Source organism: Pseudolysinimonas sp. (genome assembly GCF_049651805.1).
Classification (GTDB): Bacteria; Actinomycetota; Actinomycetes; order Actinomycetales; family Microbacteriaceae; genus Pseudolysinimonas_A.
This window is the reverse complement of sequence record NZ_JBASCU010000030.1, coordinates 1-56,668: the sequence shown is the minus strand read 5'-3', so window position 1 is coordinate 56,668 and position 56,668 is coordinate 1. Positions and strand designations below refer to the sequence as shown.

Below are 56,668 nucleotides of genomic sequence, written 5' to 3'. Positions count from 1 at the left end.
AAGACGTGGATCTCGCCGGTCGAGAGCTCGTAGGCGACGACACCGGAGGGCTGCTCCTTGCCCTTGACCTGGGTCATCACGACATCCAGGGCGTAGTACTCGTTGTAGAACTCGACGCCGAGCTTCACGCAGTTCTGGAAGAGCGTCTGCAGGATCATGTGGCCGGTGCGGTCGGCGGCGTAGCAGGCCCGACGCACGGGCGCCTTGCCGTGGTCACGGGTGTGACCGCCGAAGCGGCGCTGGTCGATCTTGCCCTCGGGCGTGCGGTTGAACGGCAGACCCATGTTCTCGAGGTCGAGAACGGCGTCGATCGCCTCCTTCGCGAGGATTTCGGCCGCATCCTGGTCGACCAGGTAGTCGCCGCCCTTGACGGTGTCGAAGGTGTGCCACTCCCAGCTGTCTTCCTCGACGTTGGCGAGCGCGGCAGCCATGCCGCCCTGCGCCGCCCCCGTGTGCGACCGGGTCGGGTAGAGCTTCGTGATCACCGCCGTGCGGGCCTTCGGCCCGGCCTCGATCGCGGCGCGCATGCCGGCGCCGCCGGCTCCCACGATCACGACGTCGTAGCGGTGATAGTGGACGCCGTCGATGACATCCCCGTCTTCGAATTCCATGCTGTGTCGCTTCCGGGGGTTACTGCGCCGCGCAGAGCGGAGCGAGGGTGGCCGACGGTTCGCCGATGCACGGGTCGAACGTCGTGAGAACAAGGGTGCCGAGCGCGAGGAGCACGATCGTGGCGCCCGCGAGGGCGACGAGGAACACGACGCGCAGGCGGCCGTGCGCGTAGTCGTTGATGATCGTGCGCATGCCGTTCGCGCCGTGGATGAGGGCGAGCCAGAGCAGCAGCAGGTCGTAGACCACCCAGAACGGGTCGGCGAGTTTGCCGGCGACGAACGCGAAGTCGATCGCCTTCACCCCGTCGCCGAGGAACAGGTTCACCAACAGGTGGCCGAAGATCAGCACGACGAGCAAGATGCCCGAGAAGCGCATGTACAGCCAGCCCCACATCTCCCAGTTGACGCGGCGACGTCGGGGGGCGCGGGTGTTGGGTGCTGGGATGACGGTGGCCGCGCCCATCATTCGCCTCCGAAGATGTTCATCAGTTGGCGGGGGATGAACCCGGCGAGCAGCAGCACCCAGACGACCACGACGACCCAGAACATCAGACGCTGGATGCGGGGGCCGATCGCCAGGAAGTCGATCGCGATGATGCGCAGGCCGTTGAGGGCGTGCAGGCCGATCGCGGCGACGAGGCCGATCTCGCCGAGGCCCATGATCGGAGTCTTGTAGGCGCCGATGACGGCGTCATACGCCTCCGGATCCACCCGGATGAGCGCCGTGTCGAGGATGTGCACCAACAGGAAGAAGAAGATGGCGACTCCGGTGATCCGGTGGAGCACCCAGGACCACATTCCCTCGCGGCCGCGGTAGAGAGTTCCGACGGGTCGCTTCGGGGTCTGGATCTTGGGAGCCCGGATCTTTGCCGCGGCCTCGCTGGACACGGATTCCTCCTTGTGCTCCGTCGCGGGGTGGCGCGCCGCAGTGTGAATCAGTGCTGCCCAGTCTAGGTGAACTGCCGACGCTCAGGCGCGCGCGACGGCGAGCGCGCGATCGGTCATGACCCGGCCGTAGAACTCCAGCAGGTCGTCGCAGATCGCCGCCCACGACCGGCCGAGCACCCGGCGACGGCCCGCCTCGCCCATGCGTGCCCGCAGTTCGGGCGCTGCGACCAGGCACGCGACGGCTGCCCGCAAGTCGGAATCAGCTGCCGGGTCGTAGAGCAATCCATCGACCGTGTGGTCGATGAGATCGATCGGGCCGCCCGCACGCGGAGCGACGACCGGCAGCCCGCTGGCGTGTGCTTCCTGAAGGGTCTGCCCGAACGTCTCCTCCGTGCCGGTGTGAACGAACACGTCGAGTGCCGCGTAGGCGTTGGCGAGGTCCTCTCCGCCGAGAGCGCCGAGGAAGGTCACCGGCATCCCCTGGAGGGCCCGCGTGAGCTGCGGCATCGCGGGGCCGTCCCCGACGACAGCGAGCCGCAACCCCGGGATGTCTCGCAGCTCGGCGAGTCGCTCGAGGCTCTTCTCGGGAGCGATGCGGCCGACGTAACCGACGATGGTCTCGCCGTCGGGGGAGAGCCGCGCGCGCAGTTCCTGAGCGTGCGGCCCGGCCCGCCGGCTCGGGTGGTAACGCTCGAGGTCGACCCCGCGTCCCCAGCGGTCGAGGCGGGGCACCCCTGCGGCCCGCAGGTCGGCGAGCGCCGTCGTCGACGGGGCGAGGGTCAGGTCGGCGCCCTCGTGGATCCAGCGCACCAGACGCCACGCGAAGGCGCTCGCGGCGGAAAGCCGGTTGCGCTTGGCATACCCCGATACATCCGTCTGGTAGATCGCGACACTCGGCACGCCGAGCCGGTTCGCGGCGGCGATCGCCTGCGCTCCCAGCAGGAACGGGGCGGCGACGTGCACGACGTCGGGTCGGAACGACGCGAGCAATGCGCTCACCTGCGAGTTCGGCAGGCCGACCGGAAACTGCCGGTAGGCCAGCGCGGGCACCTGGGTGACCGGGAACCCGGCGTATTCGCGCGGCGAACCCGCGGCCGGCACGATCACGGTCGCTTGGTGCCCTCGTGCGGCCAGGTGATCGAGCACCCGCACGACCGATGTCGTCACCCCGTTCACCGTCGGGAGAAAACTCTCGCTCACCACGGCGACCCTCATGTTCGCGACGGTATGTTCCGCCGACCCGGCTGCCGGCGACCTCGGCGTGACCGAGAGGTGTACGCCGGTTGAAGTCTCTGCTCAGCAAGCCGCGGATACGCTACCGAGCATGGTCGAACCCCCCGACGCGCTCGCCCGCTTCTACAGCGTGATCCCCGCCGGCGGCATCGGCTCGCGGCTGTGGCCGCTCTCGCGAGCCGACGCGCCGAAGTTTCTGCACGACCTCACCGGGTCGGGCAGCACCCTGCTGCGCAGCACGTGGGACCGGCTGGCTCCGCTTTCGGGCGATCAGCGGATCATGGTCGTCACAGGGCGGGCTCATCGGGCAGCCGTCGAGCAGCAGATCCCCGAACTCGCCGACGCCAACGTCGTGCTCGAGAGTGAGCCGAAAGACTCGTCGGCCGCGATCGGCCTCGCCGCCGCCATCCTCGTGCGCCGTGAGCCTGACGTGATCATCGGTTCGTTCGCCGCCGACCACGTGATCAGCGACGAGCGCTCCTTTCGTCGCGCGATCGAGCAGGCCGTCCTGGTCGCCGATGCGGGTTATATCGCGACCGTCGGCATCACCCCGACGGAACCGGCGATCGGGTTCGGCTACATCCACTGCGGCGAGAACCTCGGCATCCCCGGGGCGCCGAAGGCGTTGCGCGTCGAGAGCTTCGTCGAGAAGCCCGACCTGGCCACCGCCGAGCAGTATGTCGACGGCGGGGAACACCTGTGGAACGGCGGCATGTTCGTCGCCCGCGCGGATGTGCTGCTCGACCAGATGCGCGAGACGCAGCCCGCGCTGGTGGCGGGTCTGGAAGAGCTCGCCGCCGCCTGGGACGACCCGACGACGCGCGGCCCCGCGGTCGACCGGATCTGGCCCGGGCTCACCAGGATCGCGATCGACTACTCGGTCGCCGAGCCGGCTGCCGCTGCCGGGCGACTGGCCGTCGTGCCGGGCAGCTTCGACTGGGACGACGTCGGCGACTTCGCGTCGATCGCGAAACTGCACTCCGGCGGCCGCAAGAACGACCTCGCGATCCTCGGCGAGAACGCCCGGGTGCTCGCGGATGCCTCGAGCGGCATCGTCGTGAGCACGACCGACCGCATCATCTCGCTGATCGGCGTGCGCGACATCATCGTGGTCGACACCCCTGACGCCCTCCTGGTGACCACGAGCGCAAACGCCCAACGCGTGAAGAGCGTCGTGGATGCCCTCAAGCTCTCGGGTCGCTCCGAAGTCCTCTGACTTCGGTGGTCGAGTAGCCGCCGGAGGCGGCGTGTCGAGACCTACACCTCGATCTCGCCGCCAACGCCGCGCAGGTGGTCGCGGAAGGTGAGGTCGGGGTTGGCGGCGCGGGCCGCGAGGTAGTCGTTGAAGCGCACCTGCTCGCGCAGCGAGGTGCCGCCGCGGATGAGGTCGGCCTGTCTCCCCTCGGTGGCGGCGATGCCGGCTGCGGTCTCGAGCACCTCGTCGACCCGGTCGAGCGGCACGAACAGCACGCCATCCTCGTCACCGAACACGGCATCCTCGTTCGTCACCGTCCACTCGCCGACCCGCGCGGCGGTGAGCGCACCGGTTGGCCGCGGGTCGAGACGCTGCGGCCCGGTGGGCAGCGCGCCGAGACTGAACAGCGGCATCCCGAGCTGTGCAATGTCGGCGCTGTCGCGGTGCAGCCCCCAGATGACGATGCCCGTGACGCCACCCGCGGCGGCGTCGAGGGCCGCGAGGTCGCCGATGCAGGCCTCATCGAGCCGGCCGCCGTTGTCGGCGACGAGCACGTCGCCCGGCCGTGCCGTCGACACCGCTTCGAGGAAGACGTCGACACTTCCCGCGTGCACGGCGGGAAGCACGCGTCCCGCGATCCGCATCCCAGGGGTCAGCCCCCGCAGCCCCGTCGGGGCGCAGCGCACGGCGATGCCCACTCGAAGGCATGCATCGGCAACGTGAGGAGTCGTCAGAGTCGCGAAGCGATCGAACATGGCGCGACGCTATCCCCACCGCGCGCGCGTCGCCACGGCCACTGTCCTAGCGTTGGACCGTGGCCATCCCTCTCGTCATCGACACCGACACCGCGCAAGACGACTGCGTCGCCATCCTGGTCGGTCTCCTCGACCCCGACGCCGACCTGCGCGCCATCACGATGGTCGCCGGCAACGTCGGCTTCGACGCCCAGGTGCACAACGCCTGGATGACGCTCAATGTCGCCGACCGGCTCGACGTTCCCGTCTACCTCGGCTGCCGTCGGCCGCTGGTGCGCGAGTGGGTGTCGGCCGAGAACGTGCACGGCGACGGCGGCGGCGGGCTCGCGATCGACGAGTCGGGTCTCGCCCCGCAAGACGAGCACGGGGTGGATGCCCTCATCCGTCTCGCCGCGGAAGCCCCGGGAGAGCTGACGATCGTCTGCATCGGGCCGCTCACCAACATCGCGATGGCGATCGTCAAAGACCCGGCCTTCGTCGGCAACGTCAAGGCGCTCTACATCATGGGCGGCTCGAACAACGCCCGCGGCAACATCACGGCGGCCGGGGAGTTCAACTTCTACGTCGACCCGGATGCCGCCAAGACCGTGTTCGCGGCCGGATTCGCCGAGATCGTCGTCGTGCCCTGGGCTCCGCTCACCCTCGTCGACGGCGTGTTCAGCCGCGATGAGATCTCCCGGATCGCGACCGTCGGAACGCCGCTCGCCCGGTTCGTGGTGCGGGTCTGCGAGACCACGCTCGCGTTCGACGAGTCGGTGGGGATCGCGGGGTCGACGCACCCCGACTCGCTGACCGCCGCCGTGCTGCTGCATCCCGAGCTGGTCGCCGCGAGCGGGCGGTACGCGGTCGACGTGGAGGCGGATTCCGAACTCACCCGCGGGTATTCGGCGATGTCGTGGGGCGTGCACGGGCTCGAACCCAATGCGACGGTCATCGAGGCGGTCGACCGCCTCGCCTTCCTCGACTACCTGATCGGCCTACTCGGAACGACGACAACACCCCCTCGGGACTTCAGCCCCGCTTTGTGAGCGATCATTTCGTCCACATTTCGCGAGTGTCGCGCTTTGGTAACTAATGGCGCGGCGAGACCGTGGCCACTGGTCGCCGGGTTGACACGGGGGTTAGCCTGAGCCATCACACCCCGGCGTACCCGTCGGGGCTTTTGCACATGGAGGATCCCCAGTGAATCTGATCACCCGTAAGCGCGCGCTCGTCAGCCTCGCGCTCGTCGGCACCAGCGCTCTCGCGCTCGCCGGCTGCGCCCCAGCACCCGAGGCGGGCGGAGGCGGCGACGCTGTCGACTACCTCGCCTGCGCCGTCTCCGACGAAGGCAGCTGGAACGACAAGAGCTTCAACGAGGCCGCGTTCGGCGGGCTCCTGAAGGCCGAAGACGAGCTCGGAGTCAACATCGACGACGCCGAATCGTCGAGCCCGGAAGACTTCGAGCCCAACCTCACCGCCATGGTCGAGAACGACTGCGACGTCATCTTCTCCGTCGGCTTCAACTTCTCGATCGACAACCTGATCTTCGACTTCGCCGCGGCCAACCCGGAGGCGCAGCTGGTCTGGATCGACGGCTGGAACCAGGGCGAAGCCAACCTCAAGCCGATCGCCTACGCGATGAACCAGTCGAGCTTCCTCGCGGGCTACCTGGCCGCGGCGTACTCGACGAGCAAGGTCGTGGGCACCTACGGCGGCATGAACATCCCGGCCGTCACCGACTTCATGACCGGCTACTACAACGGCGCGAAGTACTACGAGGCCGAGACCGGCACCGCCGTCACGGTCGTCGGCTGGGACCCGGCCACCGAGTCGGGTGACTTCGTCGGCGACTTCGCCAACACCGCGGTCGCCCAGTCGATCTCCGAAGGCCAGCTCGCTGCCGGAGCCGACGTGCTGTTCCCGGTCGCCGGTGGCCTGTTCACGGCGAGCGCGACGGCGATCCGCGACAGCGGCTCCAACGCCGTGCTGCTCGGTGTCGACAAGGACATCGCGCTCACCCAGCCGGAGCTCGCCGACATCATCCTGACGTCGGTAGAAAAGCGCATGACGCAGGCCGTGTTCGACGTCATCGAGGACCTCTCCTCGGGCGGCGAGTTCACTACTGACGCCTACGTCGGCACGCTGGAGAACGACGGCACCGCGCTGAGCGACTTCTACGACTTCGACTCGAAGGTGTCGGACGAGACCAAGGCGGCGCTCGAGGAAATCACGGCGGGCATCATCGACGGGTCGATCGACCCGCTGAGCACCCCGTAGCGAAACCTCGCAACCGGTAGTGCGGGCGCCGGGGCGGACATCCGTCCCGGCGCTCGCCGTTTCCGGAGCGCCCCCGATCCGGCAGGATGGACCCGATGAAACTCGAGCTTCGTGGCATCACCAAACGGTTCGGTCGACTCGTTGCCAACGACGGCATCGATCTGGTCGTCGAACCGGGGCAGATCCACGCCCTCCTCGGCGAGAACGGGGCCGGCAAGTCCACGCTCATGAACGTGCTGTTCGGCCTGTACCAGCCGGACGAAGGCGAGATCCTGCTCGACGACACCATCCGGCACTTCGTCGGCCCGGGCGAGGCGATGGCCGCCGGCATCGGCATGGTGCACCAGCACTTCATGCTCATCCCCGTCTTCACCGTGGCCGAGAACGTCATGCTCGGCCATGAACCCACGCGCTTCGGCGGCGTGCTCGATCTCGCCGGCGCGCGGGCGATGGTGCGCGAGATCTCGGCCCGGTTCGGCTTCGACCTCGATCCGGATGCTCTCGTCGAAGACCTACCGGTCGGCGTGCAGCAACGTGTCGAGATCGTCAAGGCGCTGTCGCGCGACGCCCGCGTGCTCGTGCTCGACGAACCCACCGCGGTGCTGACCCCGCAGGAAACCGACGATCTCATGGTGACCATGCGCCGGCTCGCCGACGGCGGCACCTCGATCGTCTTCATCACCCACAAGCTGCGCGAGGTCAAAGCCGTCGCCGACACCATCACCGTCATCCGGCTGGGCAAGGTCGTGGGTTCCGCCGAGCCGTCGGCGTCGACCGCCGAACTTGCCTCGCTCATGGTGGGTCGCGACGTCGAGCTGACGATCGACAAGGCTCCGCCCAAGCTCGGCGACGAAGTGCTCGTCGTCGAAAACCTGACGCTCTTCGCCGCGACCGGTCAGCGGCTGCTCGACGACATCTCGTTCTCGATCCGCGCGGGCGAGATTCTCGCCATCGCCGGCGTCCAGGGCAACGGTCAGACCGAACTCGCCGAAGCGCTCGTCGGGTTGCGCCACAAGCTCAAGGGCTCGATCCGGCTGGCCGGCGAGGAGATCATCGGCCACACCGTGCGGCGGGTGCTCGAGTCGGGTGTCGGTTTCGTGCCCGAAGACCGCAAGACCGACGGGCTCATCGCCGAGTTCACCGTTGCCGAGAACCTCATGCTCGACCGCAGCTTCGGCGGTGAGTTCGTCACGGGGATCGCGATCGACTTCGCGCACCGCGATCAGTTCGCCGACGAATCGATCCGCGAGTTCGACATCCGAACCCCCGGATCGGGGACCTTGGTCGGCCGTCTCTCCGGAGGCAATCAGCAGAAGGTCGTGCTCGCCCGCGAGCTGGGGCGCGAGCTCAAACTCCTCGTGGCGACGCAGCCCACCCGCGGGGTGGATGTCGGATCGATCGAATTCATCCACGAACGGATCGTCGCGGTCCGAGATTCGGGAGTGCCGGTGCTCATCATCTCCACCGAACTCGACGAGGTGATCGCCCTTGCCGACCGTGTCGCCGTGATGTACCGGGGCGCGATCGTCGACATCGTTCCCGCAGACACACCGCGCGAAACCCTCGGTCAGCTCATGGCGGGGGTGCTCGCGTGACCGCGAAGGAAGAGGCCGTGTCGCCCCTCGACCAGACCGCGAGCGCTACCGGAGTCCAAGAGCCGCCGCCGCCGGAGGATGCCCACAAGCCGGTCTCGTGGAACGAGGTGCTGCACGACATCGCCGCGGGTGGGCTGGTTCGCACCGTGCTGGCGATCGTGCTGTCGCTTGTCGTCGCGGGCCTGCTCGTCGTCTTCACCAACGAAGACGTGTCGACGACCCTCGGCTACCTCTTCTCCCGTCCGGGTGACTTCTTCGCCGCCGCCGGCCGCGCACTGGGCGACGCGGGTGCGGCCCTCGTCCGCGGAGCGTTCTACAACACCCGCGCCGACAGCTTCGAGGCGGGCATCCGGCCCCTCACCGAGTCACTCCGGCTGGCCGGCCCGCTCATCGCGGCGGGCCTGGGCATCGCGCTGACCTTCCGCGCAGGCCTGTTCAACATCGGCGGCCAGGGGCAGATTCTGATGGCGGCGGCGTTCTCGTCGTTCGCTGCGTCCCAGATCCATCTGCCGTTCGTCATCCACCTCGCCGTGGCGATGTTGTTCGGATTCTTCGGGGCGGCGTTCTGGGCCGGCATCGTCGGGTTCCTGAAAGCGCGCACCGGCGCCCACGAGGTGATCGTGACGATCATGATGAACTACATCGCGATCTCGCTCGTCACCTACCTGATGCGCACCCCGATCCTGCACGACATGGAGTCGGGCTCGAACCCGACCTCGATCCCGCCGGATCCCACCGCGGTCTTCCCGCTCATCCTCGGCGAGGACTACAACCTGCGGCTCTCGTTCGTGCTGTGCATCCTCGCCGTCGGCGTCTACTGGTGGCTGATGGAGCGCTCGCCGATCGGATTCCGGCTGCGGATGGTCGGCCTCAACCCCGACGCCGCCCGCACCGCCGGAATCAACGTCAACACGACCGCGATCGTCGCGATGGTGCTGTCGGGGCTCTTTCTCGGACTGGCCGGGCTCAACCAATCCCTCGGTCGCGACGGCAACTTCGCGCCGAACGTGGATGCGGGCATCGGCTTCGAGGCGATCACGGTCGCGCTGCTCGGCAACTCGCGCGCCATCGGGGTGCTGTTCGCGGGCCTGCTCTTCGGCGCGCTGCGCGCCGCCGAGCCGACGATGCAGCTCGCGGATGTCTCGCCCGAGGTGCTCGGGGTCGTGCAAGGTCTCATCGTGCTGTTCATCGCGGCACCACCCCTGGTGCGTGCCATCTTCAGATTCATCCCGGCGCCTCGAGGGGGTGCGCGATGACCACGACAGCTCCGTCGATGCCGGCGACCGGCCACGTCACAGCCCTGGCACCCCGCACCTGGCGCATCCCGACCCTGCTTGCGGTGCTCGGTGCCATCACCGTGGTGGCGTTCGGCATCTTCGGCACCGACACCCCGGTTTCATTCGGGTGGTCGGGCAACTCCGATGTGATCGTGCTCGAGCCCACCTCGGCGAACCCGCGACTCCTCGGCTGGGTGCTCGGCATCCTCGCCCTCGTCGCCTCCGCGGCCGGGTTCTGGTACGCGTCCCGGCGCCGGCCGGTGCCGGTCTGGATCTCCCTCATCGTCGGGCTCGCGTTCCTCGTGAGCCTCGTCGCCTGGGTGGGCGCGGGCGGTCGCGTTCCCGTCGTCTTCCTGCTGACCGGTGCGATCGGCCTGTCGACGGCGATCGTGTTCGGCGCGCTCGCCGGAGTGATCGGCGAACGCGTGGGCATCGTCAACATCGCCATCGAAGGGCAGTTGCTCGGCGGCGCGTTCGTGGCCGCCGTCGTGGCGTCGACGACCGGCAACTACCTGCTCGCGGTCGTCGCCGCGATGGTGACCGGGGCGTTGATCTCGATGGTGCTGGCCGCCTTCTCGATCAAGTACCTCGTCGATCAGGTCGTCGTCGGCGTCGTGCTCATCGGGCTCGTCGCGGCGATCACCAACTTCCTGTATTCGGCCGTGCTCGGACCGAACTCGGCTGAGTTCAACAACCCGGGAACGATGCCGCGCATCCCGATCCCGCTGCTCTCCGACATCCCGGTGCTCGGCTCGGTGCTGTTCAACCAGCGCCCCACCACCTATCTCATGTTCCTGCTCGTGCCGCTCACCTGGTACGCGTTGTTCAAGACGCGCTGGGGACTGCGGGTGCGGGCACTTGGCGAGCACCCCCTTGCCGCCGACACCGTCGGTATCAAGGTCAACCGGGTACGGTTCTGGACGGTCTCGATCGCCGGACTCATCGCCGGACTCGGCGGTGCGGCGCTCACCATCGGCGGAGTCGGGGCGTTCGTGCGGGAGATGAGCGCGGGCCAAGGGTTCATCGCGCTCGCGGCCGTCATCCTCGGGCGCTGGAATCCCTGGTACGCCGCGCTCGCCGCCCTGCTGTTCGGGTTCAGCAGCAACTTCCGCATCTGGGCCGGGCAGGCGGGAGCTGCCATTCCGTCCGACCTGATTGCCGCGACCCCCTACGTCGTCACGATTCTCGCGGTCGCGCTGGTCGCGGGTCGGGTCATCGGCCCGCGGGCCGCGGGCAAGCCGTACACCAAGGAGTAGCGAGTGCCTGACGTGGATTGGGAGGCGCTGCGCGCAGCGGCGAATGAGGCGCGCACGTGGTCGTATTCGCCGTACTCCCACTTCCCCGTCGGGGCGGCGGCTCTCGTCGACGACGGCCGGATCGTGCAGGGCGCCAACGTCGAGAACGCCTCCTACGGTGTCGGCTTGTGCGCCGAGTGCGGTCTGGTGTCGGCGCTCGCGGCCACCGGCGGCGGCAAGCTGGTCGCGTTCTCGTGCGTCGACGGTCATGGCAACGTGCTGATGCCCTGCGGGCGCTGTCGGCAGCTGCTCTACGAGTTCTCGGCTCCCGGGATGCTGCTGGAGACCGTGTCGGGCATCCGCACGATCGACGAGGTGCTGCCCGACGCCTTCGGCCCCCGCCAACTCGCCGAGTACCACGATTCGGTGGTCGAGTAGCGCGCGAAGCGCGTGTCGAGACCACCCCAGGAGAACACCATGGCCGTAGAGGCATTCGACGCCGTCGACCTGATCAAGACCAAGCGAGACGGCGGATCGCTCTCGACCGAGCAGATCCGCTGGCTGGTCGACGCGTACACCCGCGGGTACGTTGCCGACGAGCAGATGTCGGCGATGACGATGGCGATCTTCCTTCGGGGGATGTCCCCCGAGGAGATCCGCGACCTCACGCTCGCCATGATCGCGACGGGCGAGACCCTCGACTTCTCGGGGCTGAGCAAGCCGACCACCGACAAGCATTCGACGGGTGGGGTCGGCGACAAGATCACCCTCCCGCTCGCGCCACTGGTGGCATCCTTCGGTGTCGCGGTGCCGCAACTGTCGGGCCGAGGACTCGGCCACACCGGTGGCACGCTCGACAAGCTGGAGAGCATCCCCGGGTGGCGCGCCAAGCTGTCGAACGACGAGTTCATGCGGCAGCTCGCCGACGTCGGTGCCGTCGTCTGCGCGGCGGGTGCCGGGCTGGCTCCCGCCGACGGGAAGCTCTACGCGCTGCGCGACATCACCGGAACCGTCGAGGCGATTCCGCTCATCGCATCCAGCATCATGTCGAAGAAGATCGCCGAGGGCACGGCCTCCCTCGTGCTCGATGTGAAGCACGGGTCAGGCGCTTTCATGCAGGACCCGGCGCGCGCGCGAGAGCTCGCGCAGACGATGGTGCGGCTCGGCAACGACGCGGGCACTCGCACGGTGGCCCTGCTGACCAACATGCACGTGCCGCTTGGGCTCGCAATCGGCAACGCTAACGAGGTGCGCGAATCCGTCGAGGTGCTGAGCGGTGGCGGACCGGCGGATGTCGTCGAGCTCACCGTCGCTCTCGCCCGCGAGATGCTCGCGCTCGCCGGGCTGCCCGATGCGGATGTCGAAAGTGCTTTGCAGAACGGCTCGGCGATGGATTCCTGGCGGGCGATGATCGCAGCTCAAGGCGGTGACCCGGATGCCGCCCTGCCGACCGCCCGCGAGACGCACGTCGTCACGGCCGACCGTGACGGCATCCTCACCAAGCAGGAGGCACTGCCGTTCGGGATCGCCGCCTGGCGCCTCGGGGCCGGCCGCGCCCGCAAGGAGGACCCCGTGCAGCACGCCGCCGGCATCGACCTGCACGCGAAGCCCGGCGACCCGGTGCGCGCCGGCCAGCCACTGTTCACCCTCTCCGCCGACGAACCCGCCCGCTTCGCCCGCGCCCTCGAAGCCCTCGAGGGTGCCTGGGCCATCGGCGATCCCGGTTCCCCGGTCGACGACGGCGGCCCCCTCATCGCCGGTCGCGTCGAGTAGGTTCGCGAGCATCCGCCCCTTCTCTCAGCCGAGCGTGCGCGGATCAGGAGAATCGGGTGCCGCGGGAGGGAGATCGCCCAGGGACGGGCTGATCTCCTGATCCGCGCACGTTGGGACGGGTTCGCGTCCCGCCGACGCGCCTAGGCTGAACGGGTGACTGACGCTGAGCGCATCCTTCCGGGCACGCGGGTTCCTCTGGGCGAGTTGCCCAAGATCTCGCTGCACGATCATCTCGACGGGGGGCTGCGGGCGCAGACGATCATCGACCTCGCGCCGGCCGCGGGGGTCGAGCTGCCGGCCGACACCGCCGAGGCACTCGAAGCGTGGTTCCTCGAGTCGTGCTCGTCGGGCGAACTCGTCGACTACCTGAAGACCTTCGACATCACGATCGCCGTGATGCAGACCGCCGAGAACCTCACGCGCATCGCCCGCGAGTTCGTCGAAGACCTCGCCGCCGATGGGGTCATCTACGGCGAACTGCGCTGGGCCCCCGAGCAGCACCTCCAGCAGGGCCTCACCCTCGACCAGGCGGTCGAGGCCGTGCAGGCGGGCATCGACGAAGCTGTGGATGCCATTGAGGCCGGCGGGGGATGGATCCGCGCCGGGCAACTCATCTCTGCGATGCGGCAGAACGACCGCGGGATGGAGATCGCCGAACTCGCCCTGCGCCACCGCGACGCCGGTGCCCACGGCTTCGACATCGCCGGACCCGAGAAGGGCTTCCCGCCGTCGCGATTCGCCGACGCGTTCGACCTGCTCGCGCGGGAGAGCTTCCCCGTGACCGTGCACGCCGGCGAGGCCGACGGGCTGGAGAGCATCCGCAGCGCCCTCGTCGACGGGCACGCCCTGCGCATCGGCCACGGCGTCTGCATCGCCGACGACATCGAACTGGAGGAGGGCGACGACGAGGCGAGTTACGTCACCCTCGGCCGCCTCGCGCAGTGGATCAAAGACCGCGGCATCCCGCTCGAGACGAGCCCGTCATCCAATCTGCAGACGGCGGCGTTCACCGCGTGGGGCCCGGGGATGACCGGGCATCCGTTCGACGTGCTGTACCAGCTCGGGTTCCGGGTCACGGTGAACACCGACAATCGGCTGATGAGCGGCACCTCGCTCACCCGAGAGGTCGCGCTGCTCGTGGATGCCTTCGGCTACGACGCCGACGATGTCGAACAGTTCATGGTCAACGCGGCCGACGCGGCGTTCCTGCCGCTCGAAGACCGCGAGGAGCTCATCGAGCGCATCATCGCGGGTTTCGGTCGGGCATGATTTCGGTGGTCGAGTAGCCGCGCAGCGGCGTGTCGAGACCTACGCGAGCAGCTCCCGCATCCCGGCCTCGAGTGTCGAGACGGCGGCGGCAGCTGCGGCTCGACGTTCGGCCGCCGACCCGTCGCGCGACGACGCGTCGAGGTAGCACTTGAGTTTCGGCTCCGTGCCGCTCGGGCGCACGATGACGCGGCCGCCGCCCTCGAGCCGCAGCCGCAGGATGTCGCTGGCCGGGAAGCCGTCGACCCCGAGCAGGTAGTCGTCGACGCCCTCGACGCGGATGCCGCCCACCGCATCGGGCGGAGCGGAACGCAGGCGGGTCATTGCGAGCGGGATGTCGGCGAGTTCGGCGACGCGGATGGAGATCTGCGCCGACGCGAACGCCCCGAACTCGAGCGCGAACTGGTCGAGGTGCGACTCGAGGGTTTCGCCCGTCGCCCGCAGCTCGGAGAACAGCGAGAGCACCGCGACGGCGGCGGAGATGCCGTCTTTGTCGCGCACCTTGTCGGGGTCGACGAGGTAGCCGAGCGCCTCCTCGTAGCCGTAGATCAGAGCGGGCGCGCGCGAGATCCACTTGAAGCCGGTGAGCGTCTCGACGAAGTCCAGGCCCGACACCCGAGCCACCTCGCGCAGCGCTGGGGAGCTGACGAGCGAGCAGGCCAGGGTGCCGGTGTCGTGTGTGCGCGCCGCGCGCCAGCCGAGCAGCCAGCCCACTTCGTTGCCGGTCAGGCGTCGCCAGCCGCCGTCGGCATCCGGGTCGGGCACGCCCACGGCGACGCGGTCGGCGTCGGGATCGTTCGCGATCACCAGGTCGGCGTCGGAGTCGCGGGCGGCGGCGAAGGCGAGATCCATCGCCCCCGGCTCCTCGGGGTTCGGGAACGCGACGGTCGGAAAGTCGGGGTCAGGGTCGGCCTGCTCGGCCACGACGATCGGAGCGGCGAACCCGGCTTCGGCGAAGACCTTCTCGGCGACCTCGCGCCCGACGCCGTGCATCGCGGTGTACACGTAGCGCAGCGGTTCGGGCTCGCCGGCCCCCGACGCCGTGCGCGCCACGTACGCGTCGACGAGCGACTCGTCGGCGGTGTGCACGTTCGGCGAGGTGGGGTGATCGGTGAACGCGACCGTCGCCGCGCGCTCGATCTCGGCAGCGATCTCGCCGTCGGCGGGGGGCACGATCTGGGCGCCGTCGTCGCCGCCGCCGAGGTACACCTTGTACCCGTTGTCGCGGGCCGGGTTGTGGCTGGCGGTGACCATGATGCCGGCGGATGCCCGCAGCTCGCGCACGGCGAAGGCGAGCACGGGGGTCGGCAGCGGGCGCGGCAAGATCGTCGTCTCGACTCCGGCTCCGGCGAGGATCGCCGCACTGTCACGCGCGAAGACGGCGGAGTTGTGGCGCCCGTCGTACCCGATCACCACGGTCGCATGCGGGTCGCGGGCGAGCAGGTACGCCGCAAGCCCGGCGGCGGCCTGGGCGACGAGCACCCGGTTCATGCGCATCGGACCCGCGCCGAGCTCGCCCCGCAGCCCGGCGGTGCCGAACTCGAGTCGGCCCGAGAACCGGTCGGCGAGGTCGGCGGCCGCCGCATCCTCTCCCGCTTCGGCGAGCGCGATGAGCGCGTCGAGTTCCGACCGGGTGACCGGGTCGGGGTCCTGCGCCATCCAGGCGCGGGCTTCCTCGAGGGCGAGCACTACAGCGCCGCCACGACGCGCGCGAGCAGGTCGGAGATCACCGGCTCCGCATCCTTGCCGGCCTGCAGCACCTCGGCGTGGCTGAGCGCGTCGGGCGAGATGCCGGCGGCGAGGTTGGTCACGAGCGAGAACCCGAGGATCTCCATTCCCGCCTCGCGGGCAGCGATCGCCTCGAGCGCCGTCGACATGCCGACGATGTGCCCGCCGAACGCCTTCACCATCTGCACCTCGGCCGGCGTCTCGTAGTGCGGGCCGCGGAACTGGGTGTAGACGCCCTCGTCGAGGTCGGGCTGCACGCCGCGGGCCACGTCGCGCAGGCGCTGCGAGTACAGGTCGGTGAGGTCGATGAAGGTTGCGCCCTCGAGCGGCGAGTCAGCGGTGAGGTTGATGTGGTCGCTGATCAGCACCGGGGTGCCGGGCGCCCAGTGCTCCTTGATGCCACCGGCGCCGTTGGTGAGCACCATGATGGATGCCCCGGCCGCCGCCGCGGTGCGCACCGAGTGCACGACCCGCCGCACGCCGTGGCCCTCGTAGTAGTGGGTGCGTGCGCCGATCACGAGCGCGTGCTTGCCCGAGGGGAGGCGGATGCTGCGCAGCGTTCCGACGTGCCCGCTCAGGGCGGGTTTGCCGAAACCGACGATGTCGGTTGCCGGCACCGTGGCGACGGTCTCGCCGAGCAGGTCGGCGGCCTTCGCCCACCCGCTGCCCAGGGTCAGGGCGATGTCGTGTTTCGCGACTCCGGTCGCCTCGGCGAGCTGCGCCGCGGCATCCTTCGCGATCGCGAACGGATCGGCGGCGGGGTCGTCGAGCGGGTTGGATGCGGTGCCCATCCGATCACTCTAGAACCCGCTCGGGCCCGGGCGGCTGGCGATTGCTGTGAGAATGAACGCATGCCGTACGAGTTCGAGCGCACCCATCGCCTGGCCGTCCTCGGCGGAGGACCCGGCGGCTACGAGGCGGCCCTCACCGGCGCGCAGCTCGGGGCCGATGTGACGCTCGTCGAGCGAGCCGGCGTCGGCGGATCCGCGGTGCTCACCGACGTCGTGCCGTCGAAGACCCTCATCGCGACGGCGGAAGCGGCGACCGCGGTCGGCGAAGCTGCGGACCTCGGGGTGCAGTTCTTCACCCGCAACGACCGCGACCGCCCGGTGCGTCCCGACGTCGCCGTCAACCTCGGTGCGGTCAACAAGCGGCTCTTGGCGCTCGCGCAGCAGCAGTCGGCCGACATGAAAGCCGCGCTGACCCACGCTGGCGTGCGCATCGTGCAGGGCGATGGGCGCCTCGAGGATGCCAACACGATCATCGCGTCGACCGGTCGCGGCAAGGCGCGCACCGACTTCGACGAGATCACCGCCGACACCCTCATCGTCGCCGTCGGAGCGTCGCCCCGCGTGCTGCCGACCGCGAAGCCCGACGGCGAGCGCATCTTCACCTGGACCCAGCTCTACTCGCTCGAGTCGGTGCCCGAGCACCTCATCGTCGTCGGCTCCGGTGTCACGGGTGCCGAGTTCGCCTCCGCCTACCTCGCCCTCGGTGCCAAGGTCACCCTCGTCTCGAGCCGCGACCAGGTGCTGCCGGGTGAAGACCACGACGCCGCCACGGTCATCGAGAACGTCTTCCGCCGCAACGGCATGACGGTGCTCAACAAGAGCCGCATGGCATCCGTCGAACGCGCCGGCGACGGGGTGGTCGTGAAACTCGTCGACGGCCGGGAGGTCACGGGGTCGCACGCGCTGCTGGCGCTCGGGTCGGTGCCGAACACGTCCGGGATCGGGCTGGTCGAGGCCGGCATCCAGCTCACCGAATCCGGGCACATCCGGGTCAACCGGGTGGCCCGCACCTCGATGCCGTCGGTGTACGCGGCGGGGGATGCGAGCGACTTCCTGCCGCTGGCATCCGTCGCCTCGATGCAGGGTCGCACGGCGGTGTTCCACGCGATGGGCGACGCGGTCACCCCCACCGAGCTGCGCAACGTGACGAGCAACATCTTCACCCAGCCCGAGGTGGCCACCGTCGGCTGGTCGCAGCACCAGATCGAGCAGGGCATCGCGCAGGGCGAGATCTACAAGCTGCCCCTGGCGAGCAACCCGCGCGCGAAGATGATGGGCATCAAGGACGGCTTCGTGAAGCTGTTCGCCCGCACCGGCTCGGGAACCGTCATCGGCGGCGTCGTCGTCGCCCCGAAGGCGAGCGACCTCATCCTGCCGATCGCCCTCGCCGTGGAGCACCGCCTCACCGTCGACCAGCTCGCCCGCGCCTTCAGCGTCTACCCGTCGCTCTCGGGCTCGATCACCGACGCCGCCCGCGCGATGCACATCGTCGGGTAGCTCCCGCCCCGGGTGCTCCGCGGATGCTGCCTGCCTTCCGTTTTCAGGAATGTGTGGGATTGGTGTGGCTGGTGTGGCGAAAAACCCGGATTCCAGCCTCATCTTCATCTCGGGCAACACACCTTCCTGAAAACGGAAAGCGCGCCGCTCCTCCACAGACCGAGTCGAGCGGCTCGCTTCGTCGGGTGACCTGACACCGGGGAACGGATGCCGTTCATGGCTGCACGATCGCAGGGTGTACTCGGCACCGGCGGTCGTGACGGCGTTCGGCGGAATCGCGACGCGGGCGCAGATCCTCGACTCGGGCCTGACCGGGTCCGACATCACTCGAGCGGTTCGTCTCGGCCAGGTGCGCCGGGTGCGGCGGGCACACTACGCGACAGCGGTGGCACCACTGGATGCTGTGGACGCGGTGCGCGTCGGCGGCCGGTTGTGCGGCGTGAGTGCGGCCCGATCTTTCGGGCTCTGGGCGGGATTCGACGAGACCCTTCACATCGCCGTGCCGCGCAACGCGTCACGGCTTCGGGTGATCCGCGAGCATGGGGCGATCACCCCCGATCGCAGCGATCGGCGGGTCGAGATCCACTGGGTCGACACCGACCCGAGTCGCGAATGCTGGCGGGTGAGTCTGCACGACTGCCTCCGGCAGGTCGTCGGATGGTCCGATCACGAAACCGCGATGGCGTGTCTCGACACGGCAATCGAAGTCGCCAGGGTGACGCGCGACGAACTCAGAGCGGTGTTCGCGGAGGAGCCTGCATTGTCACGGTTGCGTGCCGCCGGCGCGCACCCGGGATGCGGCTCAGGCTACGAGTCGATCGTCGTCCGGCGGCTCAGGAGGATCGGGCTCCGCATTCGGCAGCAGGTGCGGATTCCTGGCGTGGGGCGCGTCGACGGGGTGATCGACGACATCCTCGTTCTCGAAATCGACGGATACGAGCACCACTCCACGCGCGAGGCGTTCGAGGAGGATCGGCGACGAGATGCGGCACTCGCGGCCCTCGGGAAGTCCAGCATCCGCCTCACGACCCTCCGCATCCGCGAAGACTGGGACGGCTGCGTCGCGGACATCCTTGCCGCTCTCCGTATTCAGGAAGCTATGGGGCGAGTGGGGCAGAAGTCCGGTCAATCAGCCTCGGACGCGCACACCAGCCACATCAACACCACAGCTTCCTGAAAACGGAAAGTGACGGCGCGGAAAGTCAGTCCTCGATCGCGAGCAGGCGGTGCCCGGCTGAGACGGTGGTGCCGACCTTGGCGTCGAGGGCGGTGATCGTGCCGTCGCGGTGGGCCGAGATGGGCTGCTCCATCTTCATCGCCTCGAGCACGAGCACCAGGTCGCCCTTGACGACCTTGTCGCCCTCGGCCACGGCGACCTTCACGATCGTGGCCTGCATCGGCGAGGCGATCGCGGTGCCGGTGGCCGTAGCGACACCCCCGCCGCCGGAGCGGCGTCGCGGCGCCGGGGCGGCCGAGACCGAACCGGATGCCGGCAGCAGCTTGGTCGGCAACGACACCGACACGCGCTTGCCGGCGACCTCGACGACGACCTCGTGACGCTTCTCGGGTGCACCGGAGTCGGTCAGGATCCCGCCCCAGGGCTCGATGTCGTTCTCGAACTCGGTCTCGATCCAGCGGGTGTAGACCCCGAACACGCCGTCGGCGGCGACGAAAGCCGGGTCGCGCACGATCTTGCGGTGGAACGGCAACACGGTCGGCAGCCCGGCGACCTCGAACTCGTCGAGCGCGCGGCGGGCCCGCTCGAGGGCGTCGGCGCGGGTGTGGCCGGTGACGATCAGCTTCGCCAGCAGCGAGTCGAACGAGCCCGAGATGACGTCGCCGGTGGTGACGCCCGAGTCGACGCGCACGCCGGGTCCGCCGGGGAAGCGCAGCACGTGCACCGGTCCGGGCGTCGGCATGAAGTTGCGGCCGGGGTCCTCACCGTTGATGCGGAACTCGATCGAATGCCCGTGGGTGACCGGGTCGGCGGGGTCGAGCAGCCCGCCCTCGGCGATGCGGAACTGCTCGCGCACGAGGTCGATGCCGGTGACCTCCTCCGACACGGGGTGTTCGACCTGCAGGCGGGTGTTCACCTCGAGGAACGACACCGTGCCGTCCTTGCCGATCAGGAACTCGCACGTGCCCGCGCCGAGATACCCCACCTCGCGAAGGATCGCCTTCGACGACGTGTAGAGCAGTTCGGTCTGCTCGGCGGTGAGGAACGGCGCGGGCGCCTCCTCGACCAGTTTCTGGTGCCGACGCTGCAGCGAGCAGTCGCGCGTCGACACGACGACGACGGTGCCGGCGGAGTCGGCCAAGCACTGCGTCTCGACGTGGCGCGGCTCGTCGAGGTACTTCTCGACGAAGCACTCGCCGCGACCGAACGCCGCCGTGGCCTCGCGCACCGCTGAGTCGAACATCTCGGGCACCTCTTCGCGGGTGCGCGCGACCTTGAGGCCGCGCCCGCCGCCGCCGAAGGCCGCCTTGATCGCGACCGGCAGCCCGACCTCGTCGACGAATTTCAGCACCTCGTCGGCATCCACGACCGGGTTGAGCGTGCCGGGCGCGAGCGGCGCGCCCACCTTCTCGGCCACGTGGCGGGCCGACACCTTGTCGCCGAGCCGCTCGATGGCATCCGGTGAGGGGCCGATCCAGATGAGGCCCGCATCGATGACGGCACGCGCGAAGTCGGCGTTCTCGGCGAGGAACCCGTAACCCGGATGCACGGCGTCGGCGCCGGAGCGGCGAGCGACCGATAACAGCTTCTCGATGACGAGGTAGGTGTCGGCCGAGGTGGTGCCGTCGAGCGCGTAGGCCTCGTCGGCGAGCTTCACGTGCCGCGCGTCGCGGTCTTGGTCGGCGTAGACGGCGACCGAGCCGATTCCCGAGTCGCGCGCGGCGCGGATCACCCGAACGGCGATCTCCCCCCGGTTCGCGATGAGCACTTTGGTGATACGACGTGCGGGGGCGGCGGCCATAAGAACCGAGCCTAGTCAGGGTTGCGGGCGCCGCCTCTTGTGGGGGTTCCACAGAAAGCGGTGTCGGATGCGGTGGGTCACGTCCAGAGGTCGGTCCACTCCATTCCGAGCGAGCGCACGAGAGTACGCAACAACGGGATGCTCAGCCCGACCACCGCGTGCGGGTCGCCGTCGATGCGTTCGATGAACGCGGCGCCGCGCGCGTCGATCGTGAACGCCCCGGCGACCTGCAGCGGTTCCCCGGTCGCGACGTAGGCATCGATCTCGGCGTCGGTGATGTCGGCGGCGAACTGCACACCGGCGACGGCGGGCGAGCCTGTGGCGCGGCCGGTGCGGGTGTCGATGAGCCAGTGCCCGGAGTGCAACAGACCCGAGCGCCCGCGTTGTGCCAGCCACCGGTTTCGCGCCACCTCGGGCAGGTGCGGCTTGCCGTAGACGACGCCGTCGAACTCGAACGCCGAATCCCCGCCCAGGATGAGCCCGTCGAGGTCGGGGTGGGCGGCGGCGACCGCTTCGGCCTTGAGCCGGGCGAGCAGCATCACCATCTCCGGCACCGCCAGCGGCCCGGCGGCGGCGACCGCGGCATCCTCGTCGACGCCCGGGGCGATCGCGACCGGCTCGATGCCCGCCAAGCGCAGGGTCGCGAGCCGGGCGGGGGAGGTCGAGGCGAGGACGAGCTGCACAGTGCCGATGCTCATCGAAGCGGCCTCCTAAGCTTCACGGATGGGCGACATGCAAGGCCGTGAGATCGAGGTCGAGGCTACCAACATGGCCCACGGTGGCGAATCGGTCGCCCGCTACGAGGGCCGCGTGGTGTTCGTCGCCGACGCGATCCCCGGCGAGCGCGTCGTCGCGCGCGTCACCGCCGACGCGAAGAAGAGCTTCTGGCGCGCCGAGACCGTGCGGGTGCTCGAGCCGAGCCCGCACCGGCGGGCGCACGTCTGGGCGGAGGCGTCTGTCGACCGGGACCCCGCCGACCGGCCCGGCGGCGCCGACTACGGCCACATCGACCTTGCCCACCAGCGCACCCTGAAGGCCCACGTGCTCACCGACGCGCTCAGCCGCATGGCGAAGGTCGAGCGCGACGTGGTCGTCGAGGCGCTGCCCGGTGAGTCCGACGGCACCGGATGGCGCACCCGCGAACGCCTGCACGCCGCCGCCGACGGCGCCCTCGGCCCCTATGCGGCGAGGTCGCACCGGGTGATCCCGGTCGCCGGCCTGCCGCTCGCCGTCGCGGCGGTACGCGAGCACGCCCCGCTTGAGGAACGGATGCCGGGCGCCGGTGACGTGACGATCCTCGCGCCGAGCGTGGGAGAGGGGGCGCGCCTCGTGATCGGGGCGCAGAAGCCCACCGTCATCCGCGAGCGGGTCGGCGATCGCGAATTCCGGGTTGACGACACCGGATTCTGGCAGGTGCACGCCGCAGCCCCCGCGGCGCTCACTGCGGCGGTGCAGGATGCCATCGACCCCGGGCTCTTCGACCCGAAGGCCGCCAACCTCGACCTCTACGGCGGAGTCGGGCTGCTGGCCGCGGCTGTCGGCGACCGGTTCGGGTCAGGCGTGCGCATCACGTCGGTCGAATCCGACGCGCGGGCGACCGAGCACGCCGCCGAGAACCTTGCTGATTGGCTCGGCGCAGCGGTCGTCACGGCTCGTGTCGACGCCTACCTGCGATCGCTCGGCACTCCGTCGGCCACGGAGCGCGAGCGGCTCGCAGCGGCGACGGTCGTGCTCGACCCGCCGCGCGCAGGAGCCGGCGCCTCGGTGCTCGATCCGCTCGCCGCTGCCTCGCCCGCCCAGATCGTCTACGTCGCCTGCGACCCGGTGGCGTTCGCCCGCGATGTCGGGTTGCTGGCGGCGCACGGCTACGAGCTCACCGGGCTTCGGGCGCTCGACCTGTTCCCGCACACGCACCATGTCGAGGCGATCGGTTCGTTCCGGCGGGGGTGAGGCTGACATCCTGGGCCGACGCTGTGGATGGATCGGTTCCTGCACCGGGTCTTCGGAGTACGATGAGCACGGATCAGGACCGCCCCGGATGCTCGACGTCCAAACGCGGAGGAGAACGGGATGAGCGTGACGCACATGGTCGATCGAGACCAGACATCCGGTTCGGAGACGGTCGGCGCGCGCGTGGCGATCGTCGACGACCACGAATCCGTGCGGCTCGGCCTGCGCGCGGCCTTCACCGAGGAAGGCCACGACGTCGTCGCGGTGGCACCGACAGTCGACGATCTCATCGCAGCGCTCGCCGGAACCGAAGTGGATGTCGTCGTGCTCGACCTCTCGCTGGGCGACGGCTCGACCGTCACCGACAACGTCAAGCGCGTGCAGGCCGCCGGGGCCGCCGTTCTGGTGCACAGCATCGCCGACCGCGTGGGGCTCGTGCGCGAGGCGCTCGCCGCGGGAGCCGCGGGCGTCATCCCCAAGTCGTCGGCCACCAAGACCGTCATCGCCGCTGCCGCAACGGTCGCTCGTGGTGAGGTGCTCAACAACCTCGAGTGGGCGACCGCGATCGACGCCGACCGCGACTTCGCGAAGGCGCAGCTCGGGCGTCGCGAGCGCGAGATCCTGCACCTGTACGCGTCGGGTCTGCCGCTGAAGCTGGCCGCCGAGCAGCTCGGTATCGGGTATTCGACGGCCCGCGAGTACCTCGACCGCATCCGGGTGAAGTACGTCGAGGTCGGTCGACCCGCTCCGACGAAGGTCGATCTTCTTCGTCGCGCGGTCGAGGACGGCATCCTGCCAGGGCTCGACCCCGACGGTGGCGACAACTAACCAGGCCGCCGGCCAGCCCGCATTCGGCCGCCCGGTCCGCAACCCGCTCAGCCTGCTCCGCGTCGAGGTCGCGGGTGCGCGCCTGACGGCAGTCGTGGGCGTCGCGTTCTTCGCCCAGTCCGTGCCGCTTCAGATTTCGCAGCTACCGAATGCAACGCCGGTGTGGCGCACGGTGATTCTCACCCTCCTCGTGGGGTCGCTCGTGGCCTGCGTCATCGCGGCCATTGTGAAGCGGTACGTGCGGTCGACCTACATGACGTTCACGATCGTGTATCTCGTAGCCCTCGCGAGCTGGCCGTTCGCGGTGGTGGACATCGGCGTCGCGATGGCCGACAAGGACAGCTACTGGTTGTACCTGTTGTTGACGATCGCCGCCGCGATGGCGACGGTCTCGATGAAGGTCGCGTTCGCTCTGGCCTACACGGTTCTCACCCCGGTGCTCTACGGGATCATTCGGGTGACGCCGGCGGGGGGCGGTGCTTTTCCCGTGCAGGCCATTCTCGACTCGGTCTACTCGATGCTGCTCGGCGGCGGCATCCTCATTCTCGTGACGGTGCTGCGGGCGGCCGCGAGCGGGGTCGACATAGCCCAGCAGAACGCACTGGCGCGCTACGCGCACGCCGTACGGCAGCACGCCACCGAGGCCGAGCGGGTGCAGGTCGACTCGATCGTGCACGACAGCGTGCTCACCACCCTGATCTCGGCGGCGCGCGCCTTCAGCCCCGAAGCCAAGACGCTGGCCGCCACGATGGCCGGCAACGCCATCGGGCATCTGCGCGAGGCGGTCGCCGTGGCGCCCGACTCCGAGGCCACGATCTCGGGGGAGATCCTCGCGCAACGCATCACGAGCGCGGCCGAAAGCATGTCGCAGCCGGTCACCGTACACACCTTCGTCGATGAGTGGTGCGAAATTCCGGTGACCGTCGCCGATGCGGCGTACTCCGCGACCGTGCAGGCGATGATCAACAGCCTCCAGCACGCGGGCAACGGCGTGGATCGCTGGGTCGAGATGCACTCGCAGGGTCACCAGGCCTTCACGATCGAGATCGGCGACCGGGGTGTCGGATTCGATCCCGACCAGATCGCCACCGAGCGTCTCGGGGTGCGCGTCTCGATCCTCGAGCGGGTCGCGAGCGCAGGCGGCCACGCCCGCATCGACACCGCGCCCGGGGAAGGCACGGTCATCATCCTGAGCTGGGATGGCGACTCCGCGGCCACCGACGACGACTCCGCGGCCACCGACGACGACGAGGTCGTCGACCAGGTCGAGGAACGCGCATGAGGGTCTCCGTGCCACGGCCGCTCATCGTCGTCGTCGCTACGCTGTTCTCGAGCTACATCATCGTGCTCGGCGTCTACTCGCTACAGGGCGAATTCGCTTCGTCGAACGAACCGGTGATCGTCGCGTTGGCGGTCTACGCGGTGGCGACGTTCGCGGTGCTCTTTCCCGACAAGCGGCCGCGGATGCCGATCTGGCTCGCCGCGTTCGCCGTCGCCATCGCGGTCATCCTGCCGCTCATCGTCGCACTCGTGCTCGACCCCCGCCGCGAGGGCGGCAACGGCTACGCGACGTGGTACGTCGCGGCCGTCGGGACGCTCATGACCATCGTCGCGGTGCGCCGCCGTCCGGGCTTCGCCTGGGTCGGAATCGGGTTCCTGGTCGCGCAGACGGTGTTGTGGGCGGGGCCGGAGTACCTGGCCGCGCTCGGTGTCATCGGCTCGGCATCCTGGGTGGGGGTGGCCCATCTGTTGACCAACGCCCTGGCCAAAGCGGTGCGCGACTCGCAACGCTTCGCGATCGCCGAGCGGGGCGCCGCGGAGTGGCAGGCGGCGCAGGAGGCCCACCTCAACGAGCGACAATTCAGACTCGGGCAGACCACCGTGATGGCGCTGCCGATGCTGCGCACGATCCAGCAGAGCGCCGGCGATCTGACCGCGGCGCAGCGCGCCGAGTGTCTGCACCTCGAGGGCGCGATCCGCGATGAGATCCGCGGGCGGCGGCTGTTGAACGACGCGGTGCGGGAACAGGTCATGCTCGCCCGGCGCCGCGGCACGACCGTCACGCTGCTCGACGAGGGGGGCATCGACGACATCGAGGGGGAAGACCTCGACCGGGTACTCGGGGCGCTCGCCGATGCGCTGCGGCGCACCAACGCCGACAAGGTGATCGCCCGCACCGTGCCGGAAGGCTCCGACGTCGCCATCACCGTCGTGGGCTTGCGTTCGAGCGACGACGGCAGTGCCAGCCTGCTCGGCAACTCCCTCGATGACGACGAGGTCGAGCTGTGGCTCGAGATCCCGAGAGTCGCGACTCAGTAGTCGGTCTATGCCGGAATCTCGGTCGTGAAGAGGTAGTTGCGCACCTCGGGCCGCACGCCGGCGGTGGGGGCCCACGCCCCGTCGACCCAGGTGTAGATCCGGTACTCGGGCCAGCGTTCGGCGATCTCGGCCAGGAACTCCGCGGCGCCACGGTCGTAGCGCACGAGATGGCGGTCTTCGATCTCCATGAGCAGAGCGGGTCGGTCACGGTCGATCACCGCGCGGGCTCCGGCGATGACGGAGGGTTCGAAACCCTCCACGTCGATCTTGATGAACGCGATGCGGCCGAGGGCTTCGCGCTCGACCCAGGCGTCGATGGTGTCGATGTCGGTACGGATGCGGTGCACGCGCCGTGAGGACGGGGTGCCGAGGGGTCGCAGATGGCCGTGCCCGAAGATCGGGAAAGGACCGTGGATGGGGACGATGACCTCGCCCTCACCGGAGGTCGGGCCCATGGCGACCCGGCGCAGCTTGCCGCGCGCCGTGCCGACGAGCACGCGCAGGAAGCGCACGACGTGGAAGTTGCGCGGCTGCGGGTCGACGGAGTCGATGCGCCCGGTCGGCCCGATGAAGTACGACAACGGCACCGTGTACATGCCGAGCCCCGCGCCGATGTCGAGCACGGTGTCGCCGGGCTTGACCACCTGGCCGAGGCCTTCGATCTCGGGTTCGGCCCAGTCGATGCGGCTCGCCGCGATGTAGAGCGCGGTGCCGAGGCGCGAGCGCCAGCCTCCGCGGCGGTGCCGAACGAGGGCGGTGGCCGTCGGGGCGGCGGCTTCGGTCACGGGTACCTCGATCGGAGCGGGAGCGCGGGTCGCGAGTCGCGACAACTCTAACGGCAAAGGAAACGGGGCCGGATCTGGATCAGATCCGGCCCCGTCCAATAATCGAGTCAGGGCGACAACCCGAATATCGCCCTGACTCGCCCCCACATGATCGGCACGCTTACCCTTGACGCCGATCCATGGCGGTGGATCTCTGGGAGATGCACCTTCGAGTCCCAAACTACCCGTGGAGCGGGCCCTCACCAAGTCATCATTTCGGGGGACAAGCAAACCGTCGCCGGCCCGTCAATAGGGTGCAATTCGGTCGGTCTCGCCGCTGCTTCGGGGGACATCGGCGTGCACCTCCGCTGTTGCCTGGGCGCTTTTCGATGGAATCGCGCGTGGCGGCGACGGATTCCGTCGTGCGCTCAGGCGCTGAAGTTGCGCCACGAGCCGTGCGGCAACGGCTTCCGCACGTTGCGCTGGCTCGCCTGCCAGCCGCTGGCCCCCGCCTCGCTGCTGCGTCGGCTCTCGCCGGCGAGTTCGTCGAGCGCGGCGGACAGCACGGCGGTGACGGCGGCGATCTCGTCGTCGGTGGCCTGCCCGCCGAGGAAACGGATCTCGGGCGCGGCCGGCGCCGCCTGCTCGGAGGTCACAGCGGGATGTTCCCGTGCTTCTTCGGCGGCTGCGAGGCGCGCTTGGTGCGCAGCGCGCGCAGCGCCTTGACGATTGCGATACGGGTCGCCGCGGGCTCGATGATGCCGTCGAGTTCGCCGCGTTCGGCGGCGAGGAACGGCGACGCGACGTTGTAGGTGTACTCGTTGGCGAGGCGGGTGCGCACGGCGGCGACGTCTTCGCCGGCATCCGCCGCCTTCTTCAAGTCGCCGCGATAGAGGATGTTGACCGCACCCTGGCCACCCATGACGGCGATCTCGGCGGTCGGCCAGGCGAAGTTGAGATCGGCGCCGAGCTGTTTGCTGCCCATGACGATGTACGCGCCGCCGTAGGCCTTGCGGGTGATGACGGTGACGAGCGGCACCGTCGCCTCGGCGTAGGCGTAGAGCAGCTTCGCGCCGCGACGGATGACACCCGTCCACTCCTGATCGGTGCCGGGCAAGTAGCCGGGCACGTCGACGAGGGTGAGGATCGGGATCGAGAAGGCGTCGCAGAACCGTACGAAACGCGCGGCCTTCTCGCCCGCGTCGATGTTGAGGGTGCCGGCCATCGCGTTCGGCTGGTTGGCGATGATGCCCACACTGCGACCTTCGAAGCGGCCGAAGCCGATGAGGATGTTGGGCGCGAACAGCGGTTGCACTTCGAGGAAGTCGTTGTTGTCGACGAGCAGTTCGATGATCGACCGCATGTCGTACGGCTGGTTGGGCGAGTCGGGGATGACGGTGTTGAGCCGACGGTCTTCGTCGGTGATCTCGAGCTCGGTCTCCGACTCGTAGACCGGAGCGTCGACGAGGTTGTTGTCGGGCAGGAACGAGATGAGCGCCCGGGCATAGTCGAGGGCGTCGTCTTCGTCTTCGGCGAGGTAGTGCGAGACCCCGGTGCGCTGGTTGTGGGTGCGCGCCCCGCCGAGCTCGTCCATGCCGACGTCTTCGCCGGTGACGGTCTTGATGACGTCGGGGCCGGTGACGAACATCTGCGAGGTCTTGTCGACCATGATCACGAAGTCGGTGAGCGCCGGCCCGTACACGGCGCCGCCAGCGGCGGGGCCCATGATGATCGAGATCTGCGGGATGACGCCCGACGACGCGGTGTTGAGCCGGAAGATCTCGCCGTACTTGCCGAGGGCGACGACCCCCTCCTGGATGCGCGCCCCACCGGAGTCGAGCATGCCGATGATCGGCACTCCCGTCTTGAGCGCGAGCTCCATGACCTTGATGATCTTCTCGCCGGCGACCTCACCGAGCGAGCCGCCGAAGATCGTGAAATCCTGCGAGTACACGGCGACCTGCCGGCCGTGGATGGTGCCGGTTCCCGTGACAACCGCGTCGCCGTACGGCCGGTTCTTCTCCATGCCGAACGCGTTGGTGCGGTGCCGCACGAACTCGTCGAGTTCGACGAACGACCCCTGGTCGAGCAGCTCCTCGATACGTTCGCGCGCGGTCTTCTTGCCCTTCGCGTGCTGCTTCTCGATCGCAGCAGCACCGCTCGCGGTGACCGCCTCGTGGTAGCGCACCTTGAGGTCGGCGAGTTTCCCGGCGGTCGTCGACAGATCGGGTGCGGGGGTGGGTGCAGCTTCGGCGGTCACGGCTGTCAGCCTACCGAGGGCACGGCGGTCTCCCTTGGCGGGAACCGCCAAAGCGCTCAGCGCGGGTCGGTGCCGAACACGTGCCGGGTAAGAGCCTGCACGTCGCGGTCGAGCGCGTCGATCTTCGCGTCGACCGCGTCGAATCGCGCGTTGACGGCCTCGAAGCGCACGTCCATGACCTCGCGCAGGGAATCGATCGATGTGCGCAGTGCACGGTTGAAGCTGATCGTCTGCCAGGTCAGCATCCCGAAGACCGCTGTCGCGAACACGCCGATGAGTACCCACACTTGGGGTTCGGTCATGTCGATCACCCGTCCATTCTCCCTGGATTGCGAGATCGACGCTATGTGTTCGGGTCGAGGCTTTCCGAAACGATCTCTCCCGCGGCGGAGAACTGCCTACCGGCGGCGCGGGGAAGGACTCGCTGCGGTCGGAATAGCCGGGCGATGCCCCAGACGGTGACCCGCCACATCGCCTCGACGACGATCGCTTTGCTCATCTTGGAGCGTCCCGCGGTGCGCTCCCGAAACTCGATCGGCCGCTCGACGATGCTCCACCCCGCGTCGAGCGTGCGCCGGGTCATGTCGATCTGAAAGCAGTAGCCGCGCGAGTCGATCTCGTCGAGCGGCAGCCCGCGCAACACGTCGGCGCGGTACGCCCGGTAACCGGCCGTCACGTCACGCACTCCGAGCCGCAAAATCGCGCGGGCGTAGGCGTTGCCGGCGCGGCTCAGCAGCCTGCGCCCGGCAGCCCAGTCGGCGAGCCCGCCGCCGGGTACGTAGCGCGAGCCGATCGCGAGCCCGACCACGGGGTCGTCGAGGGCGGCCACCAAACCAGGCAGTGCGGATGCCGGGTGGGAGCCGTCGGCATCCATCTCGACGATCACGTCGTAGCCGCGGTCGAGGGCGACCCGGAACCCGGCGACGTAGGCCCGGCCGAGGCCCTGCTTGGCGGGGCGATGCAGCACCGTCACCCGCGGATCGGCGGCGGCGAGGCCGTCGGCGATCGCCCCCGTGCCGTCGGGACTCGCGTCGTCGACGACCAGCACGTGCGATCGGGGGGTGACGTCGAGGATGGCGGCGACCGTCGCCGCAAGGCTGCCCGCCTCGTCGTAGGTCGGAGTGATGACCAGCACGCCAGGGGTGCTCGCGTGCTCCGGCATGACCGCCATCCTAGGCTCGCGGCATGGAGTTCCCACTCAACAGGTCGGCCGTGCCTGAACTGCTCGTCCGGCCGTCATCCCCCTCGACGAACAGCGAACTGCTTGCGCTGGCGGCCGACCCTGCGGTGCCGTCGTTCACGGCCTTGCTGACGCTCGATCAGACGGCTGGCCGCGGGCGGCTCGACCGCTCGTGGGTGGCACCGGCGGGCACCGCACTCGCCCTCTCGGTTCTGGTGCGTGACGCGCTGCGGCATCCGCTCGCGCCGTGGCTTCCCCTTCTCGCCGGGCTCAGCCTCGCCGAGGCGCTCGACGAGTCGGCGCCCGGTCGCGTCGCGGTGAAGTGGCCCAACGACCTCTTGCTCGACGGGCTCAAGGTCTGCGGCATCCTCATCGAGGTCGCCCCCGGGGGTCGGGATGCCGTGATCGGCTCAGGCCTCAACCTCACGCAGACGGCGGAGCAGCTACCGGTGGCGACCGCGACGTCTCTCGCCCTGGCCGGCGTCGTCCTGGAGCCGGGCGACCTCGACCGCCTGATCGCGCGGTACCTGGCGCGCCTGCGCAACGAACTCGAGGCGCCCGGGCCGGTGTCGCGGTTGCGGGAACGCGTCGTGGCTCGCTGCGCGACAATCGGAGCCCAAGTGGTCGTGTCGCTCGCCGATGGATCGACGCTGCTCGGCACGGCGACGGGCATCGACGCGACGGGCCACCTCGAGGTGCGCGGGGAGTCCGGTGACACCGTCGTGGTCGCCGTCGGCGACGTCGTGCACGTGCGCCCGGCCTGAGCCTCAGTCCCGCGCGGTCAACGCGCGGGTCGGCCCGTCGGCGTCTTTCGACGCCTCGGCGTCGTCTTCGAAGATCGAGAGCGCCGCCGCCTCGGCCTTGTGCTCGTGCGCCGACAGGCCGTCTTTGCGGTGGTGGCCATAGACCCAGAAGCGGTAGAGCAGAAAACGGAAGGCGGTGCCGAGGAACAGCCCGACGACGTTCTTCGAGATGTTGTCGGCGACGAGATTGTCGAAGCCCAGCAGGTAGTGCGACACCCACAGGCAGAGCATCGCGATGAGCATGCCGCCGAGGGCGACGGTGGCGAACTCGAGCAACTCGAGGAGGTAGTTCTTGCGGCGATGCTCGCGGAAGGTCCAGTACCGATTGCCGAACCAGGTGACGATCGTGGCGATCGCGACCGACAGGATGTTGGCGCCGATCGGGCCCGCGAAGAAGTGATCGGAGCCGAAGACTCCGAGTCGCAGAAGGTTGAAGACGGTCACGTCGGTCACGTAGCCGGCGAGCCCGACGACCCCGAACTTGAGCGCGTATCTGAGCAGCTTGTCCCAGACCACACGTGCGAGGTTCACGATCCGGGTGATCACCGTGGAAGCCTAGCCGCCGCTCCGACCGTGCCGGCGCCCCCGGATAGGCTGGCCGGGTGGGTTCGGTCATCGGGGTCGTCGGCGGTGGCCAGCTCGCTCGGATGATGATCCCTCCCGCCGTCGCCCTCGGGGTGGAGCTGCGGGTGCTCGCCGAGATCGACGGCGCGTCGGCCGCGCTCGCCGCCACGGCCGTCGGCGACTATCGGGATGCCGCCACCGTGCTGGGGTTCGCGGCAGACGTCGATGTGGTCACCTTCGACCATGAGCACGTGCCGCAAGACGTGCTCGCGCACCTTGTCGGGGCTGGGATTCCGGTGCGTCCGCGGCCCGAAGCACTCGAGGTCGCACAGGACAAATTGGTCATGCGTCGACGGCTCGCCGCTCTCGGCATCCCGGTTCCGGTGTGGGCCGAGGTGCGCGACCGCGACGGCTTGGCCGCGTTCCTCGACGCGAACGGCGGGGCGGCCGTCGTGAAGACGCCGAAGGGCGGGTACGACGGCAAGGGCGTGCGCATCGTGCGCAGTGCCGATGCGGCCGACGACTGGCTCGCCACCGGCGCGGTGCTGGCTGAGGAGCTTGTCGAGTTCCGTCGGGAACTCGCCCAGCTCGTCGCGCGGCGGCCCTCGGGTGACGTCGCCGCGTGGCCGCTCGCCGAGACCGTCCAGCGCGACGGCGTCTGCGCCGAGGTCACCGCCCCGGCACCGGGCGCCGGCAAGCTCTCCGACGAGGCGCGCGATCTCGCGGAAGCGATCGCTAGCGGGCTCGACGTCACCGGTGTGCTCGCCGTCGAACTGTTCGAGACGACAGAAGGACGCCTGCTCGTGAACGAACTCGCGATGCGCCCCCACAACAGCGGACACTGGACGATCGAGGGCGCCGTCACCAGCCAGTTCGAGCAACACCTGCGCGCCGTGCTCGACCTGCCGCTCGGCGACACGTCGTCGCACTCGCCGGTCAGCGTCATGGTGAACGTGCTCGGCGGCCCGGCCGGTGCGACGATGCCCGACCGCTACCCCGACGCGTTGGCTGCGCATCCTGACGTGAAGTTCCACTCCTACGGCAAGACGTCGAGACCCGGACGCAAGGTCGGCCACGTCACCGCGACGGGAACGAACCTCGACGAGGTGCGGGCGCGGGCGCGTGCCGCGGCGGCGTTCTTCGACGCCTGAGGCATAGCCTGGAGCCGTGAATCCGCTCGTCTCCGTCGTCATGGGATCGGACTCCGACCTCGCCGTCATGAACGACGCCGCCGCGGCCCTGACCGAGTTCGGCATCCCGCACGAGGTGAAGATCGTCTCGGCGCACCGCACCCCGCGCGCGATGATCGACTTCGCCGCCGACGCGGCCGACCGCGGCATCCGGGTCATCATCGCCGGCGCCGGCGGCGCCGCCCACCTGCCCGGCATGATCGCCTCGGTCACGACCCTGCCGGTCATCGGCGTGCCGGTTCCGTTGAAGAACCTCGACGGGCTCGACTCGCTGCTGTCGATCGTGCAGATGCCCGCCGGCATCCCGGTCGCGACGGTCGCGATCGGCAACGCCCGCAACGCCGGGATTCTCGCGGTGCGCATTCTCGCGTCAGGCGACGAGGCGCTGACGGCGAAGCTCACCGAGTTCGCCGCCGGGCTCGAGGCCATGGTCGCCGACAAGAACGCCCGCCTCGCCAACGGCTCGTGAGCCAGGTCACCTCGACGGTCCGCAACCCGGACCTGCGCTCGCCGCGATTCATGTCGCGGCGCGGCTGGTGGCTTGTCGTACTCAACCTGCTCATCCCGGGCTCCGCCCAGGTGCTGGCGGGCAACCGTCGGCTGGGCCGCTTCGGGCTCGCCACGACGCTCCTGTTCTGGCTGCTTGTCGTCGCCTCCGTCGTGCTCGCTCTCGCCGCCCGCGGCGTGCTGCTGACGATCCTGACCTTCACCCCCGCACTCCTCGCTCTCGTCGTGGTGGTCCTCTTCTACGTCGTGCTGTGGATCGTGTTGACCTTCGACACGCTGCGGCTCGTACGATTCGTGCGGCTCGCGCCGCGCGCTCGCGGATTCGTCGCGGGCGTCGGGGTGCTGTTGCTCGTGGCGTCACTCGCCGGCGGCGGGTTCGTCGTCGCCAACTCGGTCGCGGCGATCGGGCTGCTCGGCATCTTCGCCCCCGGCGCATCGGAACCGCCCATCGACGGCCGGTACAACATCCTGCTGCTCGGCGGCGACGCCGGGCCCGATCGCCTGGGCCTTCGCCCCGACAGCATCTCGGTCGTGAGCATCGAGGCGGCGACCGGGTCGGCGACGATCTTCGGCATCCCGCGCAACATGGAAGACGTGCCCTTCGCTGCGGACTCGCCGCTGTGGGGCCCGTTTCCGAACGGCTACAACTGCGGCACCGAGTGCCTCGTCAGCTATCTCTACACCTACGCCGAAGAGCATCCCGACCTCTACCCCGACGCCGTGGAGCAGGGCAGCAGACCCGGAATCGAGGCCACACGGGATGCCACCGAAGGCATCCTCGGCCTCGAAATTCCGTACTACGTGCTCATCGACATGCAGGGGTTCGCGGCGCTCATCGACGCCCTCGGCGGGGTCGAGATCGACGTGACCGAGCGCGTTCCGCTGGGGTCAAACACCTTCGACAACGGCCGCCCCGCCGACCCGATCGGCTTCATCGAACCTGGGCTTCAGCGCATGGATGGGCAGACGGCGCTCTGGTACGCCCGCTCGCGCTACGGCACCACCGACTACGACCGGATGGCGCGCCAACGTCAGGTGCAGGAGGCGATCCTGCGCCAGATGGACCCGGCGAACGTGCTGCTGAAGTTCCAGGGGGTCGCCCAAGCCGGGTCGCAGGTGGTGTCGACCGACATCCCGCAGTCGATGCTCGGCTACTTCGTCGAACTGGGGGAGAAGACCAAAGAGCTGCCCCTCACCAAAATCGACTTCGTGCCACCCTTGATCGACGACGAGGCGAACCCCGACTTCGAGCTCATTCAAGCGACTGTGGATGCCGCGCTCGTGCCGTACACGCCGCCGCCCACCGATCCCGCTGGTTGAGTGGCGCCGCCCGGAGGGCGACGCGTATCGAAACCGCGAAGTTTCGAGGGGTGAGGAGCGAGGGGTAGCGCCGCCTGCTCGGCCGGTTTGAGCTGATCGCCCGAGCGCAGCAGCACCAGTGACGGCGCGGTGCCCTGGCCCAAGGCAAGCATGCTCGCGAAGTCACTGTCTGCCGAGACAATCGCCCGGTCCTCTGCGATGGCGAGCGCGCTCACGTCACTGTCGGATGCGCCACCGAGTCCGCGGTCGAGGACATACACCGCATCCAATCCGGCCTCGCCAAGGAACGCGGCGACACGCGGGGAGAGATTTTCGTCGACAAGTAGCCTCATGCGGCGACGAACGGGCGCTCCTGCGGCATCGACTCTGCAGCGAATGCCAGCGCCGCGTACACGTCGTCACGTGCGAGTGACGGGTAGTCTGCGAGCAGCTCGTCGATCGTGGAGCCTGCCGCGAGCTGGCCGAGGACCGCCGAAACGGTGACTCGAGTACCACGGATCGTCGGCACGCCAGCCATGACTGCGACATCTGCAGTGATCCGGTCGGTGGTCATGCGGCAATTCTACCGCGTCCCCATGTCGAGGCCGTAGCCCGCATGAGCGTGAGCCGCGGGTTGAGTAGCGCGCCGCGTAGGGCGGATCGAAACCCAGACCTCAGCCGCGGTCGGGACCGAAGACGTGCCGAGTGAGCGCCCGCACGTCGCGGTCAAGCCCGTCGATCTTGGTCTCGACTGAGGCGACACGCTCGTCCAGGCCACCGTCGACGCCGCCCTCGTTCCCTACACCCCGACACCCACCCCCTCCTCGGTGGTCGAGTAGCCGCCGCAGGCGGCGTGTCGAGACCCGACGCCACCCCGGCTGTGGGTCGTATTTTGTGGTACTCTTTTGCGTGGCAGTCACCTGGACCGAGTCCTCGGCAAAGCACGGAATCCCCCGAGAGGAGGTTCTGTGGGCTATCGAGCACGCGAGTGGCTCAGAGGAGGTCGAAGGTCGACCCGGTTGGACAACCCGCGTGTGGGTCGGACACCCGCACGGTCAGACTGATCGCTATATCGAGGTTGTCGCGGCTGCTCGCGGCTCAGAGTTCGTGATCTTCCACGCGATGCCGCTCTCCGACATCTACCGCCACCTGACCACCCAGAAGGGCCGATGATCATGACCGACAACTACGACTGGAATGCCCTCGCCCACCGGGCCGAGGCCGGCCAGCTCACCCCGATCGAGGGAACCGCAAAGCACGGTGAGGAGGCGGCGCTCAGCGGCCGCGCCGCCCTGCTCGCCGCGACAGGGGCCGACACCATCGAGGCGGCCAAGCAGATAGCACTCGGCCGCCCGCGGCTTTCCGCCGAAGAGAACGTGACCTGGAAGATCCGCGCCTCGTCTCAGCTCGACGGCATCGTCGACGAACTCGCGAAGCGCGAGGGCCGCACTCGTAGCGCACTGATCCGCGATGCCGTCGCCGAGTATGCCCGCACCCATCAGGCAGTCTGAGCCGAGCGGGCATCCGAAGCGGTGCCAAAGCACGTGCCCGGCGGGCGCCCGCACGTGTCCCTCCGCTGGTTGAGCAGCGGCGGAGGCGCGTGTCGAAACCCGGCCTCAGCCGCGATCGGTGCCGAAGACGTGCCGGGTGAGGGCTTGCACGTCGCGATCCAGTCCGTCGATCTTGGTTTCGACCGACGCAACACGCGTTTCAACTGCCGTGAGTCGCATCTCGAGACCGTCGAACCGGGCGTTCGTCGCCTCACGGAGCCCGTCGAGCCGGGCCGTGAGGGATCGGTCCAACGCGTCGACCGACGTGCGCAGGTTGCGGTTGAAGCTGATCGTCTGCCAGCTCATCATCGCGAAGAACGTCGTCGCGAAGACCCCGATGACGACCCAGACCTGGGGTTCCGTCAACGCGTCCACCTCCTCATTGTCACCTGATCCGGTCGGCTGGGTCTAGGCAGACGCTCCCGTCGGGCCGACGCCGATCCGTGAACCCGTGGAGGGAGGTCAACTCCCGCCCGCTGGGGAGGGATCAGAGGTCAGCGTGTAGCTGCCAAACCTTCTCGGCGGCGTCGCGCCAGGTGAACGCCTTTGCGCGGTCGGCGGCCGCGACCCCCGCCCGTTCGGCCGCTGATGCGTCGTCGAGTAGGCCGCGAATCGCCTCGACCAGGGCGAACGAATCGTCGCCGCGCTCGACGAGGATCGCGGCATCTGCGGTGACCTCGGCGATGGCGGGTAGGGCGGTGGCGACGATCGGCAGACCGAGGGAGAGCGCGTCGAGCAGGATTGCGGGCGAGCCGGCCGCGACGCTCGGTTGCACGAAGACAGCAGCCCCTGCGAGGATCGCGACGCGATCGGCGGCGCTGGCATCCTCAATCACCGTCACCGCCTGCGCACCGATCGCCGCGGCATCCGCGGTCGAGGCGAGGAGCACGATCGGAACATCGCCGAGTGCGGTTGAAGTCGCCGCGAGATCGACGAACCCGTTCGCGGCGTCCGACTCGACGACGCCGACCACATAGCGTTCGGGGAGCCCGCGGGCGGCGCGGCGCGCGCGGGCGTCGGCGGGCACGGTGAGCATGGTGGCGGGTGCAGTTCCGATCACTCGCACCCGATCGCCGAGGTCGAGGTGCCCTTCGAGATCGTCGGCGACTGCGTGGCTCGGCACCACGACAGCATCCGCGTGGCGTTCCGCGCGGCGACCCATCGCCTTCGTCCAGGACGCCACACGGGACGGCAGCAACTCGGGATGCGTCCACGCGAGCGCATCGTGGATCGTCACCACGGTCTGGTCGCCGGGCGCCACCGACCGGTCGTGTCGCCGGAGGGGCGCGAACAGGCTCGGCGCATGCACCATTCCGGTGCCGGGTAACACCGTGAACCCGTGCTGCCACGCGGCGGTGAGTTGGCGTCGAGCGAGGGCGCTCTTGTGCAGCTGCCGCATGCCCGTCAGAAGTTCTCGCAGGCGGGCATAGTCGCCCTCGGGTGACGCCGCCACGACCCCCGAGACGTCGCTTCCGCGCGGTGCCGTCCGGATGAGGGCGCGGGTGAGATCTTCGGCGTAACGCGAGACCGGCCCGCCTCCGGGCAGGAGGATGTCGTCAACGATGACACGCAGAGTTGTCATGCGGCTCTCAGGGCTCCCTCGGCGATTGCGGCGCGAAGCGCATCCCGCCACGGGCGTGGGGCAGGAAGCCCGGCTGCATCCCACGCGGCGTGGCCGAGCACGGAGTACCCGGGCCGGGGGGCGGGGCGGGTGAACGATGAACTGTCGGTCGGCAGAACGCGATCGGGGTCGAGGCCCGAATCCTCGAAGATCGCGCGCGCGAAATCGAACCAGCTCGCCTCACCGGAGTTGGTTCCGTGGTAGACCCCGAACGGCGCGCCCGCGTCGAGCAGTCGCACGATTGCGGACGCCAGGTCACGCGACCAGGTGGGTTGCCCGATCTGATCGGTCACGACGCTCACCGTATCCCGCTCCCCGGCGAGGCGCAGCATCGTCTGCGCGAAGTTGGGCCCGTGCTCGCCGTAGAGCCACGCGGTGCGCACGAGGTAGACGTAGGGGTGGGCGAGCACGAGCTCTTCGCCGGCGGCCTTCGTGCGTCCGTAGGCGCCGAGCGGATCGCGGGGGGTGTCTTCGGAGTAGGGGTGGGTGCCGGCGCCGTCGAAGACATAGTCGGTGGAGACGTGCACGAGCCGCGCCCCGTTAGCGGCCGCTGCGTCAGCCAGGATGCCGGCACCGGTGGCGTTCACGGCGAAAGCGGATGCTTCGTCGGTCTCGGCCTCGTCGACCTTGGTGTAGGCGGCGGCGTTGATCACGACATCATGCCCGGTCACCGCATCGCGCACGGCTGTGGCGTCGGTGATGTCGAGGTCACCGCGAGCGAGCGCCGTCACTTCTCGGCCAGCGAGCACATGTTGCAGGTCTGCGCCGAGCATCCCGCCCGCACCCGCGATGAGGTAGCGGGTCATGCCTGCCCGGAGGCCCGATACTTGGCCTCGGTGGCTTCTTTTTGCGGAGCCCACCAGCTCTCGTTGTTTCGGTACCACTCGATGGTTGCGGCGAGACCCTGCTCGAAGTCGGCGAAGCGCGGGGTCCACCCGAGTTCGCGGCGCAGCTTGGTCGAGTCGATCGCGTAGCGCAGGTCGTGGCCCGGCCGGTCGGTCACGAGGTCATAGGCGTCACTCGGCTGTCCCAGCTCGGCGAGGATCAGCTCCACGACCTCCTTGTTGTTCTTCTCACCGTCGGCGCCGATCAAGTAGGTCTCGCCGATGACCCCCTTCTCGAGGATCGTCAGCACGGCCGACGAGTGGTCGTCGGCGTGGATCCAGTCGCGCACGTTCTCGCCCGTGCCGTAGAGCTTCGGGCGCTCGCCGCGCAGCACGTTGGTGATCTGCCGCGGGATGAACTTCTCGACGTGCTGGTAGGGGCCGTAGTTGTTCGAGCAGTTCGAGATGGTCGCCTGTACGCCGAAACTGCGCACCCAGGCGCGCACGAGCAGGTCGGAGCCGGCCTTGGTGCTCGAGTAAGGGCTGCTCGGGTTGTACGGAGTCTGTTCGGTAAAGCGAGCGGGGTCGTCGAGCTCGAGGTCGCCGTATACCTCGTCGGTCGAGATGTGGTGGAATCGGATGCCGTGCTTGCGGGCGGCTTCGAGGAGAGTGAACGTGCCGACGACGTTGGTCTGCACGAACGGGCTCGGGTCGTTCAGGGAGTTGTCGTTGTGGCTCTCGGCCGCGTAGTGCACGACCGCGTCGTGCGCCGCGAAAAGGTCGTCGACGAGGGGGGCGTCGAGGATGTCGCCGACGACGAGTTCGACCCGGCTCTCGGGGAGGCCGTCGAGGGAGGCGCGGTTGCCGGCGTAGGTGAGGTTGTCGAGCACCGTCACCGTGTGGTCGGTGTTGCCGACGACGTGGTGCACGAAGTTGGAGCCGATGAAACCGGCACCGCCGGTGACGAGGATTCGCACGGAGATAGAGCTTAGGTGTCCGCGGTTCGGGTTCGGCTGTGTGTGGTTGGCTTGCCGTCATGGATGTCGTCGAGACCCGGATCCCCGGGGCGGTCGCGATCACGCCGCGGCAGTTCCCCGACGACCGGGGAACGTTCCTCGAGTGGTATCGCTTCGATCGGCTCGCCGAGGTGGTCGGTCGACGTTTCGACCTCCGCCAGGGCAACCTCTCGGTGTCGCGTCGCGGCGTGCTGCGCGGTCTGCACCTCGCCGCCGTGCCGACAGGTCAGGCGAAGTATGTGACCGTCGTGGCCGGCTCGGCGATCGACTACTTCGTCGACGTGCGAGTCGGCTCGCCTACCTTCGGGCAGTGGGATTCGGTGCGCCTCGACGCCGTCGACCGCCGTGCGGTGTTCCTCGCCGAAGGGCTCGCGCACGCCTTTCTCGCGCTCGAAGAGAACACGACCGTGAACTATCTCGTCAACGACATCTACCGTCCGGGTGCCGAGTTCGGGCTCGACCCGCGCGATCCCGCGATCGGGCTCGACTTTCCGCTCGACGACGCCGACCTGGTGCTGAGCGAGAAAGATGCCGCCGCCCCGACCCTCGCCGAGGCCGAGGCGGCCGGTATCCTGCCGACCTGGGATGCGTGCCTCTCGCGCTACGCGGAGGACGCCGCATGAAAGGCATCGTGCTCGCCGGGGGCACGGGCACTCGGCTCTGGCCGATCACCAAAGGCATCTCGAAGCAACTGATGCCGGTCTACGACAAGCCGATGATCTATTACCCGTTGTCGACCCTGATGCTCGCCGGCATCCGCGAGATCCTGATCATCACGACCCCTGAGCACCATGACCAGTTCGAAGGCCTACTCGGCGACGGCAGCGATCTGGGCATCCGCCTGGAGTACGCGGTGCAGCCGTCGCCCGACGGTCTCGCTCAGGCCTTCATCATCGGCGAGCAGTTCGTCGGCGACGATTCAGTGGCTCTCGTGCTCGGCGACAACGTCTTCCATGGCGACGGGTTCTCGCGTGCGCTGCGCGACGTGGGTGACCTCGACGGCGGCCTCGTCTTCGCGTACCAGGTAGCCGACCCGACGGCCTACGGCGTCGTCGAGTTCGACGACGAGTTCCGAGCGATTTCGATCGAAGAGAAGCCCGCGGCGCCGAAGAGCCGGTACGCCATTCCCGGGCTCTACTTCTATGACAACGAGGTACTCGAGATCGCGAAGGGCATCACCCCGAGCGCGCGCGGCGAGCTCGAGATCTCCAGCGTCAACGAGCACTACCTGGGTGCCGGCCGGCTCCAAGTGCGCGTGCTCGACCGCGGCACGGCATGGCTCGACACCGGCACCTTCGAGTCGATGATGCAGGCGTCGGAGTATGTGCGGGTGATCGAAGACCGGCAGGGCTACAAGATCGGCTGCCTGGAGGAGATCGCCTGGCGCGCCGGCTGGATCGACGACTCCGCTCTCGCGGCGCTCGCGGCACCCTTGGTCAAGAGCGGGTACGGGCGCTACTTGCAGGGGCTGCTCGACGCCCCTCGCTGATCGGCGGTGCGGTCAGCGATTCAGGCTGCGCACGATGAATGCAGACCGCGCGGCGAGTCCCGTGGAGATGACGACCCGCACCGGCCACAGCCACCACCCGGCGTACTTCCGTCGGATGAAGCGACGCGCGCTCGCATGGTGCGCACGCACCATGCGAGCCGACTCGCTGCCGGTGGAGTGCGCCCCCGTATGAAGCGCGGACGCGGCAGGCTCGTAGACGTTGCGATAGCCGCGCTTGCCGAGCCGATAGCCGAGGTCGACGTCTTCGAAGTACATGAAGTAGCCGTCGTCGAAACCGTCGATCTCTTCGAAGGCGCTGCGGCGCACGAGCACACACGAGCCCGACAGCCACCCGGCATCGCGCCTCGCCCCGGCCGGCGCGAGGTCGTCGCGATACCGCCGGCTCCACGGATTCGTCGTCCAGAGATTCGAGAACAGGGCGTGCCCGATTCCGGTGCGCAGCGATGGCACCGATCGTGCGGACGGGTAGATCGACCCGTCGGTGTTGCGCACGGCGGGGCCGACCGATCCGATCGACTCGTCGCTGCGACCGGTCTCGACGAGGCGGTCGAGCGCGCCGGCGTCGAGCTCGACGTCGGGGTTGGCGATGAGCACCCATTCGACGCTCTCGGGCAGACGCCGCACGGCGGCGTTGACGGCGCCGCCGTAGCCGGGGTTGGCGGGGATCGGCACGTACGCTGCGCGAGCCTGCTCGGCGATCGTCGCGGCGTCGCCCTCGGCGGGGAGGTTGTCGGCGACGACGATCGCGACGGGGGCGGAGGTCGCTGCGGGCACCGACGCGAGGAATCCGGTCAGGACGGTGTCGGAGCGGTACGCCACCGTCACGATGCCGACGCGGACGTCGGAGGCGTCCGGAGACTCGTTCGAGGGCACGGGTCCGAATCCTATCGGCGTGCGCTCGACATATCCTGGCGGGGTGACTTCCGCCGCTGCCTCGAAGGCAGGCAGCCCTCTCACGGTGTCGGTGGCGCTCTGCACCCACAACGGAGCCGCCTATGTGGCCCAGCAGTTGCGCAGCATCCTCGCCCAGCGCCCGCTCCCGATCGAGATCGTCGTGGGAGACGACGCGTCGAGTGACGACACCATCGCGATCATCGAACGCACCGTGACCGATGCGCGTGCCGCCAACCCCTCGCTGCGGACGGCGCTCACCGTCCACCGTCACGACGAGCCGCTGGGCGTCGTCGGCAACTTCGCGGCCACCCTGGCGGCTTGCCGCGGCGATCTCGTCGCGCTGAGCGATCAGGATGACGTCTGGGCGCCCGACAAGCTCGCCCGGATCGTGTCGCGCTTCGCCGCCGACCCCGAGCTGTTGCTGATGCACACCGACGCGCGTCTCGTCGACGGGCAGGGCGCACCGACCGGACTCTCTCTGCTCGAAGCCCTGGAGGCGACTTCGGGAGAACTCGAGGGCCTCGAGTCGGGGGATGCCTTCGCCGTGCTCATGCGGCGCAACCTCGTCACCGGAGCGACCGTGGTGCTGCGACGGTCGCTCGTCGACCGGGCGGCGCCGTTCCCGGCCTCGTGGGTGCATGACGAGTGGCTCGCGGTACTCGCGGCCGCGCTCGGAACGCTGCGGCTCGAGCGGGACTCGCTCATCGACTACCGCCAGCACGGTGCCAACGTGATCGGAGCACGACGTCCGACGATGGGCGACCGGATGCGCAAGCTGCGCGAACCTCGCACCGAGCGGGCGTCCCGCCTCATCGAACGTTCGCGCGTGCTCGTCGAGCGTCTCGAAGCGATCGGAGCGCCGACCGCTCGCGTCGCGTCCGCGCGCGGCAAGCTGGCACACGAGACGGTGCGGTCGCGGTTGCCGAGGTTACGGATCGCGCGGATCCCCGGAGTGCTCGCCGGGGCGCTGAGCGGCCGGTACTCGCGATACAGTCGGGGCCCGATCGACATCCTGCGTGATCTGGTGCAACCGGCGGGACACGATCGTGACGAGGAGCAGGAATGACACGCGTACTGATCCTCACTGGCGACCCCATCGGCGAGCGCATGGCCGGCCCCGCCATCCGGGTCTGGAACACCGCGCTCACGCTCCAGGCCGACGGCCACGACGTGCGGGTGGTCACGACGACCCGGGCGGAACAGCCCGACGCGCCATTCGACCTCTTCGCCGTCGCGCCGGGGGATGACCGCGGTTTCCGACCACACGAGCGGTGGGCCGAGGTCGTGCTGTTCCAGGGCTATGGCCTGAGCCAGTTCCCGTCTCTGCGGCGCAGCGACAAGTACCTGGTCGCCGATGTCTACGACCCGATGCACCTCGAGATGCTTGAGCAGGGCCGCGAACTACCCGAGGCGACGTGGGCCCTGCGTGTGGCTGCGGCGCGCGACGCCCTCGACGACCAGCTGCGTCGCGCCGACCTCGTGCTGTGCGCGAGCGAGCGGCAGCGGCTGTTCTACCTCGGCCACCTCGCCGCCCTCGGCCGCATCAATCCCGCGACCTACCGCGACGATCCCGATCTGCGTGGACTGCTCGACCTCATGCCGTTCGGACTCGACCCGATCCCCCCGACGCCCGGTTCGGCGCTGAGGGATGTCATCCCGGGGTTCGACGCGGACTCGAAAATCCTCATCTGGGGCGGTGGCGTCTACAGCTGGTTCGACCCGCTCTCGCTCATCCGCGCGGTCGCCGCCCTCTCGGTGGAGCGCGACGACGTGCGCCTCTTCTTCCTCGGCACCCGGCATCCCGGGGTCGACGAGATGGGCATCGTGCGCGAGGCGTTCGATCTGGCGCGGGAGCTCGGGGTCGAGGGCACGACGGTCGTCTTCAACGACACCTGGGTGCCCTACGTCGACCGGGGCGCTTACCTGCTCGACGCCGACGTCGGGGTCAGCACCCACCACATCCACGTCGAAACGACCTTCGCGTTTCGCACCCGCATCCTCGACTACCTGTGGGCGAGCCTGCCGATGGTGGTGACCGACGGCGACGGGTTCGCCGACCTCGTGCGCGACGAGCAGCTCGGCGTCGTCGTTCCGGGTAACGACGTGGCCGCGCTCACCGCCGCGCTCGCCGAAGTGCTCGACCCCGAGCGGGCGGCGTACTACCGCAGCAACGTCGAGCGCATCCGCGACGGCTTCGCCTGGCCCGTCGTGCTCGGCCCGCTGCGCGCGTTCGTCGCCGACCCGCATCATGCCGCCGACTACGCGGGCGATCGGGATGCCATGGGCACCGGAGCGGCGCGTCGCGGCCGGCGGCTCTCCGGCCCGCTGCACGACGTGCGGATGGCGTGGCATCACCTGCGGCACTCGGGCTCACGCGATGTCATCCGCCGGTTGCGCGGGCGCCTGGGCCGTCGGGGCTGACTGCCAGGAGTTTCCCGGGTGCGCCTACGTACGCTCGCCAGGTGGTGGGGCGACTTCGGCGGTTCGTGACGTCGGGGCGCGCGCTCGTGCTCGCGCCGGTTCTGGTGTTCGTGGCGCTGCTGAGCTGGGCGGTGTCGTCTCCGGCGGGCTCCTCGCCCGACGAGGACTTCCACCTCGTCAGCATCTGGTGTGCGACGGGCGACGAGGCCGCCTGCATCCAAGAGGAGGGCGCGACCGAGGCGACGGTTCCGGGCGCCCTGGTCGACGTGGCGTGCTTCGCGTTCCACACCGACCGCAGCGGTGACTGCCAGGACGCGCTGGATTTCGACGGCGAGCCGGACTCGCTGACCGCGCGCGGCAACTTCTACGGGGCGTACCCGCAGGTCTTCTACGCCACGATGAGTCTCTTCGTCGGGCCCGATATCGAAGTTTCGGTGTTGACGATGCGGGTCGTCGGAGTGCTGATCTTCACGATCGTCGCGACCGCGCTCTTCCTGCTGCTCCCGCGCGACCGCCGACCCACCCTGATCTGGAGCTGGGTCGTGACGACCGTTCCCGTCGGGCTCTTCGTGCTGTCGTCCATCAACCCGAGCTCGTGGGCGATCGCCGGTGTCGGATTCGGGTGGCTCGCGCTCGCCGGCTTCTTTGAGACGAGCGGTGCGCGCAAGATCGGGCTCGCGGCGCTCTTCGCGGTCTCGGTCGCCATGGCGGTCGGATCACGCGGTGATGCGGCCATGTACATGGTGCTCGCCATCCTCGCGACCGTCGTGCTGCAGGCGCACCGCACCCGCCGGTTCGCCATCGACGCGATCCTCCCGCTCGCAGCAGTCATCGTCTGCGTGGTCATGTTCCGGGTGTCGCGACCCGTCGAGCACGTCACGCAGGGGGTCGAGCCGGAGGCGGGCACCGCCGGTGTGCTCGCGCGCGTGCTGCCCACGATCTTCGATGTTCCCCGCCTGTGGATGGGCATGTTCGGCAACGCCTACGGCTTGGGCTGGTTGGATACCGCGATGCCGGCGGTGGTCGGGCTCGGGTCGCTCGCCTGCTTCCTCGGTGCGGCGATCGTCGCGCTCTCGCGGACCGACGTTCGCAAGACGATCGTGCTCATCGGCGGCCTCGCGGTGCTCTGGGCGCTCCCCACCGCCGTGCTCGTGGCGGCCGACGAACGGGTCGGCGCCAACATGCAGCCGCGCTATCTCCTCCCACTGCTCATCCTGTTCGCCGGGGTGTTGTTCTGGTCACCGCGCGGCGAGCTCATCCGCTTCGGACGAGCTCAGCGCATCCTCGTCATCGTCACGCTCGGGGTGGCGCAGGCCATCGCCCTGCATCTCAACCTGTCGCGCTACGTCAGCGGATTCGACGACCTCGGCCCGAACCTCGACTCCGGCATCGAGTGGTGGTGGAACCTCCCGGTCTCACCCATGGCGGTGTGGGTCGGCGGGTCGCTCGCCTACGTCGGTCTCGTCGCGCTGCTCATCGGCCGAGACCGGGGAGTTCGCCCGTGACGCGCCGCCGGCCTCCGCTGCTCGCCCTCGTGCCGGTTCTCGCCTTCCTGACGCTGCTGGCTTGGGTGTTCGCCTCGCCGATCGGGGCTGGCCCCGACGACGACTACCACCTCATCAGCACGTGGTGCGCCGGGACGACGGCGGATGATACGTGCGCCCCCGCCGACCAGGGCGGGGGATACCACGAGGTCTCCGTCGAACTGGTGGAGATCTCGTGCTTCGCCGGCGACGCGGAGCAGAGTGCGGCCTGTCAGGAAGCGCTCTTCGACGGCGACATGACCGACGACACCGTCGTGTCGGATCGCGGCAACTTCTACGGGGAGTACCCGCCGCTCTACTACGCGGTCATGAGTGCCTTCACGAGCGGCGATGTGCAGACGTCCGCTCTGCTCATGCGGGTGTTCACGATCACCCTGTTCGTCGGAATCCTGACCGCGCTCTACCTCCTACTGCCCGCGGCGCGACGCTCGACCCTCGTCGTCGGCTGGCTCGTCACGACGGTACCGCTGGGCATCTTTCTGCTCGCCTCCAACAACCCGAGCGCCTGGGCGACGATCGGCGTCGGTACGAGTTGGCTTGCGTTGCTCGGCTACTTCGAGACGACAGGATGGCGCAGGGTAGCGCTCGGCGCGCTGTACGCACTCGGGGTGGTGATGGCTGCGGGCAGCCGGGGGGATGCGGCTGTGTACGTCGGGTTCGCCACTGCCCTCGTACTCGTCTACGTGTTCCGACCGCGCAGGGAGTTCTTCATCGCCGCCGTTCTCCCGGCGATCATGGGAGTAATCGCCCTGGCGTCGCTCCTGCTCTCCGGTCAGGCCGGAGCGGGCCTCAGCGGCCTCGGCGAAGGTTCGGCGAGCGAGACGAGTCGGGGAGTGGATACTCAGGAGCTATCCACCTTCGGACGCCTTGCCTACAACGTGCTGAACGCGCCGTTCATCTGGGCCGGTGCGTTGGGCGAGTGGGGATTGGGCTGGCTCGACACGGCGATGCCGGCGATCGTCATCCTTCCCGCGATCATGGCCTTCGTGATGGCCGGCTTCCTCGGGTTCGGCCGCATCGGCTGGCGCAAGGCGACCATGGTGGGCGCCGTCATCTTCGTTCTGTGGGCGCTCCCGGTGTTCGTGCTCCAGCAGGGCGGCGATACCGTCGGCGAGCAGTTGCAGCCGCGCTACCTGTTGCCCCTCATCGTGCTCCTCGGAGGTCTCCTCGCCCTTGACTTGCCTGCGGCGAACTGGAGACGTGCGCAGCTGGTCGTGGTCACCTCCGCACTGGCGATCGCCCACGCGGGGGCGCTGTACTTCAACTTGCGCCGCTACCTCACGGGAGTCGGCACCGGCGGGCTCGACCTCGGCGTCGACCCGGAGTGGTGGTGGAGCCTTCCCTTTTCCCCGATGTTCGTCTGGCTCGGCGGCTCGCTCGCCTACGCGGCGCTCATGGCACTGATCGTCACCCGGGTGCTCGCGCCGGGTCCGCACGATCATCCGGCTCGCCGCTAGGCTCGGGGACCATGAGGCTCCTCGTTGCGATCCCTGCGCTCAACGAGGCGGCGGCGATCAGTGGGGCCCTCGCGGCGCTCGCCCAGGTGCAGTCGCTCGACGATGTGGTCGTCATCGACGATGGGTCGCGCGACGCCACCGCGCAGATCGCGCGCGACGCTGGCGCGCATGTCGTATCGCATGCCATCAACCTCGGCGTGGGTGCCGCCATGGGGACTGCCTTCAAGTATGCGGCGCGCAATGGCTACGACGCGGTGGTGCAGTTCGATGGAGACGGTCAGCATCGTCCGGAGCACATCGCCGAACTCGTGGCTGCTGCGGCCCACTCCGACATCGTGATCGGGAGCCGGTTCGCCGAAGGCGGCACGTTCAAGTCATCGGCTGCGCGGCGCGGGGTGCAGCGATTCATCGCTCGCGTTGCGTCGCTCTACGCCCGTACCCGGCTCACCGACGCGACGAGCGGATTCCGGCTGGCCGGCCCGCGCGCTGTCGCCGTCTTCGCCGAGCACTACCCGGTCGAATGGCTCGGCGACACCGTCGAGTCGATCGTGCTCGCCACCCGTCAAGGACTCACCGTCCGTGAGATTCCGGTGGAGATGAACGAGCGGGCCGGGGGAGCGCCCTCGCAGTCGGTTCTTCGGGCAACGCTGTACACGGGCCGCATCCTGCTCATCCTGGGACTGGCGACCATCCGGAGCGTCCCTCCGCAGATCCGCGAGTTGCGGCTACGCGATCGGAAGGCGGCCGCGTGACGCCGCAGATCCTCGCGATCGCGCTCGCGGTCGTGCTTCTCATCGTTGTCATCATGCTGTTGCGGTCGTACGTGCTGCCGGAGAAGTACGCGGTGGTGTGGCTCGTCGCTGCGATTGCGGCCATCGTCCTGTCCGCGTGGCCCGGGCTTCTCGACGCAGTGAGTCGGTTCTTCGGAATCTCGCAGCCGATCAACCTCCTGTTCATCGGAGGCTTCTTCGTCGTCTTGCTCCTGCTCATGCAGGTGAGCCTCGAGCTCGCGCGCACCCGGGATGAGCTCCGTCAGGTCGTTCAGAAGCTGGCGCTCGAGATCGAGAGACGCTCGAAGGACGATGGCTGAGGCATCTTCCCGCCGGTCGTTGCGCGCTGTTCTCGCACACCTCCGGTGGATTCACCTCGCTCCCCTGCTCGCGCTGCTCGCGCTGTCAGCGTGGGCTTTCGCCTCGCCGATCGGGGCCGGGCCGGACGACGACTACCACCTGATCAGCACCTGGTGCGCGAGCGGGGGCAGCGACCACTGTGAGCCGGGGTTGGACGACAACACGCGAATCGTTCCGACCGCATTCCCTCAGGTCGCCTGCTACGCCCAGCACGACGATCGGAGCGCCGAGTGCCAGGAGTCCGTGTGGGGGACATGGGACCACGCCACGGTCGAGATCACCCGCGGCAACTTCGTCGGCGAGTACCCACCGGTCTACTACGCGACCATGCGAGCGTTTGCCGGGTCTGACGTGCAAGCGAGCGCCCTCGTGATGAGGATCGTCAACGCGGTGCTGTTCGTCGGGCTCGCGACGGCGCTCGCGGCGCTCCTTCCCGCGGCCAGGCGCACCACGCTGTTGTGGGGCTGGTTGGTGACGCTGGTGCCTCTCGGCATGTTCATCATCCCGTCGAACAACCCCAGCGGCTGGGCCGTCATGGGTGTCGGAACGGCCTTCCTCGCGCTGCTCGGCTGGTTCGAGACGACCGGGCGGAGGCGGTGGGCGCTCGCCGCGCTTTACCTCATCGGGGTGATCATGGCGGGGGGAGCTCGGGGCGATGCGGCGGTGTACGTGGCCGGCGCGACCGTGAGCGCCGCATTGATCGCGCTCCCGGCTACCCGCGCCTGGTGGCGGTTCCTCTGGCTGCCGCTTCTCGGCCTCGTTCTCGCCGTGGGGCTCTTCTCGTTGGCAGGGCAGACCGGCGTGGTCGGCAGCGGCTTCGGAGCCGATCAAGGATTTTCCACGCTCCCCGGACCCGATGGTCAGCCGCTCGGCGGGATCGCGCTGGCCGCCTACAACCTCCTCATGCTGCCCTTCCTCTGGACCGGGGTCTGGGGAACGTGGGCGCTCGGGTGGTTCGACACGCAACTCCCGGCCATCGTGCCCTGGGCCGCGGTGTCGGCCTTCGTGGTCGTCGCTTTCGCCGGTCTCGGGCGGATGAACTGGCGCAAAGCAGTCACAGCCACCTGCATTCTGATCGTGCTCATCGTGCTGCCGGTCTACGTGCTCACCACCGGAGGCGACACGGTAGGAGAGAACCTCCAGCCGCGCTACCTGTTGCCGGTCATCGTGCTGTTCGCCTTCGTGCTCCTGACCGACACGACGACGACCGGGCTGCGGTTCACGCGCCTGCAGACGTTCGCGATCGTCGGCGCGCTCGTCGTCGCGAACCTGGTCGCGCTTCAGATCAACATCCGTCGATACGTCACCGGCGTCGACCGTCAGGGGATCGATCTCGACACGGGTGCGGAGTGGTGGTGGACGGGTTTCCCCGTGGGGCCGACGGCCGTCTGGGTGATCGGCATGCTCGCGTATGCCGGGCTGATCGCGGTGCTGTGGCCGAGCTTGCGGCGGCCGACAGACCTCGTGACCGGCTGAACCTCAGCTGGCGTCGACCCCGACGAGCGCTATCCAGCGCCGCAGGTTGATCAGCCGCCAGTGCGACCGTCGGCCCCAGCGGATCTCCCGTTCGGTGAGGCCACCGGTGAGTGTGTCCGCGCGCCCGGGACGAAGGAAGCCGATCGGGTGCTCGGGATCGGTCGGCTGGGCGGCGAGCCGGCCCTGCCACTCCGCCTCCGGAGTCTCAAAGCCGACCTTGTCGCGCCGATCGATGACCGCATCGGGAACCCAGCCGCGCGCCGCGTCGCGCAGGATGCGCTTCGTGGTGCCGTCAGGGCCGACGAGCCAGTCTTCGGGAAGCGAGAGGAGAAACTCGTTGAGGGCGCGGTCAAGGAACGGGACGCGGCTCTCGATCGAGAACCGCATCGAGTTGCGGTCGCCGTGCCGCAGGAGCATCGGCAGGCCGTAGCCACCCAAGGTGGAGCGGAGATGCGTCTTGAGGCGACCACCACGTACCGACACCGGCCCGACCGCAGGGTGGCCGGTGTCGACACCCCGTGACCGCAGCGCCGCGGTGTCGAGAAGCGGTGACGCCAGCGGACGGCGCACCCGGTGACGCAGGCGAAGTGGCACGAACTGCGCCATCGCCTCGAAGGGCATCACGACGCGGTACCAGTCGGGCAGGTCGCGGTCGGCGCGAGCGAATCGCGCGGCCGTCGCCCAGCGCCCCGTCTCGATGAGGCTGTGCATTCGTTGCGCGGGGTAGCCGAAGTAGCCGGCGAAGAGCTCGTCGCCACCCTGCCCGTCGAGCGTCACGATGACCCCGTGTTCGCGGGCGAGCTGGAACACGCGATATTGGGCGTAGATGCTCGTCCCCCCGAATGGCTCTCCCTGGCTCAGGATGAGGTCGTCGAGATCGCGCTCGAGGTCGCCGGGCGCGGCCGCGACGGTGTGCGAGGTCGCCCCGATCGCGTCGGCCACGAGTGTGATCCACTCGTGTTCCGACTTCGCAAAGCCGGGTGCGATGAAACTGAAACTCTGAATCGGCAGGTCCGGTTCGAGTTGCCGGACCGCGCCGGTGATCGCCGATGAGTCGAGACCGCCCGAGAGTGCGATCCCCAGCGGCACGTCACTGCGGAGGTTGCGTTTGACGGAGTCGAGGAACAGCGAGCGGACGGTGTCGACGGCGTCGTCGTACGATCCGCGATACGTCGTCTCGACCGACGGCCACCAGTAGCGCACCTGAGGACCGAGTCGGCCGGTCGCCGTGTCGATCACCAGGTAGTGGCCCGGGCGCACGTGGCTGACACCTTCGATGAACGTGCGCTCGGAGTGCTCGTAGGCCCCCCACTGCAGATAGTCGACGGCCGACTGCCAGTCGAGCTTCGGGTTCGGCACGGCGAGCGTCAGGAGACCCGACATCTCGCTGCAGAACGCGATCCGGTCTCCGCGATCGGTGTAGAGCAGCGGCTTGATCCCGTACGGGTCGCGCGCGAGGGTCAGAGTGCGCTCCGCGGTGTCGAGAACGGCAAGCCCGAACATGCCCTCCAGTCGGTCGAGGGTGCCGATCCCCCATCGCGCCCACGCCTTCAGGAGCACCTCGGTATCGCCGTCCGAGACGAACGTCTCGCCGAGCGTCGCGAGCTCGTCGCGGATCTCGATGTAGTTCGTGATCTCGCCGTTGTAGCTGATCGTGAACCGGCCCCCCGGAAGCGTCATCGGCTGGTGACCGGCGGGGCTCAGATCTAGGATGGCGAGGCGCACGAGGCCGAGGTCGACCCGCGCCGACGAGGTCGGATCGTTCCACGCGAACTCGCCGAGATCATCCGGCCCGCGATGTCGGATGGCATCGAGACCGGCCCGCAATCGGCCGCCGTCAGCGGAGTTGCCGACGCGTGACCAGCTTCCCGCGACGCCGCACATGCTGCTACTCCTCGAGGGCGCGGAAGCTGGGACGGGTGGTCACGCGGCGGGCGCGATCGACTTGCCGATGACGCGGTACGCGATCCCCGGCCAGCGGTCCGCCGACGAGACCCGGCGCCCGTCGATGAACGACGCGATGCCCGGCAGGTCAGCGGGGCTGAGCGTGCCGTACTCGACGTGGTCGGCTTGGACGACCGCCGCGTCGACAGGTTCGCCCAGATGGTACGGGGTGAATCCGAGACGCGTGAGCTCGTCATCGGAGTAGAGCGGGTCGTGCACGACCGGGACAGCTCCGCGCGCCTTCAGAGCGGTGACGGCTCCGAACACGCCCGAGAACGCCGTCTCCTTCACGCCTCCGCGGTAGGCCGCCCCGAGCACGGCGACTTTCGCGCCGGTGAGGTCGCCGTGGGCGCCCTCGAGGAGCCCGATCGTGTAGTCCGGCATGCCGGCGTTGGCCGCGCGAGCGGCCGACACCACGGTTGCCGCCGGATCGTTCCAGAGGTAGAGCCGCGGGTACACCGGGATGCAGTGCCCGCCGACGGCGATGCCCGGCTGGTGGATGTGACTGTACGGCTGGGAGTTCGAGGCCTCGATGACTTGGTAGACGTCGATCCCGTTCTCACCCGCATAGCGGGCGAACTGATTCGCAAGTCCGATGTTGACGTCGCGGTAGGTCGTCTCGGCGAGCTTGGCCAGCTCGGCCCCCTCTGCGCTTCCGAGATCCCACACCCCGTTTGGACGTGCGAGATCGGGGCGCTCGTCGAAGTCGAGCACGGCCTCGTAGAACTCGACGGCGCGCTGCGCCCCCCGCTCGGAGAGGCCCCCGACGAGCTTCGGGTACTTGCGGAGGTCGGCGAAGACTCGGCCGGTCAGAACCCGCTCGGGGGAGAAGACGAGGTCGAAGTCCACTCCCTCGGTCAGGCCAGAGACCTTTTCGAGAAGCGGCTTCCACCGGTTCCGGGTCGTGCCGACCGGAAGGGTGGTCTCATACGAGACCAGGGTGCCGGCGGTGAGATGCGTGCCGAGGGATTCGGTCGCCGCGTCCATCCAGCCGAACTGGGGCTCTGCGGTCTCCTCGTCGACGAACAGGGGCACCACCAGCACGATCGCGTCAGCGCCCGGAACGGCGTCGGCGTAGTCGGTCGTGGCACGCAATCGGCCGGCCGGGACGAGCTCCGAGAGCTTCTCCTGGAGGTGCGCCTCGCCGGGGAAAGGTTCGACCGCCTGGTTGATGAGATCGACCACCGTCGAGTTGACGTCGACGCCGACGACGTCATGGCCCTTGCTCGCGAACTGGACAGCGAGGGGGAGGCCGATCTTTCCCAGGGCGATGACAGCGATCTTCACCGGGACAGTCTACGGTTCTGCGATTGCCAGACTCTCGGTGACGACGCGCTGCGCGATCGACCGCAGCGAGTAGGTTTCGTGGGTCCACGCGCTGAGGCGAGCGCGGGCAGCAGCATCGGGAGATTCGGAGGTTGCGCGCTCGAGCGCGTCGACGACGTCGGTCACGGTGTAGGGCACCGCGACGCCGACCCCGCGCTCAGCGGCGGCCTCGAGGAACGGCCCGGTCGGGCCGGCGCCTGCGAAGACGACCGGGCAGCCCGCGGCGAGTGAGGAGTACACCTTGGTCGTGAAGGCGTAGTCGTAGCCCTGGCCCGGCTTGAGGCTCGCGAGCGATGCGGTCGCGCCGCTGAGGACCGGTGCGAGATCGCGGGGCGGGATCGGCGTGTGGAAGTCGACGGCGTCGCCGATGCCGAGCTCGTCGGCTCGCGCCCGCAACGCGGCGCGTTCCTGGCCGTTGCCGATGAAACGCAGGCGCGCGCCGGGATGCCGGGGGAGAAACTCGGTGAACGCCTCGACGAAGATCCCCGCACCGTGCCATTCCGAGTGGGTGCCCGCATAGACGAAGACCGGTGCCGGAGGGGACGGCTGCGGCGTGAAGGTGAACGACTCGGTGTCGGCGCCGAACCCGATCGCCGTCATCGGGGTTTCGACGCCGAGCTCTTCGAGGCGGTCGGCGAGCGGGCGGTGCGCCGCGAACAACCGCTGCGCTCCGCGAAGCCCCCACACCTCCACGCGTCGGAGGGTGCCGAGCACGAATCTCGAGTCGGTCACCATGGCTGCGGCGTCCGACCAGAGATCGGCGGCTCGCACGACATACGGTGTGCGGCGCAGGAAGCCCACCAGGCGCACGACGGCGACGGTCGTCGGCGGCGGCTCGACGACGTAGAGGTCGGCACGGCGGCCGAAGAGCAGCCGAAAGAACAGCGGCACGTCGAAGCTGAGGTAGCAGAGGTAGCCGCGCACGTAGTGCTGCCGGTCACGAAGGACCGGTGCCCGTCGCACGCGCACCCCGGCAGGGTCGTCGGGGACCATCCCTTGCGGCGGGCGGGTCGTGACGACCTCGACCTCGGCGCCCGCGTCGCGGAACGCGATGGCCCACGACCGTAGGATGCCGGCAGCAGCCGAAACCTCGGGCGAGAAGATCCGGGTCACGAAGGTGGCACGCACGCCCACCTCTGCCTCCCGCTGTCGCTCGATCCGGATGCATCGCACCCGAGCGGACCGGTGACGAGTGTACAGCGAGCAGTGAATAGGATTGCCGGATTCGAAGGCCTGGAGGCTGAGCATGCGGTCCGTCATCACCTTGTATCGGGAGGTCGTGCGCGTCTTTCCGCTGGGAGGTCGCCGGTTCCTCAACTTCTACGCGGCGCTCCTGGCCTCGCTCGCGGTCTTCGACGCGGCTGCCCTCGCACTGCTCGCCATCGTGATCGGTCCGCTCGCCACGGGTCAGGACGTGGTGCTCCCGGCGATCGGGCGGCTTGACGCGAACGGCGTCGTTCTCGCGATCCTCGTGATCTGCGCTCTCATGATCCTCAAGGCCGCCGCCGCGGTCGGGGTCACGTGGTGGGCCACTCGTCGCATCCCGCGCTACGAGGTCGCGATCGGCGATCGCCTCCTCCGGGCGTTCCTCGCGGCACCATGGCGCGATCGGCTCAAGAAGAACTCGTCGGACATCATGCGGCTCGCCGACAACGGCGTCGACGTCACCGTCAACTCCTTCGTGCTGCCCGGGGCGACGCTCCTCGGTGAGGGACTCACGCTGATCGCCGTGATCGCGACCCTCGGGATCGTGCAGCCCGTGATCGCGGCGACCACCCTCGTCTACCTGCTGATCCTCGGCGCCGTGCTCTTCTTCTGGATCGCGCGGCATGCCCGTCGGGCGGGTGAGATGAACTACAACAACTCGTTGCGCACGTACCGGCTCGTGCTTGAGGTCATCTCGGCGATGAAGGAGGTCACCCTCCGCAACAAGGAGGACGAGGTCGCGTCGACGGTCAAGGAGACTCGCACGCACAGTGCGCGAGCGCGCGCCAACATCTACTTCCTCAGCCAGCTTCCGCGCTACGCCCTCGAGGCGGGACTCGTCGGCGGTTTCGTCGCGATCGGCGGTGTGGGCTTCCTTGTCGGCAGTGTCGAGGGCGCGATCTCGGCCGTCGCGCTGTTTGCGCTCGCCGGATTCCGCGTCGCGCCCTCGATCATCCGCTTTCAGTCGGTGCTCTCCTCGATGATCGCCATCTCGGAGTTCCCCCGAATGGTGCTCGCCGAGCTCCGTGCGACTGAAGCCAGCACGCAAGAGATCTCGCAGCGCGTGGTCAACCCGCTTCCCGACGACCCGCGCGCCATCCACGTCGTCGGGGTCGGTTTCAGCTACGGGCCCGACCTGGATCCCGCGCTCGAGAACGTCACCCTCGATATCCCGCTCGGGTCGACCGTCGCGTTCGTCGGGGAGTCAGGATCGGGCAAGTCGACGATGGTCGACCTGCTGCTCACCCTCCTCGAGCCCACGGAGGGTGCCATCACCCTCGATGGCATCCCGCTCACCGAGATCCGGGCGGCATGGCGGTCGCGCATCGCCTACGTGCCGCAGGAGGTCGCGATCTTCGACGCGTCGATCGCGCAGAACGTCGCACTCACCTGGGGCGACGACTACGACGCCGAGAAGGTTCAGCGCGCACTTCAGCAGGCCCAGCTCTGGAACCTTGTCTCCGCACGTGACGGCGGCATCGAGGCGCCCGTGGGCGAGCGCGGCCTGGCCCTCTCCGGCGGCCAGCGCCAGCGGCTGGGCATCGCCCGCGCACTCTACGCCGACCCGCTTGTGCTCGTCATGGACGAGGCGACGAGCGCCCTCGACACCAACACTGAGTCGCAGGTCACCGAGGCGATCCGAGCCATCGGCGGCGGGATCACCAAGATCGTCGTGGCCCATCGTCTCGCGACGATCATGCACTCCGACCGCATCTTCTTCATGCGCGACGGAGCGGTCGCCGGGAGCGGGACGTTCAGCGAACTCATCGAGCGCTTCCCCGACTTTGCCCGTCAGGCGCAGCTCGCGGGCCTCGCCTGAGCTCTCAGGAGCGAGCGCCTAGTGTCGCGTGTCGTTAGTTCCTAAATGGTTGGCGTGCTGGGAGAATTGCTTATGGCGAATTCTCCTGCTGCGGCGTTGGTGCTTCGTGAGGGTGATCGGGACGAGTTGATGTCGTGGACTCGGTCGACGGTGATCCGTGCGGGGTTGGCGATGCGGGCGCGGGT

The 56,668-nt window shown here is 69.0% G+C and carries 55 protein-coding genes (1 of these 55 cut by a window edge); 30 read left to right on the top strand and 25 right to left on the bottom strand.

Features of this window, described 5'->3' with window-relative positions:
- The 4 genes from sdhA to WBL06_RS07880 all read right to left on the bottom strand — a co-directional run.
- On the bottom strand, positions 1-611 hold the 5' end (the start) of the coding sequence (gene sdhA / locus WBL06_RS07895; RefSeq protein ID WP_424455440.1) for a succinate dehydrogenase flavoprotein subunit. Its footprint begins 1,186 nt before the window's first position; only the first 611 of its 1,797 coding nucleotides appear in the window; the start codon lies at positions 609-611; its stop codon lies off the left edge, out of view.
- Between the two features lie 19 nt (positions 612-630).
- Positions 631-1,077: a succinate dehydrogenase gene (locus WBL06_RS07890; RefSeq protein ID WP_424455439.1), complete on the bottom strand. Its 447-nt coding sequence runs from the start codon at positions 1,075-1,077 to the stop codon at positions 631-633.
- Complete coding sequence (gene sdhC / locus WBL06_RS07885) at positions 1,074-1,499, bottom strand: succinate dehydrogenase, cytochrome b556 subunit (RefSeq protein WP_424455438.1); 426 nt, start codon at positions 1,497-1,499, stop codon at positions 1,074-1,076. The genes WBL06_RS07890 and sdhC overlap by 4 nt, the downstream gene beginning before the upstream one ends.
- Before the next feature lie 81 nt (positions 1,500-1,580).
- Positions 1,581-2,714, bottom strand: a complete 1,134-nt coding sequence (locus WBL06_RS07880; RefSeq protein ID WP_424455437.1) for a glycosyltransferase family 4 protein — start codon at positions 2,712-2,714, stop codon at positions 1,581-1,583.
- Positions 2,715-2,823: 109 nt separating this feature from the next.
- Between WBL06_RS07880 and WBL06_RS07875 the strand changes: the two genes are divergently transcribed.
- Positions 2,824-3,948 carry a mannose-1-phosphate guanylyltransferase gene (locus tag WBL06_RS07875; RefSeq protein ID WP_424455436.1) on the top strand — a complete coding sequence of 375 codons (1,125 nt, stop codon included), beginning with the start codon at positions 2,824-2,826 and terminating at the stop codon, positions 3,946-3,948.
- Between the two features lie 41 nt (positions 3,949-3,989).
- Here WBL06_RS07875 and WBL06_RS07870 read toward each other — a convergent pair whose 3' ends face one another.
- The gene (locus WBL06_RS07870) at positions 3,990-4,682 is read right to left on the bottom strand and encodes an RraA family protein (protein ID WP_424455435.1); all 693 of its coding nucleotides are present in this window, start codon (positions 4,680-4,682) and stop codon (positions 3,990-3,992) included.
- A 59-nt stretch (positions 4,683-4,741) separates the two neighbouring features.
- On the opposite strand from WBL06_RS07870, the gene WBL06_RS07865 reads away from it, so the two are divergent.
- The 8 genes from WBL06_RS07865 to WBL06_RS07830 all read left to right on the top strand — a co-directional run bounded on the left by WBL06_RS07865 (position 4,742) and on the right by WBL06_RS07830 (position 14,090).
- The gene (locus tag WBL06_RS07865; protein ID WP_424455434.1) at positions 4,742-5,710 is read left to right on the top strand and encodes a nucleoside hydrolase; all 969 of its coding nucleotides are present in this window, start codon (positions 4,742-4,744) and stop codon (positions 5,708-5,710) included.
- A gap of 154 nt (positions 5,711-5,864) precedes the next feature.
- A complete protein-coding gene (locus WBL06_RS07860) occupies positions 5,865-6,941 on the top strand; it encodes a BMP family lipoprotein (RefSeq protein ID WP_424455433.1) in 1,077 nt (358 codons plus the stop codon).
- Between the two features lie 95 nt (positions 6,942-7,036).
- Positions 7,037-8,536, top strand: coding sequence for an ABC transporter ATP-binding protein (locus WBL06_RS07855; protein ID WP_424455432.1), 1,500 nt, complete (start codon positions 7,037-7,039; stop codon positions 8,534-8,536).
- Positions 8,533-9,792, top strand: a complete 1,260-nt coding sequence (locus WBL06_RS07850; protein WP_424455431.1) for an ABC transporter permease — start codon at positions 8,533-8,535, stop codon at positions 9,790-9,792. The genes WBL06_RS07855 and WBL06_RS07850 overlap by 4 nt, the downstream gene beginning before the upstream one ends.
- On the top strand, positions 9,789-11,069 hold the full coding sequence (locus WBL06_RS07845) for an ABC transporter permease (RefSeq protein WP_424455430.1): 1,281 nt from the start codon (positions 9,789-9,791) through the stop codon (positions 11,067-11,069). Before WBL06_RS07850 ends, WBL06_RS07845 begins: the two co-directional genes overlap by 4 nt.
- 3 nt (positions 11,070-11,072) lie before the next feature.
- Positions 11,073-11,486 (top strand): cytidine deaminase, encoded by a 414-nt coding sequence (locus tag WBL06_RS07840; RefSeq protein WP_424455429.1) that lies wholly within the window; start codon positions 11,073-11,075, stop codon positions 11,484-11,486.
- 39 nt (positions 11,487-11,525) lie between these two features.
- Positions 11,526-12,821: a thymidine phosphorylase gene (locus tag WBL06_RS07835; protein ID WP_424455428.1), complete on the top strand. Its 1,296-nt coding sequence runs from the start codon at positions 11,526-11,528 to the stop codon at positions 12,819-12,821.
- A 153-nt stretch (positions 12,822-12,974) separates the two neighbouring features.
- Positions 12,975-14,090, top strand: a complete 1,116-nt coding sequence (locus WBL06_RS07830) for an adenosine deaminase (protein WP_424455427.1) — start codon at positions 12,975-12,977, stop codon at positions 14,088-14,090.
- Positions 14,091-14,129: 39 nt separating this feature from the next.
- Here the strand turns inward: WBL06_RS07830 and WBL06_RS07825 are convergent, their stop codons facing one another.
- Positions 14,130-15,746, bottom strand: a complete 1,617-nt coding sequence (locus tag WBL06_RS07825) for a phospho-sugar mutase (protein WP_424455487.1) — start codon at positions 15,744-15,746, stop codon at positions 14,130-14,132.
- Between the two features lie 29 nt (positions 15,747-15,775).
- Entirely contained in the window at positions 15,776-16,606 is an 831-nt protein-coding gene (locus WBL06_RS07820) for a purine-nucleoside phosphorylase (RefSeq protein ID WP_424455426.1), read from the bottom strand.
- 60 nt (positions 16,607-16,666) lie between these two features.
- Here WBL06_RS07820 and WBL06_RS07815 point away from each other — a divergent pair, with 60 nt between their 5' ends.
- Both WBL06_RS07815 and WBL06_RS07810 read left to right on the top strand, forming a co-directional pair.
- On the top strand, positions 16,667-18,103 hold the full coding sequence (locus WBL06_RS07815; protein ID WP_424455425.1) for an NAD(P)H-quinone dehydrogenase: 1,437 nt from the start codon (positions 16,667-16,669) through the stop codon (positions 18,101-18,103).
- A gap of 235 nt (positions 18,104-18,338) precedes the next feature.
- On the top strand, positions 18,339-19,280 hold the full coding sequence (locus WBL06_RS07810) for a DUF559 domain-containing protein (RefSeq protein WP_424455424.1): 942 nt from the start codon (positions 18,339-18,341) through the stop codon (positions 19,278-19,280).
- 25 nt (positions 19,281-19,305) lie between these two features.
- Here the strand turns inward: WBL06_RS07810 and WBL06_RS07805 are convergent, their stop codons facing one another.
- Both WBL06_RS07805 and WBL06_RS07800 read right to left on the bottom strand, forming a co-directional pair.
- Entirely contained in the window at positions 19,306-21,081 is a 1,776-nt protein-coding gene (locus WBL06_RS07805; protein WP_424455423.1) for an acetyl/propionyl/methylcrotonyl-CoA carboxylase subunit alpha, read from the bottom strand.
- 77 nt (positions 21,082-21,158) lie between these two features.
- A complete protein-coding gene (locus tag WBL06_RS07800) occupies positions 21,159-21,779 on the bottom strand; it encodes a Maf family protein (protein ID WP_424455422.1) in 621 nt (206 codons plus the stop codon).
- Between the two features lie 25 nt (positions 21,780-21,804).
- Here WBL06_RS07800 and WBL06_RS07795 point away from each other — a divergent pair, with 25 nt between their 5' ends.
- The 4 genes from WBL06_RS07795 (at position 21,805) to WBL06_RS07780 (ending at position 26,178) form a co-directional block, all read left to right on the top strand.
- Positions 21,805-23,031, top strand: coding sequence for a class I SAM-dependent RNA methyltransferase (locus WBL06_RS07795; protein ID WP_424455421.1), 1,227 nt, complete (start codon positions 21,805-21,807; stop codon positions 23,029-23,031).
- Positions 23,032-23,151: 120 nt separating this feature from the next.
- Positions 23,152-23,859 (top strand): response regulator, encoded by a 708-nt coding sequence (locus WBL06_RS07790; protein ID WP_424455420.1) that lies wholly within the window; start codon positions 23,152-23,154, stop codon positions 23,857-23,859.
- Positions 23,846-25,141 (top strand): sensor histidine kinase, encoded by a 1,296-nt coding sequence (locus WBL06_RS07785; protein WP_424455419.1) that lies wholly within the window; start codon positions 23,846-23,848, stop codon positions 25,139-25,141. Before WBL06_RS07790 ends, WBL06_RS07785 begins: the two co-directional genes overlap by 14 nt.
- On the top strand, positions 25,138-26,178 hold the full coding sequence (locus WBL06_RS07780; RefSeq protein WP_424455418.1) for a hypothetical protein: 1,041 nt from the start codon (positions 25,138-25,140) through the stop codon (positions 26,176-26,178). The genes WBL06_RS07785 and WBL06_RS07780 overlap by 4 nt, the downstream gene beginning before the upstream one ends.
- A 5-nt stretch (positions 26,179-26,183) precedes the next feature.
- Here the strand turns inward: WBL06_RS07780 and WBL06_RS07775 are convergent, their stop codons facing one another.
- The 5 genes from WBL06_RS07775 to WBL06_RS07755 form a co-directional block, all read right to left on the bottom strand.
- Positions 26,184-26,963 (bottom strand): FkbM family methyltransferase, encoded by a 780-nt coding sequence (locus WBL06_RS07775; protein ID WP_424455417.1) that lies wholly within the window; start codon positions 26,961-26,963, stop codon positions 26,184-26,186.
- Positions 26,964-27,370: 407 nt separating this feature from the next.
- Complete coding sequence (locus tag WBL06_RS07770) at positions 27,371-27,598, bottom strand: acyl-CoA carboxylase subunit epsilon (RefSeq protein WP_424455416.1); 228 nt, start codon at positions 27,596-27,598, stop codon at positions 27,371-27,373.
- Entirely contained in the window at positions 27,595-29,202 is a 1,608-nt protein-coding gene (locus WBL06_RS07765) for an acyl-CoA carboxylase subunit beta (RefSeq protein WP_424455415.1), read from the bottom strand. Before WBL06_RS07765 ends, WBL06_RS07770 begins: the two co-directional genes overlap by 4 nt.
- 56 nt (positions 29,203-29,258) lie before the next feature.
- A complete protein-coding gene (locus tag WBL06_RS07760) occupies positions 29,259-29,504 on the bottom strand; it encodes a hypothetical protein (RefSeq protein ID WP_424455486.1) in 246 nt (81 codons plus the stop codon).
- Positions 29,505-29,545: 41 nt separating this feature from the next.
- Complete coding sequence (locus tag WBL06_RS07755; RefSeq protein WP_424455414.1) at positions 29,546-30,364, bottom strand: polyprenol monophosphomannose synthase; 819 nt, start codon at positions 30,362-30,364, stop codon at positions 29,546-29,548.
- Between the two features lie 23 nt (positions 30,365-30,387).
- Here WBL06_RS07755 and WBL06_RS07750 point away from each other — a divergent pair, with 23 nt between their 5' ends.
- Positions 30,388-31,146, top strand: coding sequence for a biotin--[acetyl-CoA-carboxylase] ligase (locus WBL06_RS07750; protein ID WP_424455413.1), 759 nt, complete (start codon positions 30,388-30,390; stop codon positions 31,144-31,146).
- Between the two features lie 3 nt (positions 31,147-31,149).
- Here WBL06_RS07750 and WBL06_RS07745 read toward each other — a convergent pair whose 3' ends face one another.
- Positions 31,150-31,731, bottom strand: coding sequence for a GtrA family protein (locus WBL06_RS07745; protein ID WP_424455412.1), 582 nt, complete (start codon positions 31,729-31,731; stop codon positions 31,150-31,152).
- Between the two features lie 56 nt (positions 31,732-31,787).
- Here WBL06_RS07745 and WBL06_RS07740 point away from each other — a divergent pair, with 56 nt between their 5' ends.
- Genes WBL06_RS07740 through WBL06_RS07730 form a run of 3 tightly spaced genes read left to right on the top strand, consistent with a single transcriptional unit; the run spans position 31,788 to position 34,766 of the window.
- Positions 31,788-32,900: a 5-(carboxyamino)imidazole ribonucleotide synthase gene (locus WBL06_RS07740; RefSeq protein ID WP_424455411.1), complete on the top strand. Its 1,113-nt coding sequence runs from the start codon at positions 31,788-31,790 to the stop codon at positions 32,898-32,900.
- Positions 32,901-32,940: 40 nt separating this feature from the next.
- Complete coding sequence (gene purE / locus WBL06_RS07735) at positions 32,941-33,408, top strand: 5-(carboxyamino)imidazole ribonucleotide mutase (RefSeq protein WP_424455485.1); 468 nt, start codon at positions 32,941-32,943, stop codon at positions 33,406-33,408.
- The gene (locus WBL06_RS07730) at positions 33,405-34,766 is read left to right on the top strand and encodes an LCP family protein (RefSeq protein ID WP_424455410.1); all 1,362 of its coding nucleotides are present in this window, start codon (positions 33,405-33,407) and stop codon (positions 34,764-34,766) included. The genes purE and WBL06_RS07730 overlap by 4 nt, the downstream gene beginning before the upstream one ends.
- Here WBL06_RS07730 and WBL06_RS07725 read toward each other — a convergent pair.
- Positions 34,703-35,098 (bottom strand): DUF5615 family PIN-like protein, encoded by a 396-nt coding sequence (locus WBL06_RS07725; RefSeq protein ID WP_424455409.1) that lies wholly within the window; start codon positions 35,096-35,098, stop codon positions 34,703-34,705. The genes WBL06_RS07730 and WBL06_RS07725 overlap by 64 nt on opposite strands.
- A complete protein-coding gene (locus WBL06_RS07720) occupies positions 35,095-35,319 on the bottom strand; it encodes a DUF433 domain-containing protein (RefSeq protein WP_424455408.1) in 225 nt (74 codons plus the stop codon). Before WBL06_RS07720 ends, WBL06_RS07725 begins: the two co-directional genes overlap by 4 nt.
- Before the next feature lie 595 nt (positions 35,320-35,914).
- Here WBL06_RS07720 and WBL06_RS07715 point away from each other — a divergent pair.
- Complete coding sequence (locus tag WBL06_RS07715; RefSeq protein WP_424455407.1) at positions 35,915-36,256, top strand: ribbon-helix-helix domain-containing protein; 342 nt, start codon at positions 35,915-35,917, stop codon at positions 36,254-36,256.
- Positions 36,257-36,361: 105 nt separating this feature from the next.
- Here WBL06_RS07715 and WBL06_RS07710 read toward each other — a convergent pair whose 3' ends face one another.
- The 4 genes from WBL06_RS07710 to rfbB all read right to left on the bottom strand — a co-directional run bounded on the left by WBL06_RS07710 (position 36,362) and on the right by rfbB (position 39,717).
- The gene (locus WBL06_RS07710; RefSeq protein WP_424455406.1) at positions 36,362-36,670 is read right to left on the bottom strand and encodes a hypothetical protein; all 309 of its coding nucleotides are present in this window, start codon (positions 36,668-36,670) and stop codon (positions 36,362-36,364) included.
- Between the two features lie 112 nt (positions 36,671-36,782).
- On the bottom strand, positions 36,783-37,877 hold the full coding sequence (locus WBL06_RS07705; RefSeq protein ID WP_424455405.1) for a glycosyltransferase: 1,095 nt from the start codon (positions 37,875-37,877) through the stop codon (positions 36,783-36,785).
- Positions 37,874-38,722, bottom strand: coding sequence for a dTDP-4-dehydrorhamnose reductase (rfbD, locus tag WBL06_RS07700; protein WP_424455404.1), 849 nt, complete (start codon positions 38,720-38,722; stop codon positions 37,874-37,876). The genes WBL06_RS07705 and rfbD overlap by 4 nt, the downstream gene beginning before the upstream one ends.
- Positions 38,719-39,717 (bottom strand): dTDP-glucose 4,6-dehydratase, encoded by a 999-nt coding sequence (gene rfbB / locus WBL06_RS07695; protein WP_424455403.1) that lies wholly within the window; start codon positions 39,715-39,717, stop codon positions 38,719-38,721. The genes rfbD and rfbB overlap by 4 nt, the downstream gene beginning before the upstream one ends.
- Before the next feature lie 59 nt (positions 39,718-39,776).
- Here rfbB and WBL06_RS07690 point away from each other — a divergent pair, with 59 nt between their 5' ends.
- Together WBL06_RS07690 and rfbA are read left to right on the top strand one after the other, a co-directional pair.
- A complete protein-coding gene (locus WBL06_RS07690) occupies positions 39,777-40,379 on the top strand; it encodes a dTDP-4-dehydrorhamnose 3,5-epimerase family protein (RefSeq protein WP_424455402.1) in 603 nt (200 codons plus the stop codon).
- Entirely contained in the window at positions 40,376-41,245 is an 870-nt protein-coding gene (gene rfbA / locus WBL06_RS07685) for a glucose-1-phosphate thymidylyltransferase RfbA (RefSeq protein ID WP_424455401.1), read from the top strand. Before WBL06_RS07690 ends, rfbA begins: the two co-directional genes overlap by 4 nt.
- A gap of 12 nt (positions 41,246-41,257) precedes the next feature.
- Here the strand turns inward: rfbA and WBL06_RS07680 are convergent, their stop codons facing one another.
- Positions 41,258-42,139: a glycosyltransferase family 2 protein gene (locus tag WBL06_RS07680; protein ID WP_424455400.1), complete on the bottom strand. Its 882-nt coding sequence runs from the start codon at positions 42,137-42,139 to the stop codon at positions 41,258-41,260.
- Positions 42,140-42,182: 43 nt separating this feature from the next.
- On the opposite strand from WBL06_RS07680, the gene WBL06_RS07675 reads away from it, so the two are divergent.
- Genes WBL06_RS07675 through WBL06_RS07645 form a run of 7 tightly spaced genes read left to right on the top strand, consistent with a single transcriptional unit; the run spans position 42,183 to position 50,188 of the window.
- Complete coding sequence (locus tag WBL06_RS07675) at positions 42,183-43,226, top strand: glycosyltransferase family 2 protein (protein ID WP_424455399.1); 1,044 nt, start codon at positions 42,183-42,185, stop codon at positions 43,224-43,226.
- Positions 43,223-44,581, top strand: a complete 1,359-nt coding sequence (locus WBL06_RS07670; protein ID WP_424455398.1) for a glycosyltransferase family 4 protein — start codon at positions 43,223-43,225, stop codon at positions 44,579-44,581. The genes WBL06_RS07675 and WBL06_RS07670 overlap by 4 nt, the downstream gene beginning before the upstream one ends.
- Before the next feature lie 41 nt (positions 44,582-44,622).
- Complete coding sequence (locus WBL06_RS07665; protein WP_424455397.1) at positions 44,623-46,086, top strand: DUF2142 domain-containing protein; 1,464 nt, start codon at positions 44,623-44,625, stop codon at positions 46,084-46,086.
- Positions 46,083-47,582, top strand: coding sequence for a DUF2142 domain-containing protein (locus WBL06_RS07660; RefSeq protein WP_424455396.1), 1,500 nt, complete (start codon positions 46,083-46,085; stop codon positions 47,580-47,582). Before WBL06_RS07665 ends, WBL06_RS07660 begins: the two co-directional genes overlap by 4 nt.
- An 11-nt stretch (positions 47,583-47,593) precedes the next feature.
- On the top strand, positions 47,594-48,334 hold the full coding sequence (locus WBL06_RS07655) for a glycosyltransferase family 2 protein (RefSeq protein WP_424455395.1): 741 nt from the start codon (positions 47,594-47,596) through the stop codon (positions 48,332-48,334).
- The gene (locus WBL06_RS07650; protein WP_424455394.1) at positions 48,331-48,672 is read left to right on the top strand and encodes a DUF2304 domain-containing protein; all 342 of its coding nucleotides are present in this window, start codon (positions 48,331-48,333) and stop codon (positions 48,670-48,672) included. Before WBL06_RS07655 ends, WBL06_RS07650 begins: the two co-directional genes overlap by 4 nt.
- On the top strand, positions 48,665-50,188 hold the full coding sequence (locus WBL06_RS07645; protein WP_424455393.1) for a DUF2142 domain-containing protein: 1,524 nt from the start codon (positions 48,665-48,667) through the stop codon (positions 50,186-50,188). Before WBL06_RS07650 ends, WBL06_RS07645 begins: the two co-directional genes overlap by 8 nt.
- A 3-nt stretch (positions 50,189-50,191) precedes the next feature.
- Here the strand turns inward: WBL06_RS07645 and asnB are convergent, their stop codons facing one another.
- From asnB to WBL06_RS07630, 3 genes are read right to left on the bottom strand one after another with little or no spacing between them, the layout of a single operon-like run.
- Complete coding sequence (gene asnB / locus WBL06_RS07640) at positions 50,192-52,072, bottom strand: asparagine synthase (glutamine-hydrolyzing) (RefSeq protein WP_424455392.1); 1,881 nt, start codon at positions 52,070-52,072, stop codon at positions 50,192-50,194.
- A gap of 39 nt (positions 52,073-52,111) precedes the next feature.
- Positions 52,112-53,419 carry a nucleotide sugar dehydrogenase gene (locus WBL06_RS07635; protein ID WP_424455391.1) on the bottom strand — a complete coding sequence of 436 codons (1,308 nt, stop codon included), beginning with the start codon at positions 53,417-53,419 and terminating at the stop codon, positions 52,112-52,114.
- 9 nt (positions 53,420-53,428) lie between these two features.
- Entirely contained in the window at positions 53,429-54,586 is a 1,158-nt protein-coding gene (locus WBL06_RS07630; protein WP_424455390.1) for a glycosyltransferase family 4 protein, read from the bottom strand.
- Positions 54,587-54,704: 118 nt separating this feature from the next.
- Between WBL06_RS07630 and WBL06_RS07625 the strand changes: the two genes are divergently transcribed.
- Positions 54,705-56,483: an ABC transporter ATP-binding protein gene (locus WBL06_RS07625; protein ID WP_424455389.1), complete on the top strand. Its 1,779-nt coding sequence runs from the start codon at positions 54,705-54,707 to the stop codon at positions 56,481-56,483.
- Positions 56,484-56,668 lie beyond the last annotated feature (185 nt).

What these genes read in the sequence shown, in the direction of transcription:
- WBL06_RS07815 (WP_424455425.1), top strand. Translation starts at nt 16,667, where the DNA reads ATGCCGTACGAGTTCGAGCGCACCCATCGCCTGGCCGTCCTCGGCGGA.
- rfbD (WP_424455404.1), bottom strand. Translation starts at nt 38,722, where the DNA reads ATGACCCGCTACCTCATCGCGGGTGCGGGCGGGATGCTCGGCGCAGAC.
- WBL06_RS07875 (WP_424455436.1), top strand. Translation starts at nt 2,824, where the DNA reads ATGGTCGAACCCCCCGACGCGCTCGCCCGCTTCTACAGCGTGATCCCC.
- WBL06_RS07835 (WP_424455428.1), top strand. Translation starts at nt 11,526, where the DNA reads ATGGCCGTAGAGGCATTCGACGCCGTCGACCTGATCAAGACCAAGCGA.
- WBL06_RS07890 (WP_424455439.1), bottom strand. Translation starts at nt 1,077, where the DNA reads ATGATGGGCGCGGCCACCGTCATCCCAGCACCCAACACCCGCGCCCCC.
- WBL06_RS07855 (WP_424455432.1), top strand. Translation starts at nt 7,037, where the DNA reads ATGAAACTCGAGCTTCGTGGCATCACCAAACGGTTCGGTCGACTCGTT.
- WBL06_RS07705 (WP_424455405.1), bottom strand. Translation starts at nt 37,877, where the DNA reads ATGACAACTCTGCGTGTCATCGTTGACGACATCCTCCTGCCCGGAGGC.
- WBL06_RS07720 (WP_424455408.1), bottom strand. Translation starts at nt 35,319, where the DNA reads ATGACCACCGACCGGATCACTGCAGATGTCGCAGTCATGGCTGGCGTG.
- WBL06_RS07795 (WP_424455421.1), top strand. Translation starts at nt 21,805, where the DNA reads ATGGGCGACATGCAAGGCCGTGAGATCGAGGTCGAGGCTACCAACATG.
- WBL06_RS07820 (WP_424455426.1), bottom strand. Translation starts at nt 16,606, where the DNA reads ATGGGCACCGCATCCAACCCGCTCGACGACCCCGCCGCCGATCCGTTC.
- WBL06_RS07670 (WP_424455398.1), top strand. Translation starts at nt 43,223, where the DNA reads ATGACACGCGTACTGATCCTCACTGGCGACCCCATCGGCGAGCGCATG.
- WBL06_RS07825 (WP_424455487.1), bottom strand. Translation starts at nt 15,746, where the DNA reads ATGGCGCAGGACCCCGACCCGGTCACCCGGTCGGAACTCGACGCGCTC.
- WBL06_RS07625 (WP_424455389.1), top strand. Translation starts at nt 54,705, where the DNA reads ATGCGGTCCGTCATCACCTTGTATCGGGAGGTCGTGCGCGTCTTTCCG.
- asnB (WP_424455392.1), bottom strand. Translation starts at nt 52,072, where the DNA reads ATGTGCGGCGTCGCGGGAAGCTGGTCACGCGTCGGCAACTCCGCTGAC.
- rfbA (WP_424455401.1), top strand. Translation starts at nt 40,376, where the DNA reads ATGAAAGGCATCGTGCTCGCCGGGGGCACGGGCACTCGGCTCTGGCCG.
- WBL06_RS07880 (WP_424455437.1), bottom strand. Translation starts at nt 2,714, where the DNA reads ATGAGGGTCGCCGTGGTGAGCGAGAGTTTTCTCCCGACGGTGAACGGG.
- WBL06_RS07645 (WP_424455393.1), top strand. Translation starts at nt 48,665, where the DNA reads ATGGCTGAGGCATCTTCCCGCCGGTCGTTGCGCGCTGTTCTCGCACAC.
- WBL06_RS07725 (WP_424455409.1), bottom strand. Translation starts at nt 35,098, where the DNA reads ATGAGGCTACTTGTCGACGAAAATCTCTCCCCGCGTGTCGCCGCGTTC.
- WBL06_RS07800 (WP_424455422.1), bottom strand. Translation starts at nt 21,779, where the DNA reads ATGAGCATCGGCACTGTGCAGCTCGTCCTCGCCTCGACCTCCCCCGCC.
- WBL06_RS07755 (WP_424455414.1), bottom strand. Translation starts at nt 30,364, where the DNA reads ATGCCGGAGCACGCGAGCACCCCTGGCGTGCTGGTCATCACTCCGACC.
- WBL06_RS07715 (WP_424455407.1), top strand. Translation starts at nt 35,915, where the DNA reads ATGATCATGACCGACAACTACGACTGGAATGCCCTCGCCCACCGGGCC.
- WBL06_RS07790 (WP_424455420.1), top strand. Translation starts at nt 23,152, where the DNA reads ATGAGCGTGACGCACATGGTCGATCGAGACCAGACATCCGGTTCGGAG.
- WBL06_RS07780 (WP_424455418.1), top strand. Translation starts at nt 25,138, where the DNA reads ATGAGGGTCTCCGTGCCACGGCCGCTCATCGTCGTCGTCGCTACGCTG.
- WBL06_RS07760 (WP_424455486.1), bottom strand. Translation starts at nt 29,504, where the DNA reads ATGACCGAACCCCAAGTGTGGGTACTCATCGGCGTGTTCGCGACAGCG.
- WBL06_RS07655 (WP_424455395.1), top strand. Translation starts at nt 47,594, where the DNA reads ATGAGGCTCCTCGTTGCGATCCCTGCGCTCAACGAGGCGGCGGCGATC.
- WBL06_RS07805 (WP_424455423.1), bottom strand. Translation starts at nt 21,081, where the DNA reads ATGGCCGCCGCCCCCGCACGTCGTATCACCAAAGTGCTCATCGCGAAC.
- WBL06_RS07750 (WP_424455413.1), top strand. Translation starts at nt 30,388, where the DNA reads ATGGAGTTCCCACTCAACAGGTCGGCCGTGCCTGAACTGCTCGTCCGG.
- WBL06_RS07690 (WP_424455402.1), top strand. Translation starts at nt 39,777, where the DNA reads ATGGATGTCGTCGAGACCCGGATCCCCGGGGCGGTCGCGATCACGCCG.
- WBL06_RS07845 (WP_424455430.1), top strand. Translation starts at nt 9,789, where the DNA reads ATGACCACGACAGCTCCGTCGATGCCGGCGACCGGCCACGTCACAGCC.
- purE (WP_424455485.1), top strand. Translation starts at nt 32,941, where the DNA reads ATGGGATCGGACTCCGACCTCGCCGTCATGAACGACGCCGCCGCGGCC.
- WBL06_RS07870 (WP_424455435.1), bottom strand. Translation starts at nt 4,682, where the DNA reads ATGTTCGATCGCTTCGCGACTCTGACGACTCCTCACGTTGCCGATGCA.